We start from the raw sequence: 54,926 nt of genomic DNA on the forward strand, positions 1-54,926 counted from the left end.
GGTTGGGGTGTGCTGGGGGGTTGGGTTGTGCTGGCCGTAATCTGTTGCCAAGCGGGCTGCGCGAGCTGGCGCAGCCCGTCGGTCGTCGCGGTCGCCTAGTCAGCCCGCGCGGGCTCGCGGCCGATCGAGACGTAGGTCAGGCCGGCGGCGTTGACCTGGCTGGGGTCGAAGAGGTTGCGGCCGTCGAAGATGACCGGTGAGCTCAACTGGCCCTTGATCTCGGCAAAGTCGGGGCTGCGGAACTCGCTCCATTCGGTACAGATGACGAGGGCATCTGCTCCTTCGATTGCCTGCATGCGATTGCTGACGAGCGTGAGGTCGGAGCGCTCGCCGTAGATCCGCCTTGCTTCGTCGGCCGCGACTGGGTCGAAGGCGCGCACCTTCGCCCCCGCGGCCCAGAGCTGTTCCATCAGCCGGCGGCTCGACGCCTCTCGCATGTCGTCGGTGTTCGGCTTGAAGGCCAAGCCCCAGAGCGCGATGGTCTTCCCGCTGAGCTCGCCGTTGAAGTAGCGGTGCATCTTGCTGAAGAGCAGATCCTTCTGGCGGTCGTTGACGGCCTCGACCGCATGGAGCAGCTGCGGCTCGTAACCGATCGCGGTCGCGGTGTGCTCGAGGGCGCGCACGTCCTTGGGGAAGCAGGAGCCGCCGTAACCGCAACCCGGATAGATGAACTGATAGCCGATGCGCGGATCGGAGCCGATACCGACACGCACCATCTCGATGTCGGCGCCAACCGCCTCGGCGATGTTCGATAGCTCGTTCATGAAGCTGATCTTGGTCGCGAGCATGGCGTTGGCGGCGTACTTCGTCAGCTCTGCCGAGCGCACTCCCATGACCATCACGCGGTCGTGATTGCGGTTGAACGGGGCATACAGCGCGCGCAGGAGTTCTCCGGTGCGCGGATTCTCGGTGCCGACGATGATCCGGTCCGGGCGCATGAAGTCCTCGATCGCCGCGCCCTCCTTGAGGAACTCGGGGTTGGAGACCACGTCGAAGTCGACCTGGGTGCCGCGTTCCTGCTGCGCGGCTCGGACGGTTTCGGCAACCCGGTCCGCAGTGCCGACCGGAACGGTCGATTTGTCGACGATGATTCGGTAGCCGGACATACGCTCGCCGATCGACTTGGCGACCGCGAGCACATGACGCAGGTCGGCCGAGCCGTCCTCGTCCGGTGGTGTGCCGACGGCAATGAATTGGAAGAGCCCATGAGCGACGCCTTCGTCGGGGTCGGTCGAGAAGCTGAGCCGACCGGCCTCACGGTTCTTCGCGATCATGTCCTCGAGGCCGGGCTCGAAGATCGGCACGCCGCCGCGGTTGAGTAAGGCGATCTTGTCTGCGTCGACATCGACGCAGAGCACCTGATTGCCGACCTCGGCGAGGCAGGCGCCGGTTACTAGGCCGACGTAGCCGCTTCCAAAGATCGTGACGTCCATTCGGGTTCCTCGTGCGCTTGGATAGAGTTGGTTTAAGATTGCTGCGCCGGTGCAGACCTGTGCGCAGATCGACCGTAGTTTACCCTTGCACGGACCAGGGGTGGGCTTGCCTGTGCAGGCTTGGCCGCTTCGGTCCAGCCTCGGTCCAGCCTTGAGCTAGTGGGGGTGGCGAGCGGATGCGCATCGACCCGAACCGGCTTCGAGGGTTGACGTGCTCAGGATTGGGGGGTATTCTGCCGCGCTCGGCTGATTTGGAGGGGTTCCCGAGCGGTCAAAGGGATCAGACTGTAAATCTGACGGCTCAGCCTTCGGAGGTTCGAATCCTCCCCCCTCCACCATCTTGCGCCGTAACTCGCATGACTCGGGGCGGCAGACAGGGTCTAATCGGAAGCCGGTTTGGCAGGCTCTGGCCAGAACAGGACCAGAACAGGAAAGGCGACGCGCTGGTCGGGCACGGTTGCGGCAGGTGCATCGCGTCCTATCGCTCAGGGCGATCGCGGGTGTAGTTCAATGGTAGAACCTCAGCCTTCCAAGCTGATGGTGTGGGTTCGATTCCCATCACCCGCTCCATGTTCGGCGGTTGCTCAGCCGCGGTTGTTGCGGCGTCGGATTAACGAAAGACTGATTCCAGATTTTTGGCCCATGTAGCTCAGTTGGTAGAGCACACCCTTGGTAAGGGTGAGGTCACCGGTTCAACTCCGGTCATGGGCTCCAATCCCGCTCGGCGGGTCCGGCGGGCAGCTCTCCAGACCCGTCATCATCGGTGAATTTGGCAACAAGACGGCATCCAAGCGCGCGGAGATAGGGTCAGTGTCCAAAGAAAAGTTCGATCGAAAGAAGGCGCACGTCAACGTTGGCACGATTGGTCACGTTGACCACGGCAAGACCACGCTGACGGCGGCGATCACGGTCCACCAGGCGAAGAAGTACGGTGGCGAATCGCGCGCCTACGACCAGATCGACAACGCGCCCGAGGAGAAGGAGCGCGGCATCACGATTGCGACCGCGCACGTTGAGTATGAGAGCGAGACGCGCCACTACGCGCACGTCGACTGCCCGGGGCACGCCGACTACGTGAAGAACATGATCACCGGCGCGGCGCAGATGGACGGTGCGATTCTGGTCGTCTCCGCGGCTGACGGCCCGATGCCCCAGACCCGCGAGCACATCCTGCTCTCGCGCCAGGTCGGTGTACCCTTCATCGTCGTCTACCTCAACAAGGCCGATATGGTCGACGACGCCGAGCTCTTGGAGCTGGTCGAGATGGAGGTGCGCGAGCTCCTCGACAGCTACGAATTCCCCGGCGACGACACCCCCATCGTCACCGGCTCGGCGCTCAAGGCGCTCGAAGGCGACGACAGCGAGATCGGCGGGCAATCGATCGACAAGCTCATCGAAGCCCTCGACAGCTACATCCCGGCACCCGAGCGGGCCGTGGACGGCGCCTTCCTGATGCCGATCGAAGACGTCTTCTCGATCTCCGGTCGCGGCACCGTGGTCACCGGCCGGGTCGAGCGCGGCGTCATCAAGGTCGGCGAAGAGGTCGAGATCGTCGGCATCAAGGACACCACCAAGACCACCTGCACCGGTGTCGAGATGTTCCGCAAGCTGCTCGACCAAGGGCAGGCCGGCGACAACATCGGCGCACTCTTGCGCGGCACCAAGCGCGACGACGTCGAGCGTGGGCAAGTGCTGGCCAAGCCCGGCTCGATCACCCCGCACACCCACTTCGAGGCCGAGGTCTACGTGCTCAGCAAGGAAGAAGGCGGTCGCCACACCCCCTTCTTCAACGGCTACCGGCCACAGTTCTACTTCCGCACCACCGATGTCACCGGTGCCTGCGAGCTGCCCGAGGGCATCGAGATGGTCATGCCCGGCGACAACGTCAAGATGACCGTCAAGCTCATCGCGCCGATCGCGATGGAAGAGGGGCTGCGCTTTGCGGTGCGCGAAGGCGGCCGCACCGTCGGCGCCGGCGTCGTCGCAAAGATCATTGAATAACCTCGCCAATGCAGGGTAAGGTTTCAGGTCCGAGGAGCCGGTTATCCAGTCGGCGATCGTCTTCGGCCTGATCTTCCACAAGGATGTGTTCGACGGGAATCGATCTTTTCTAGGCCAGTAGCTCAATTGGCAGAGCAGCGGTCTCCAAAACCGCAGGTTGGGGGTTCGAGTCCCTCCTGGCCTGCCAAACATGCACCGTCAGGGTGCCCGATACGCATATGAATGCACGAGCCGAGGCCGCTTCGTCCGGTCTGGATACGGCCAAGCTCGCCGTCGCTATTCTCCTGTTGGTTGGCGGCATCTGGGCCTTCTATTTCTTTGCTGGTTACTCGGTGCTGCTGCGCACCCTCGGGCTGCTCGTCATCGCGGGCGGTGCGGCGGCGCTTGCGTTGACCTCGGCTCAAGGGCGCAAGCTCTGGCGTTTCGCGCTCGATTCGCGCATGGAGGTGCGGAAGGTCGTGTGGCCGACCCGCCAGGAGACGATCCAGACCACACTGATCGTCATCGTGATGGTGCTGATCCTGGGTCTGATCCTCTGGCTATTCGACACCATCCTGCGCACGATCTTCAACCTGCTCGTCGGGCATGGCGGCTGATCCTATGGCCAAACGTTGGTACGTGATTCATGCCTTCTCGGGGTTCGAGGGCCATGTTGCCAAATCGCTGCGCGAGCGGGCGGCCCGCGCCGGGATGGAGGATGCCTTCGGCGAGATCCTGGTTCCCACCGAGGAGGTGGTCGAGATCCGCAATGGACAGCAGCGCAAGAGTGAGCGCAAGTTCTTCCCGGGCTATGTCTTCGTCAACATGGAGATGACCGACGAGACCTGGCACCTGGTCAAGGATGTGCCGCGGGTGATGGGCTTTATCGGCGGTAAGGGCGATCGTCCTGCGCCGATCCCGGATGCCCAGGCGGATGCGATCCGCCAGCGGATGCAGGACGGCGTCGAGAAGCCGCGCCCAAAGGTGCTCTACGAACCAGGCGAGGTCGTTCGCGTCACCGACGGGCCGTTCACCGACTTCAATGGTGTGGTTGAAGAGGTCGATTACGACAAGAGCCGGGTCAAGGTCTCGGTGTCGATCTTCGGCCGCTCGACGCCGGTCGATCTCGAATTCAGCCAGGTCGAGAAGGGTTGAGCTGAACGAACGTTCTTGCCGTCTGGCGACCTCCGGGATCGCCAGGCGGCCCCGTCCACGGTCGCCGATAGCGCGGCCTCTCATCGGGGAGCTGGTCGATCGATCAGCGTCTGCACCCATAGGAGCGTCATACGATGGCGAAGAAAGTTACCGCCTATATCAAGTTACAGGTCAAGGCCGGCGAGGCCAATCCGAGCCCTCCGGTCGGTCCGGCGCTGGGTCAGCACGGCGTCAACATCATGGAGTTCTGTAAGGCCTTCAACGCGAAGACCCAGGAGCTCGAAAAGGGGCTGCCGACGCCGGTCGTGATCACGGTCTACTCGGACCGCAGCTTCACCTTCATCACTAAGACCCCGCCAGCGTCGATTCTGCTGAAGAAGGCGGCAGGCATCAACAAGGGTAGCAGCACCCCGAATACTGCCTCGGTGGGGACCGTCACGCGCGAGCAGATCGAAGAGATCGCGAATACCAAGATGCCGGATCTGAATGCGGCTGACCTGGAAGGCGCTGTGCGGACCATCGCCGGCAGTGCAAGGGCAATGGGTCTCAAGGTGGAGGGTCTGGCGTAATGGCGAAGCAAACCAAGCGCACAGCAGCGATTCGCGAGCGCGTCGAGCGTGGGCGGGCCTACGGCGCCGAGGAGGCATTCGAGCTGCTCAAGTCTTTGTCGACGGTCAAGTTCGTCGAGAACATCGATGTCTCGGTGAATCTGGGTGTCGATCCACGCAAATCGGATCAGGTCGTCCGCGGTTCCACGGTGCTGCCGCACGGGATCGGAAAGCAGGTCCGGGTTGCGGTCTTCACGCAGGCCGCGAATGCCGAGGCGGCCACCGAGGCCGGCGCCGACCGGGTCGGCATGGAAGACCTGGCCGAGGAGATGAAGGGCGGCAACCTGGACTATGACGTCGTGATCGCCTCACCGGATGCGATGCGGGTTGTCGGTCAGCTCGGAAAGCTGCTCGGCCCGCGCGGTCTGATGCCGAACCCGAAGGTTGGCACCGTCACGCCCAATGTCGCTGAGGCGGTCCAGAACGCGAAAGCGGGGCAGGTCCGTTACCGGACCGACAAGGCGGGGATCATTCACTGCCCACTCGGCAAGCTGGACTTCGATGCGGTCAAGCTGCGCGAGAATCTCGAGGCGCTGCTCGCGAATCTGCAGAAGGCGAAGCCAAGCGCCGCCAAGGGCGTCTACATGAAGAAGGTCACGGTCTCGTCGACGATGGGGCCAGGGCTGACAGTCGATCACAGCGCACTGGCGTTCTGATCGCTTCGATTCAGTGCTGTCGGCCCGCATGCAGCAGCGGGCCGGCGGTCCGATGATCTTTGGGGCAGCGGCCGATGCGCCGCAGTCCGTCAAAGACCGCAGGTGTCGCGCCGCACGGCTGGAGCCCTGTGGCGCGGCTTAATCGATGCCTGCGCAGATGGTGTCCCGAGCCGCGAATGCTGGCGACGGTACACATAAGCCGATCGGTCTGCCGTTATGGAAGGTGGCACTGATCTTCTGGGTAGACGCTGAGTCTTACCCGAACTCGATCAGGAGGTGACGTCTGTGGCACTGACCTTTGCCCAGAAAGAACGTATCGTCGCCGAGGTCGCTGAGGTCGCTCAGACCGCACACTCGGCGGTCGGCGCCGATTACCGGGGGCTGTCCGTCGATGAGCTGACCAAGCTGCGTGTCGAGGCACGCAAGGCCGGCGTTTATGTACGGGTGGTCAAGAACACGCTGGCCAAGCGCGCGCTGGCCGGTACCGACTTCGAGTGCATGGATGAGGCGCTGACCGGGCCGCTCATCCTCGCCTTCGGTCAGTCGGACCCCGGCTCCGCCGGTCGTATCGCCGAGAGCTTTGCGAAGGACCATAAACAGTTCCAGGTTCGGATGATCGCCGTCGGCGGTCAGCTTCTGGATGGGTCCGAGCTCAGCAAGCTGGCGAAGATGCCGACCTACGACGAGGCGGTCAGTCAGCTGATGTCGGTCATGCAGGCACCGGTACAGAAGCTGGCGACGACGCTCAACGAGGTGCCAAGCAAGCTTGCGCGTACCCTCAGCGCAGTCCGCGACGCGAAAGAGGCCGCTTGATGCCCAAATGGCCTACCCCTAGGCCATCGCGCCCGCTGTCAATTATTGCAACGAATCGATTCAATCGGAGATTAGCCCGTGGCTGTTTCTAAAGACGAGATCCTGGAAGCCATCGCCAATATGACCGTGATGGAGGTCGTCGACCTCATCAGCGCGATGGAAGAGAAGTTTGGCGTGACCGCGGCCGCCGCCGTCGCTGCCGCTCCCGCTGCCGGCGGTGCCGCCGAGGCCGAGCCGGCCGAGGAGCAAACGGAGTTCGACGTGGTGTTGACCTCGTTCGGCTCGAACAAGGTTGCGGTGATCAAGGCCGTTCGTGGTCTGACTGGCCTCGGTCTGAAGGAGGCAAAGGATGCGGTCGAGGGTGCTCCGACCGCCCTCAAGGAAGGCGTCTCGAAGGAAGACGCCGAGGCGGCCAAGAAGGAGCTCGAAGAGGCAGGTGCGTCGGTCGAGATCAAATAACGCCATCCTTGCGTCCTGCTCGACAAGCTGGGATCGAACAAGGCTGGCGGCTTCAGGCCGCCGGCCTTTTGCCGTTTCCGGCGATCAGTAACGGTGCGCATGCTGCAAGGACTGCGGCATCCACTCGCGGCTTCGGGTTTAACGGCTCGGCGCCGCTCGGCTGATCGGCACAGGCGGTAGCGAAACCCCGGCCCGCATCGGACGATGCAGCCGAGGGTGTCCGCCGGATCAGCCGCCGCTCGCACGGCGGATATTTGTAGGTTACTCAAAGACCCATTACGAGGGAAGGCAGCATGCCCTATTCGTTTACCGAAAAGAAGCGCATCCGCAAGAACTTCGGCAAGCGCCCGACGATCATGGAGGTGCCGTTCCTGCTGGCGACCCAGATCGATTCCTATCGTGATTTCCTGCAGCTCGACAAGGGGCCGAAGGAGCGCGACGAGGTTGGTCTGCACGCGGCGTTTCGGACCGTGCTGCCCATCGAGAGCTATTCCGGCAACGCGGTGCTGGAGTACGTCAGTTATCGCCTCGGCGAGCCGGCCTTCGACGTCCGTGAGTGCCACCTGCGGGGCGCGACCTACGCGGCGCCGCTGCGCGTGCTGCTGCGCCTGGTGATCTATGACAAGGATGCGCCGGCCGGCTCCAAGGTCGTCAAGGACGTCCGCGAGCAGGAGGTCTATATGGGCGACCTGCCGCTGATGACCGAGACCGGGACCTTCATCATCAACGGCACCGAGCGCGTCATCGTCTCCCAGCTGCACCGCTCGCCCGGCGTCTTCTTCGATCACGATAAGGGTAAGACCCATTCCTCAGGCAAGCTGCTGTTCTCGGCGCGGGTGATCCCCTACCGCGGCTCCTGGCTCGATTTCGAGTTCGACCCGAAGGACAACGTCTATGTCCGGATCGACCGCCGTCGCAAGCTGCCGGCGACGGTCCTTCTACGCGCGCTCGGCTATAGCGTCGACGACATCCTGGCGCTGTTCTTCGAGACCGACACCTTCCATCTCGGTGAGCCGCTCGAGCTGGACCTGGTTCCGGAGCGCCTGCGCGGCGAGACCGTCAACTTCGAGGTCAAGATTGGCGACGAGGTCCTGGTCGAGGCCGGTCGCCGCGTCACGGCGAAGCACATCCGTGCGCTGCAGAAGGCCGGCGTTGAGCGCCTCGCGGTGCCGGACGAGTTCCTGATCGGCCGGACCCTCGCGCGCTCGCAGATCGACACCGAGACCGGCGAGGTGATCGCCGACGGCAACGCCGAGATCACCGAGGAGCTCCTCGCGACCCTGCGCGAGAAGGGCATCGAGCGCATCGAGACCCTGTTCGTCAACGATCTCGACCACGGCCCCTATCTGTCCGAGACGCTGCGAATCGATCAGACCACCAATGATCTCGAGGCCCAGGTCGAGATCTATCGGATGATGCGCCCCGGCGAGCCGCCGACCAAGGAGGCCGCGCAGAACCTGTTCCACAACCTGTTCTTCGCGCCCGAGCGCTATGATCTCTCGGCGGTTGGACGGATGAAGTTCAACCGCCGCCTGCTGCGCGACGAGACCGAAGGCCCGGGCATCCTCTACGACGGGCGTTATTTCTCGCAACGCACCGATGCCTTCGCGACCAAGCTGGTCGAGGAGCAGGGCGAGCGCTCCGACATCGTCGATGCGCTCAAGGTGCTGGTCGAGCTGCGCAACGGCCGCGGTACGGTCGACGACATCGATCACCTCGGTAACCGCCGCATCCGCTGCGTCGGCGAGATGGCCGAGAACCAGTTCCGGGTCGGCCTGGTGCGGGTCGAGCGCGCGGTCAAGGAGCGCCTGTCGCTGGCCGAGTCCGAGGGCCTGATGCCGCAGGAGCTGATCAATGCGAAGCCGGTCTCGGCCGCGATCAAGGAGTTCTTCGGCTCCTCGCAGCTGTCGCAGTTCATGGACCAGAACAACCCGCTCTCGGAGGTCACCCACAAGCGGCGGGTCTCGGCGCTCGGGCCGGGCGGTCTGGCGCGCGAGCGCGCCGGCTTCGAGGTGCGCGACGTGCATCCAACCCACTATGGTCGGGTCTGCCCGATCGAGACGCCGGAAGGGCCGAATATCGGGCTGATCAACTCGCTCGCGGTCTATGCGCGCACCAACCAGTACGGCTTCCTCGAGACGCCCTATCGGCGGGTCGAGAACGGCCGCGCGACCGACGAGATCGTCCATCTCTCGGCGATCGAGGAGGGCGGCTACGTGATCGCCCAGGCCAACGCGACGTTGGACGATGACGGCAATCTGACCGATGCGCTGGTCTCCTGCCGCCATATGAACGAGTTCACGATGAAGACGCCGGACGAGGTCCAGTTCATGGACGTCTCGCCGCGGCAGATCGTCTCGGTCGCCGCCTCGCTGGTGCCCTTCCTCGAGCACGACGACGCCAACCGCGCGCTGATGGGCTCGAACATGCAGCGCCAGGCGGTGCCGACCCTGCGCGCCGAGAAGCCGCTGGTCGGTACCGGCATGGAGCGGGTCGTCGCCAAGGATTCGGGCGTCGTGGTCTGGGCGCGGCGCGGCGGCGTGATCGAGGCGGTCGATGCCGCGCGCATCGTGGTGCGGGTCAACGATGACGAGACCGAGGCCGGTGAGGCTGGTGTCGATATCTACACCTTGACCAAGTACACCCGCTCGAACCAGAACACCTGTATCAATCAGCGCCCGCTGGTCACTCCGGGTGACATCGTGGTGCGCAATGACGTCCTCGCCGACGGCCCCTCGACCGACATGGGCGAGCTGGCGCTCGGGCAGAACCTGCGCGTCGCCTTCATGCCCTGGAACGGCTACAACTTCGAGGACTCGATCCTGATCTCGGAGCGCCTGGTGCAGCAGGACCGTTTCACCAGCATCCATATCGAGGAACTGACCTGCCTCGCGCGCGACACCAAGCTCGGCCCGGAGGAGATCACCAGCGATATCCCGAACGTCGGCGAGGCCGCGCTCGGCAAGCTCGATGAGTCCGGCATCGTCTACATCGGCGCCGAGGTGCGCGACGGCGATATCCTGGTCGGCAAGGTCACCCCCAAGGGCGAGACCCAGCTGACGCCCGAGGAGAAGCTGCTGCGCGCGATCTTCGGCGAGAAGGCCTCCGACGTGAAGGACACCTCGCTGCGGCTGCCGTCGGGAATGGCCGGCACCGTCGTCGATGTGCAGGTCTTCACCCGCGACGGCGTCGAGAAGGACAAGCGCGCGACCCAGATCGAGGAGCTGGAGCTCGAGCGGGTGCGCAAGGACCTCGCCGACCAGTTGCGGATCATGGAGCAGGATACCTTCCAGCGCGTCGAGAAGATGCTTCTCGGCAAGATCGCCGACGGTGGTCCGGGCGGGCTCAAGGCCGGTGCCAAGATCACCAAGAGCTATCTCAACGAGCTGACCGACAAGCAGGGTCAGGACAAATGGCTCGAGATCCGGCTGCGCAGCGAGGAGGCCGCCGCGCAGCTCGAGGCGGTCGCTGCTCAGATCAAGGAGCAGCGCGAGCTGTTCCGGGAGCGCTTCGAGGTCAAGAAGCGCAAGATCACCCAGGGCGACGAGCTGCCGCCCGGTGTGCTGAAGATGGTCAAGACCTATGTCGCGGTCAAGCGGCGCATCCAGCCCGGCGACAAGATGGCCGGCCGCCACGGGAACAAAGGGGTCATCTCGCGCGTTGTGCCGATCGAGGATATGCCGTTCAGCGCCGATGGTGAGCCGGTCGATATCGTGCTGAACCCGCTCGGCGTGCCCTCGCGGATGAACGTCGGTCAGGTGCTCGAGACCCATCTCGGTTGGGCCGCGAAAGGCCTCGGCGAGCGCATCGACGCGATGCTCCGAGCCCAGGCTGACGTCGAAGAGGTACGCGCCTTCCTGAGCGAGGTCTACAACACCAGCGGTAAGCGCGAGGACCTGGACAGTCTCACCAATGACGAGGTGCTCGAGCTGGCCTCGAACCTGCGCGGAGGTGTGCCGTTGGCGACCCCGGTCTTCGACGGCGCCAGTGAGGACGAGATCCGGCACATGCTGGGGCTGGCCAGGCTGTCGCAGACCGGCCAGACCACGCTCTACGACGGGCGCACCGGCGAGCCGTTCGAGCGCCCGGTCACGGTCGGCTACATGTACATGCTGAAGCTCAATCATCTGGTCGACGACAAGATGCACGCCCGCTCGACCGGCCCCTACAGCCTCGTGACCCAGCAGCCGCTCGGCGGCAAGGCGCAGTTCGGCGGTCAGCGCTTCGGCGAGATGGAGGTCTGGGCCCTCGAGGCCTATGGTGCGGCCCACACCCTGCAGGAGATGCTGACGGTGAAATCGGACGACGTCTCGGGTCGGACCAAGATGTACAAGAATATCGTCGACGGCGACCATCGCATGGAGGCCGGCATGCCCGAATCTTTCAACGTATTGGTCAAGGAGATCCGTTCGCTCGGTATCAACATCGAGCTCGAGCAGGATTGAATGAAGTGAGAAGTGGGAAGTGAGAAGTGTGAAGTGCAGACTTCACGCTTCTCGTCCTCTTCTCTTTCACACTTCAAACTTCACACTTCAAACTTCACCTAACGTCGCCATGAAAGATCTCCTCAGAATCATTAAGCAACAGGGTCAGGCCCTGGAGTTCGATGCCATCCGCATTGGCCTCGCGTCGCCGGAGATGATCCGCTCCTGGTCCTACGGCGAGGTCAAGAAGCCGGAGACCATCAACTATCGGACCTTCAAGCCGGAGCGCGACGGGCTGTTCTGCGCCAAGGTGTTCGGGCCGGTCAGCGACTACGAGTGCTTGTGCGGCAAGTACAAGCGTCTCAAGCACCGCGGCGTCGTCTGCGAGAAGTGCGGCGTCGAGGTCACGCTGGCCAAGGTCCGGCGCGAGCGCATGGGCCATATCGATCTCGCCAGCCCGGTCGCGCACATCTGGTTCCTGAAGTCGCTGCCGTCACGGATCGGGCTGTTGCTCGATATGACGCTGCGCGACATCGAGCGGGTGCTCTACTTCGAATCGTTCGTCGTCATTGATCCGGCGATGACCGATCTCGAGCGAGGGCAGCTGTTGACCGATGACCAGTACCTCGAGGCGCTCGAGACCCATGGCGATGAGTTCGACGCGCGTATGGGCGCCGAGGCCGTGTTCGAGCTGCTGCGCAGCCTCGACCTCGATGCCGAGGTGCGCAAGATGCGCGAGGACATGGAAGCGACCAACTCCGAGACCAAGCTCAAGAAGCTGACCAAGCGCCTCAAGCTGGTCGAGTCCTTGCAGATCTCGGGCAACCGGCCCGAGTGGATGATCATGACGGTGCTGCCGGTCTTGCCGCCGGAGCTGCGCCCGCTGGTGCCGCTCGATGGCGGCCGCTTTGCGACCTCGGACCTAAACGACCTCTACCGCCGGGTGATCAATCGCAACAACCGCCTCAAGCGGCTGCTCGATCTGATCGCGCCGGACATCATCGTGCGCAACGAGAAGCGCATGCTGCAGGAGTCGGTCGACGCGCTGCTCGACAACGGCCGTCGCGGCCGTGCGATCACCGGCACCAATAAGCGCCCGCTCAAGTCGCTCGCGGACATGATCAAGGGCAAGCAGGGGCGCTTCCGGCAGAACCTGCTCGGCAAGCGCGTCGATTACTCGGGCCGTTCGGTCATCGTGGTCGGCCCGACGCTGAAGCTGCACCAGTGCGGGCTGCCGAAGCTGATGGCGCTCGAGCTGTTCAAGCCATTCATCTTTAGCAAGCTGCAGCTGCGCGGGCTGGCGCCGACGATCAAGGCGGCGAAGAAGATGGTCGAGCGCGGGACCCCGGAGGTCTGGGACATCCTCGAGGAGGTGATCCGCGAGCACCCGGTGATGCTCAACCGGGCGCCGACCCTGCACCGCCTCGGCATCCAGGGCTTCGAGCCGGTGCTGATCGAGGGCAAGGCGATCCAGCTGCATCCGCTGGTCTGCACTGCGTTCAACGCCGACTTCGACGGCGATCAGATGGCGGTGCACGTGCCGCTGTCGCTCGAGGCGCAGCTCGAGGCGCGCGCCTTGATGATGTCGTCGAACAACATCCTGTCGCCGGCCAATGGCGAGCCGATCATCGTGCCCTCGCAGGACGTCGTGCTCGGGCTCTATTACATGACCCGTGAGCGGGTCAACGCGAAGGGTGAAGGGCTCGCGCTCTCTGGCATCGACGAGGCGCGGCGCGCCTACGAGACCGGGAAGGCGGCGCTGCAGGCACGAGTCAAGGTCATGATTCGGGAGGTCATCCGCGAGGAGGACGGCCGTGTCGAGGAACGCTGGGGCATCAAGGAGACCACCGTTGGACGTGCGCTGGTCTGGGAGATCGTCCCGGACGGGCTGCCGTTCGAGCTGGTCGACCGGCCGCTTGGTAAGAAGCAGATCTCGAGCCTGATCAATACCTGCTACCGGGTGCTGGGGCTGAAGGACACCGTGGTCTTCGCCGACCAGATCATGTATCTCGGCTTTCGGATGGCCACCCATGCCGGCGTCTCGATCGGTCTCGAGGACATGGAGGTGCCAGACGAGAAGGCGCGGATCATCACCGCCGCCGAGGATGAGGTCAAGGAGATCGAGGACCAGTACACTCAGGGCCTGGTCACGAACGGCGAGCGCTACAACAAGGTCGTCGATATCTGGTCTCGGACCAACGACCAGGTCGCCAAGTCGATGATGCGCAAGCTCGGCAAGGACCAGTTGACCGACCGTGACGGCAACGCCGTCGAGCAGGATTCGTTCAACTCGATCTACATGATGGCCGACTCCGGCGCGCGTGGCTCGGCAGCCCAGATCCGCCAGCTCGCCGGAATGCGCGGGCTGATGGCCAAGCCTGACGGCTCGATTATCGAGACCCCGATCACCGCGAACTTCCGCGAGGGGTTGAACGTCATCCAGTACTTCATCTCGACCCACGGCGCACGCAAGGGCCTGGCCGACACCGCGCTGAAGACCGCGAACTCCGGTTATCTGACCCGGCGCCTGGTCGACGTCGCCCAGGACATGGTCGTGCTCGAAGAGGACTGCGGTACCGAGGAAGGGCTGCGGATGACCCCGATCATCGAGGGCGGCGATGTCGTCGAGCCGCTGCGCGAGCGCATCCTCGGGCGGGTCGCTGCCCATGATGTCTACCGCCCTGGCACCGACGAGATCGTCTGCGAGGCTGGCACATTGCTCGACGAGGGTTGGGTCAAGCAGCTCGAGCAGGAGGGCATCGACCAGGTGCGCGTGCGCTCGCCGATCACCTGCGAGTCGCGTCTCGGGGTCTGCGCCCAGTGCTACGGGCGTGATCTCGCTCGCGGTCACCGGGTCAACATGGGTGAGGCGGTCGGCGTCATCGCGGCGCAGTCGATCGGCGAGCCGGGGACCCAGCTGACGATGCGCACCTTCCATATCGGCGGTGCCGCCTCGCGGGCGGCCGCGGTCAGCAATGTGCAGGTCAAGGGCTCCGGCACCATCAAGCTGCACAACATCAAGACCGTGCAGCACCACAGTGGCAACCTGGTCGCGGTCTCGCGCTCCGGCGAGCTCGCGGTGGCCGATGAGAAGGGGCTCGAGAAGGAGCGCTATAAGATCCCGTACGGCGCCACCGTTGCGGTCAACGACGGGGATCAGGTCGAGGCCGGCGCGGTCGTCGCGAGCTGGGACCCGCATACCCATCCGGTCGTGACCGAGGTCGCCGGTACGCTGCGCTTCGAGGACCTGATCGACGGTGTCACGGTGCAGAGCAAGACCGACGAGGTGACCGGGCTCGCGTCGCTCGAGGTCATGGACCCGAAGCAGCGCCCGGCCGGCGGCAAGGACCTGCGCCCGATGGTGAAGCTGCTCGACAGCGATGGCGAAGAGCTCAATATCGCTGGAACCGACCTGCCGGCGCGCTACTATCTGCCCTCGGGCGCGATCGTGACCGTCTCGGACGGTGCCGATGTCGGCGTTGGCGATATCCTGGCCCGTATCCCGCAGGAGTCATCGAAGACGCGCGACATCACTGGTGGTCTGCCGCGGGTCGCCGATCTGTTCGAGGCGCGCAAGCCGAAGGACCCGGCGCTGCTCGCACAGGCGACCGGCACCGTTAGTTTCGGCAAGGAGACCAAAGGCAAACAACGCCTCGTGATCACCACCGATGACGGTGAGGCGATCGAGGAGCTGATACCGAAATGGCGTCATGTGAGCGTCTTCGAGGGCGAGCGTGTCGAAAAGGGGGAGGTCATCTCCGAGGGTGAGCTCAGCTCGCACGATATTCTCCGGCTCAAGGGCGTCACCGCATTGGCCGAGTATCTGGTCAAGGAGATCCAGGACGTCTACCGGCTGCAGGGCGTACGGATCAACGACAAGCACATCGAGGTGATCGTCCGCCAGATGCTACGCAAGGTCGAGGTCACCAATCCCGGCGATACCAATCTGCTGCGCGGTGAGCAGGTCGATCATGCGACGGTGCTGGCCGAGAATGAGCGGGTGGCGGCCGAGGACAAGCACCCGGCCCTGTACGAGCCGCTGCTGCTCGGCATCACGAAGGCGTCGCTGGCCACCGAATCGTTCATCTCGGCGGCCTCCTTCCAGGAGACGACGCGCGTGCTGACCGAGGCGGCGGTGCGAGGCTCGGTCGACGGTCTCAACGGTCTCAAGGAGAATGTCATCGTTGGTCGGTTGATCCCGGCCGGCACCGGCCTTGCTCATCACAACGAGCGGCGCCGGCGCCGCCAAGCAGAGGGCGGGGGCGATGCGGCGGAGCGGATGGAACTGGCCAACGAGGAGCTGACCGCCGCACTGAAACAGGCACTGAATACCTCAGAGTCCGAGGCCGACTAAGGACGTCGGTCGTAGGCCGCGATGCAGACTGCGCATGCCGGGCTGCGGCCTAGTGCTGCGGCTTTTATTGTTCCGCCGGGACTAATCCAAACGGAGGAGCCGCCTATTTCCAGTATCTGGCGGCTTCTTGGTGTCCGGATCACAGCAGTCGGGACAATACCTCGCTTGGCCGTCTCTGTGGTCTAAACCGCTCTGGCCGAGGCGCGTCCTGGACGGCCGTCGGCATGATCCGGCGGCCGCCCGGCGGTCATCGATCAGCAATAACCCGTTGACAGGCGGGCGGCTGCTAAATATACTTCTCGTCTTAGCTCGCCGGCACTGAGTTGCCGGCTTGCTGTTTGAGTGGCATGGTCGCCGCGGCACGCCCTTCTCGTCGACTCATCCGCCGTTAATCTGCGTCCTCACTCCGTCTGGGCGAGGCCACCCTGCGGTATTACCCCGCAGTTGATGTTGCAGATCGGCAGCGGCACGTCTCAGGTATCGCGCCTTCCCGTCATGAGATGCGGGGTGCTCGGGCCGCGATCGAGGGTGGCCATCGACGTTCCGCAGCGGCGTCCTCAAACCGAATCCCAGATCGCGCATCGCCAGGTCAAGGCGGGTTGCCCGATCCTGTATGTGCACAGTAGTCGCAACTCAAGCCGTCGGAGTCAGTCATGGCGACAGTCAACCAATTGGTGCGTAACCCACGCAAGCGGCGTGTGGCGAAGAGCACGGTGCCCGCGCTCGAGGCCTGCCCTCAGAAGCGGGGCGTGTGTACGCGGGTGTATACCACAACGCCGAAGAAGCCAAACTCGGCGCTGCGCAAGGTCGCGCGTGTGCGACTCACCAATGGCTTTGAGGTTGCCTCCTATATCGGTGGTGAAGGGCACAATCTTCAAGAGCACTCCGTTGTGCTGATCCGTGGCGGCCGTGTCAAGGACCTGCCCGGGGTGCGCTATCACACCGTGCGCGGCACCTTGGATGCGTCCGGCGTCGAAAAGCGGCGTCAGGGTCGGTCCAAGTATGGCGCTAAGCGCCCGAAGAGCTGATTCGTTCGTTGTCCCCGCGCCGCGCTGGTCGAGCGCGATCCCTCGTATAAGGTAGTCGGAGCCTGAAGAGCAATGCCGAGAAGACGCATCGTTGGTCGCCGCCAGATCCTGCCGGACCCTAAGCACGGCAGTGAGCTGCTGACCAAGTTCATCAATATGCTGATGGAAGACGGCAAGAAGGCCGTCGCCGAGCGCATCATCTACGGCGCGCTCGACCGGGTGGTCGAGAAGAAGGGTGCCGAGCCGATCGAGCTGCTCGATCAGGCGATGGAGAACGTCCGCCCAGTGGTCGAGGTCAAGTCCCGGCGTGTCGGCGGTGCGACCTATCAGGTTCCGGTCGAGGTGCGGCCGTCACGGCGCAATACCTTGGCGATGCGCTGGCTGATTGACGCCTCGCGCAAGCGCTCCGAGAAGTCGATGGCATTGCGGCTCGCTGGCGAGCTGATGGACGCCGCCGAGGCCCGCGGCACTGCGGTCAAGAAGAAGGAAGACACCCATCGCATGGCGGAGGCCAACAAGGCCTTCTCGCATTACCGCTGGTAGCGCGAACGCGCACGCAGCTCCTGGCTTTCATCTCAGGCAATAGGCAACGCAGTCGTGGCACGTAGCACACCAATCGATCGGTACCGAAACCTCGGCATCATGGCCCACATCGATGCCGGTAAGACGACGACGACTGAGCGCATCCTGTTCTACACCGGTCTGTCGCACAAGATCGGTGAGGTGCACGATGGTGCCGCTGTCATGGACTGGATGCAGCAGGAGCAGGAGCGCGGCATCACCATCACCTCGGCGGCGACGACCTGTTTCTGGTCCGGTATGGATCAGCAGTTCCCGGAGCATCGGATCAATATCATCGATACGCCCGGGCACGTCGACTTCACGATCGAGGTCGAGCGCTCGCTGCGCGTGCTCGATGGTGCCTGTACGGTCTTCTGCGCGGTCGGCGGTGTCGAGCCGCAGTCCGAGACGGTCTGGCGCCAGGCCGACAAGTATGGCGTTCCGCGCATCGCGTTCGTCAATAAGATGGACCGGATGGGTGCGAACTTCTTGCGCGTCGTCGGTCAGGTCAAGGATCGGCTCGGTGCGGATGCGGTCCCGTTGCAGCTGCCGATTGGGGCCGAGGATGACTTCGCCGGCGTCGTCGATCTGATCCGGATGAAGGCCATCTACTGGAACGAGGCCGACAAGGGGTTGACCTACGACGCGCGCGACGTCCCGGCCGAGATGGGCGATCAGTGCGCCGAGTGGCGTGAGAAGCTCGTCGAGGCCGCCGCCGAGGCGACCGAAGAGATGATGGAGAAGTATCTCGAGAACGGTGAGCTGAGCGAGGAGGAACTCCGCGCCGGCATCCGCAAGCGCACGATCGCCAACGAGATCGTGCCGATGCTGTGCGGCTCGGCGTTCAAGAACAAGGGCGTGCAGGCGATGCTGGATGCGGTCATCCACTTCCTGCCGTCACCGCCGGAGGTGCCGGCGATCACCGGTGTGCTCGACGATGCCGCTGAGACCGTTGAAGAGCGTCCGTCGAACGACGACGCGCCGTTCGCGGCCTTGGCGTTCAAGATTGCGACCGATCCCTATGTCGGCACCCTGACCTTCTTTCGCGTCTATTCGGGGGTGCTCAGCGCCGGCGACAGCGTGCTGAACCCGGTCAAGGGCAAGAAGGAGCGGGTCGGGCGCATCCTGCAGATGCACTCGAACGACCGCAAGGAGATCAAGGAGGTGCGCGCCGGCGATATCGCCGCCGCGGTCGGGCTCAAGGACGTCACCACCGGTGATACCCTATGCGCGCTGGACAAACCGATCACCCTTGAGCGGATGGAGTTCCCCGAGCCGGTCATCGCGGTGGCGGTCGAGCCCAAGACAAAGAGCGACCAGGAGAAGATGGGTGTGGCACTGCAGAAACTGGCGCAAGAGGACCCGTCGTTCCGGGTGCGCTCGGATGAGGAGTCCGGCCAGACCATCATCTCGGGGATGGGCGAGCTCCATCTCGAGATCATCGTCGATCGGCTCAAGCGCGAGTTCAAGGTCGAGGCCAATGTCGGCGCGCCGCAAGTCAGCTATCGCGAGACGATCCGCGCGAGCGTCGAGCAGGAGACCAAGTTCGCGCGGCAGTCTGGTGGCCGCGGTCAGTATGGTCACGTCTATGTGCGGTTCGAGCCGCAAGAGGCGGGTGCGGGCTACGAGTTCGTCAACGAGATCGTCGGCGGCGTGGTGCCCAAGGAGTACATTCCGTCCGTGGACAAGGGGATTCAGGAGGCGATGGCGAATGGCGTGATCGCCGGTTTTCCAGTCGTCGACATCAAGGCGACCCTCTACGACGGCTCCTACCACGAGGTCGACTCGAGTGAGATGGCGTTCAAGATCGCCGGCTCGATGGCCTTCAAAGAGGGCGCGGGCAAGGCCAAGCCGGTGCTGCTCGAGCCGATCATGAAGGTCGAGGTGGTGACGCCCGAAGAGAACATGGGCGATGTGATGGGTGATCTGAACAGCCGCCGGGGCATGATCCAAGGTATGGAGGATACGCCGTCCGGCAAGATCATCCGCGCCGAGGTGCCACTGGCGTCCATGTTCGGCTACGCCACCGACCTGCGCTCGGCGACCCAGGGGCGGGCCAGCTACAGCATGGAGTTTGCCAAGTACAACGAGGTCCCGGCGAGCATCGCCGAGACCGTCGCCAAGAAACAGTAGCAGCGACACCCGTTGTCGATGCTTGTCACGATTGCAGTGGATCTCTGAGGGGATACGGGCATGTCCAAAGAAAAGTTCGATCGAAAGAAGGCGCACGTCAACGTTGGCACGATTGGTCACGTTGACCACGGCAAGACCACGCTGACGGCGGCGATCACGGTCCACCAGGCGAAGAAGTACGGTGGCGAATCGCGCGCCTACGACCAGATCGACAACGCGCCCGAGGAGAAGGAGCGCGGCATCACGATTGCGACCGCGCACGTTGAATACGAGAGCGAGACGCGCCACTACGCGCACGTCGACTGCCCGGGGCACGCCGACTACGTGAAGAACATGATCACCGGCGCGGCGCAGATGGACGGTGCGATTCTGGTCGTCTCCGCGGCTGACGGCCCGATGCCCCAGACCCGCGAGCACATCCTGCTCTCGCGCCAGGTCGGTGTGCCCTACATCGTCGTCTACCTCAACAAGGCCGACATGGTCGACGACGCCGAGCTCTTGGAGCTGGTCGAGATGGAGGTGCGCGAGCTCCTCGACAGCTACGAATTCCCCGGCGACGACACCCCCATCGTCACCGGCTCGGCGCTCAAGGCGCTCGAAGGCGACGACAGCGAGATCGGCGGGCAATCGATCGACAAGCTCATCGAAGCCCTCGACAGCTACATTCCGGCACCCGAGCGGGCCGTGGACGGCGCCTTCCTGATGCCGATCGAAGACGTCTTCTCGATCTCCGGTCGCGGCACCGTGGTCACCGGCCGGGTCGAGCGCGGCGTCATCAAGGTCGGCGAAGAGGTCGAGATCGTCGGCATCAAGGACACCACCAAGACCACCTGCACCGGTGTCGAGATGTTCCGCAAGCTGCTCGACCAAGGGCAGGCCGGCGACAACATCGGCGCACTCTTGCGCGGCACCAAGCGCGACGACGTCGAGCGTGGGCAAGTGCTCGCCAAGCCCGGCTCGATCACCCCGCACACCCACTTCGAGGCCGAGGTTTACGTGCTGAGCAAGGAAGAAGGCGGGCGTCACACCCCGTTCTTCAACGGCTACCGGCCGCAGTTCTACTTCCGCACCACCGATGTCACCGGTGCCTGCGAGCTGCCCGAGGGCATCGAGATGGTCATGCCCGGCGACAACGTCAAGATGACCGTCAAGCTCATCGCGCCGATCGCGATGGAAGAGGGGCTGCGCTTTGCGGTGCGCGAAGGCGGCCGCACCGTCGGCGCCGGCGTCGTCGCAAAGATCATCGAGTGATGTCCATGGCAAGCCAACGCATCCGAATCCGACTCAAGGCGTTCGATCATCGCCTGATCGACCAGTCTGCACGCGAGATCGTCGATACCGCGAAGCGCACCGGCGCCCAGGTGCGCGGTCCGGTACCGCTGCCGTCGCGGCACGAGCGCTACACCGTGCTGATCTCGCCGCATGTCAACAAGGATGCCCGCGATCAGTATGAGCTCCGCACCCATAAGCGGCTGATGGACATCGTCGACCCGACCGATAAGACGGTCGACGCCCTGATGAAGCTCGACCTGGCCGCCGGCGTCGACGTACAGATCAAACTGAGCTGAGGTTAAGACGATGGCCATTGGTGTGATCGGCCGTAAAGCCGGTATGACGCGCATTTTTGGCGAAGACGGCCAGTCCATTCCGGTCACCGTCATCGAGGTGCAGCCAAATCGCGTCACGCAGACGAAGACTGCCGAGGGCGACGGCTATCGCGCGGTCCAGGTGACCACCGGGCGTCGGCGTAAGTCGCGGGTCACTCAGCCGATGAGCGGCCACTTCGCGAAGGCCGGTGTCGAACCGGGCGAGGTGCTGCGTGAGTTCCGGCTCGACGAGGGCGAGGGCGATGATCTGGCCGCAGGCGGTGAGCTGAATGTCTCGCTGTTCGAGGCCGGGCAGAAGGTCGATGTGCGCGGCGTGACCAAGGGGCGCGGCTTCACCGGCACGATTCGTCGGCACCATTTTCGCGGTCAGGACAATTCGCACGGCAACTCGTTGTCGCACCGGGCGCCGGGCTCGATTGGGCAGTGCCAGACGCCCGGGCGGGTGCTCAAGGGCAAGAAGATGGCCGGGCAGATGGGCAACGTCAACCGTTGCCAGCAGAACCTCGAGGTCGTACGCGTCGACGCTGATCGCAACCTGTTGCTGATCCGTGGCGGTGTGCCCGGGCCAGCCGGCGGTCGTCTGGTTCTGGTGCCCTCGGTAAAACAGAAGAATCGAAAGGGTTAATCATGGAGCTGGCTATTCGCAACAGCGACGCATCCTCGGTGCAGGTCGCCGATGCTGTGTTCGGTGTCGACTATAAGCCGGGTCTCGTGCATCAGGTCGTGACCGCCTATACGGCGGGGGCGCGTGCGGGCACCAAGGCGCAGAAGAACCGCTCGGCCGTCAGCGGTGGCGGGAGTAAGCCCTATCGGCAGAAGGGGACCGGCCGCGCGCGTGCCGGCACCAGTCGCAGTCCGCTCTGGCGCACCGGCGGCGTGACCTTCGCGGCACAGCCACGCAGTTATGACCAAAAGGTCAATCGCAAGATGTATCGGGGTGCGCTGCGCTCGATCCTGTCCGAGCTGGTCCGCGACGAGCGGCTGATCCTGGTGCCGGAGCTCTCGGTCGCCGAGGCCAAGACCAAGGCCGTCCGGGCCAAGCTCGCCGAACTCGGGATTGAGCGCGCGCTGATCCTGGTCGACGAGATCGATGACCGGCTCGCCTTGGGCGCCCGCAATCTGCCTGGGGTTTGGCTCGACACCGCAAACGGTGTCGACCCGGTGAGTCTCGTCGCCGCCGAGCAGGTGATCGTCACTGAAGCGGCGCTGCGGCGCCTGGAGGAGCGGCTGTCATGAATGCTGGCATCAATCAAGAGCGCCTGATGAAGGTGCTGCGCGGGCCGATCATCTCGGAGAAGGCCGCATTGGCGGCCGATTTGTCCGGCCAATATGCATTCAAGGTCGATCCGAGCGCGACCAAACGCGAGATCGGTCAGGCCGTCGAACTGCTGTTCGAGGTCAAGGTGGAGGCGGTCCAGGTCCTCAATGTCAAGGGCAAGGCGAAGCGGTTCGGCGCGCGGCTTGGCCGCCGGCCCGACTGGCGCAAGGCCTACGTGCGCCTGGCGCCTGGCAATGACATCGATTTTGGTGGCGGCGCCTGAGGCGTCCTGCTGCCTCCGCTGGTGACGACACCTATTGAAGCCCAGCAACGATACGGATAACAGACAATGGCTATCGTGAAAACCAATGCGACATCGCCGGGTCGGCGGTTCGTCGTCAAGATCACCGATGCGGGGCTTCACCGTGGCGCGCCGCACCAGGCTCTGATCTCGAAGAAGTCCAAGACCGGCGGCCGCAACAATCAAGGCCGGATCTCGGTGCGGCATCGCGGCGGTGGCCACAAGCAGCGCTACCGGGTCATCGACTTCAAGCGCCGCAAGCGCGACGTGCCGGCGATGGTCGAGCGGCTCGAGTATGACCCGAACCGCAGTGCGAACATCGCGCTGCTCAAATACGCCGATGGCGAGCGCGCCTACATCGTCGCACCCAAGGGCCTGAAGACTGGTGCGTCGGTGCTGGCCTCGGATACGGCCCCAATCACCGCCGGCAACTGTCTACCGCTGCGCAATATCCCGGTCGGCACCGAGGTGCATTGCATCGAGATGCGGCCCGGTAAGGGCGCACAGCTAGCCCGGGCGGCTGGCAGCTCGGTGCAGCTGGTCGCGCGCGAGGGTGATCAGGCCACCCTGAGGCTGCGCTCTGGCGAGATGCGCAAGGTGCATGCGGACTGTCGAGCGACCATCGGCGTCGTCGGCAACGGCGAGCATAGCCTGCGCAAACTCGGAAAGGCCGGTGCTTCGCGTTGGCGCGGCGTGCGCCCGACGGTGCGCGGTGTGGTGATGAACCCAGTCGATCACCCGCACGGCGGTGGTGAAGGGCGGACCTCGGGCGGCCGCCATCCGGTCAGCCCCTGGGGGGTGCCGACGAAGGGCCATAAGACCAGAAACAACAAGCGTACGGACGGCATGATCGTACGTCGTCGGCGGCGCAAGTAAGCAAACGCGAGGAGCGATCACGTGGCACGTTCGATCCGCAAGGGCCCGTTTATCGATCATCACTTGGCCAAGAAGGTTGAGGATGCGGTGGCCCAAAACAGTAAACGGCCGATCAAGACCTGGTCGCGCCGTTCGATGATTCTTCCCGAGATGGTCGGCCTGACCATCGCGGTCTACAACGGCCGTCAGCACGTGCCGGTGTTGATCAATGAAAACATGATCGGCCATAAGCTGGGCGAGTTCGCGCTGACCCGGACCTTCCGCGGGCACGCAGCCGACCGCAAGGCCAAGAAGCGCTAGGGGATCAGCATGCAAGCAGCAGCGACACTGAAGTATGCGCGCATCTCGGCGCAAAAGGCGCGGCTGGTTGCGGATCAGATCCGCGGCCAGCACGTCGAGCAGGCTTTGAACGAGCTGACCTTCAGTACCAAGAAGGGCGCGCGCATGCTGCGCAAGCTCCTGGAGTCGGCCATCGCCAATGCCGAGAACAACGCCGGTGCCGATATCGACCAATTGCACGTCGTCGAGGTGCAGGTCGGAGAAGGCCCGACGATGAAGCGCCTGCGCGCCCGTGCCAAGGGTCGGGCGACACGAATCTTGAAGCGCACCAGTCATATCAGTGTGCGCGTAGCCGAACGCGACGCTCGGGGTTAAGGCATGGGACAGAAGGTACATCCAGTAGGTATTCGGCTCGGGATCGTCAAGGACTGGAATTCGACCTGGTACGCGAGCTCGAAGGACTATCCCGATTTGCTGAATACCGATCTTGCGGTTCGGTCGTTCCTAAAGCAGAAGCTGTCGAACGCCTCGGTGAGCCGGATTCAGATCAATCGGCCGGCGCGTAACGCGCATATCACGATCCATACCGCCCGTCCGGGCGTGGTCATCGGTAAGAAGGGCGGTGACATCGACAAGCTGCGCGCCGAGGTCTCGGAGCGGATGGGCATCCCGGTGCATATCAGCATCGAGGAGATCCGCAAGCCCGAGCTCGATGCCCAGCTGGTTGCCGAGGGCATTGCCCAGCAGCTCGAGCGCCGGATCATGTTTCGGCGCGCGATGAAGCGGGCCGTGCAAGGCACGATGCGCGCCGGTGCTGGTGGGGTTCGGGTCAATATCGCCGGGCGCCTGAACGGCGCCGAGATCGCCCGCTCCGAGTGGTATCGCGAAGGACGGGTGCCATTGCACACGCTGCGTGCAGACATCGACTACGGCTTCGCCGAGGCGAGCACGACCTACGGCATCCTTGGCGTCAAGGTTTGGGTCTTCCGCGGCGAGATCATCGGTGATCTGCCGATCGGCGGTGCCAAAGAAAAGACCGACAAGAAGGGTTGAGCCATGCTGCAGCCGAAACGAACAAAATTCAGAAAGCAGCACAAGGGCCGTAACCGCGGACTCGCCCAGAGTGGCAGCCAGGTCTCGTTTGGCGAGTTCGGCCTGAAGGCGGTCGGGCGTGGTCGTGTGACCGCGCGTCAGATCGAGGCCGCACGACGGGCGATCACCCGTAAGGTGCGCCGCGGCGGCAAGCTGTGGATTCGGGTCTTCCCCGATAAGCCGATCTCGAAGAAGCCGCTCGAGGTCCGGATGGGTAAAGGTAAGGGTAACGTCGAGTACTGGGTGGCTCTGGTTCAGCCGGGCCGGATGCTCTACGAGATCGAGGGTGTGTCCGAGGAGCTCGCGCGCGACGCGTTCCAGCTTGCTGCGGCCAAGCTTCCGGTGCAGACCAAGTTCGAGAAGAGGACGGTGCTCTGATGAAGGCTCAAGAACTACGCGCAATGAGCTCGGATGATCTGCAGAAGCGGCTCCTGGACCTGCTGCGAGAGCAATTCAACCTGCGCATGCAGCAGCGGACCGGCCAGCTTTCGCGGCCGTCACAGATGAAGGCGGTGCGACGCGATATTTCGCGGATCAAGACCGTGATGGGCGAACAGAACAGGACGGTAAGCAGCGCGAGGGCCGGCGAATGAGCGAGAACAACGAAAGCAATCGCATTCTGACCGGGCGTGTTATCGGCAATGCGATGGACAAGACCATCACCGTCGTTGTCGAGCGCCGGGTCAAGCATCCGCTCTATGGCAAGTTCATGCGGCGCTCGACCAAGGTCCATGCCCACGACGATGCCAATGAGTGCAACAAGGGCGACTGGGTGCGGGTCGAGCAGTGCCGGCCCCTGTCGAAGACCAAGAGTTGGCGGCTCGTCGAGGTCCTGGAGCGGGCACGCTGAGGCAAACGCCAAGTACTGTCCGTCTTGGCCTCGGCGCGTGAAACGAAAGGCTGATTTGGCCCGCCGGAAAGCCGTTGGACACCCGCTTAGCAGTTGCAAAGGTAGGTTCAGACAATGATTCAAATGCAAACCCGCCTCAGCGTGGCCGACAACAGCGGCGCGCGTACGGTGCAGTGCATCAAGGTGCTCGGCGGCTCTCATCGGCGGTATGCCGGTATCGGTGATGTCGTCAAGGTCACGGTCAAGGATGCGATCCCGCGGGGCAAGGTCAAGAAGGGCGATGTCTTCAACGCAGTGGTGGTTCGCACCCGCAAGGGCGTGCGCCGCCCGGATGGCTCGCAGATCCGCTTCGACGGCAATGCCGCCGTGCTGCTCAATAATCAGTTGCAGCCGATCGGGACCCGCATCTTCGGACCGGTGACGCGCGAGCTGCGCGGTGAGCGGTTCATGAAGATCATCTCGCTCGCGCCCGAGGTGTTGTAGAGATGAACAAGATCAAGGTGGGCGATGACGTCATGGTCATCGCCGGAAAAGACAAAGGTAAGCGCGGAACGGTGCTGAAGCTCAATGGCGACCGCATTGTTGTCGAGAATGTCAATCTCGCCAAGAAGCACCAGAAGGCGAATCCGCAGCAAGGCGTCCCTGGCGGCATCATCGACAAGGAAATGCCGCTGCATCGCTCGAACGTCGGGGTCTACAACCCCGCGCTCGGACGCGCGGATCGGATCGGCTTCAAGACGCTTGAAGACGGGAGAAAGGTCCGCGTATTCAAGTCGGACGGCGAAGTCGTGGATGTTGGGTAACGATATGTCCAGGTTGCAAACGCTCTACAATGAGAAATACGTCGGCGAACTGCGCGAGCGCTTTGGCTACCAGAGCGTGATGCAGGTGCCCCGCCTGAGCAAGATCACGCTCAACATGGGTGTCGGTGAGGCGGTTGCTGATAAGAAGGTGATGGAGCACGCTGTCGGAGACCTGACCAAGATCGCCGGTCAGAAGCCGATCGTGACCAAGGCCCGTAAGTCGGTCGCCGGGTTCAAGATCCGCGAGGGCTGGCCAGTCGGCTGCAAGGTCACGCTGCGCCGGGAGCGGATGTACGAATTCCTCGACCGGCTGATCAATGTCGCAATCCCGCGTGTACGCGACTTTCGCGGCCTGAGTCCCAAGGCCTTCGACGGGCGCGGCAATTACTCGCTCGGCGTGCGCGAGCAGATCATCTTCCCCGAGATCGATTACGACAAGATCGATGCGGTGCGCGGGCTCGATGTGGTCATCACCACGACCGCGCGGACCGATGAGGAGGGCCGCGCGCTCCTAGAGGCATTCCAATTTCCGTTTCGCACCTAGATTCCGGAGGCACAGGTTGGCAAAGAAGAGCATGGTGGCGCGCGACGCGAAGCGTGTCCGCGTCGCAGCACGCTACGCCGAGAAGCGGGCACGGTTGAAGGCCGTTATCAATGATCGCTCGGCTGATCCCGACCAGGTCGAGGCGGCGGTGGTGGCGCTGCAGAAGTTGCCGCGGGATGCGAGCCCATCGCGTAAACAGCGGCGCTGCCGTGTCAGCGGTCGGCCGCATGCGGTCTACCGCAAGTTTGGCCTTGGCCGCAACAAGCTGCGCGAGGCCGTGATGCGGGGTGATGTGCCCGGCGTCGTCAAGGCGAGCTGGTAGTCTCTGATTCACAAGGAGGCCCCGAGCCATCCGGCCCTTTCTGAACAACGACAGGAAGAGCTCAGGTCGGCCACGGGGTCTCGACAAAGACCGGTAACGCCGGTCGACCTGATGGCCGCAGGTCGTCAGCAACGAGAACCGCTAGGGGGTATCGCGCCGAGGTGGCGGTCTGACCCGGAGTAACGCAATGAGTATGAGCGATCCTATCGCGGATATGCTGACGCGTATCCGTAACGGCCAGGCGCGCGGCAAGATCACGATCTCGATGCCGCTGTCGAAGAAGAAGAGGGCCGTCGCCGATCTGCTGAAGGATGAAGGCTACATTGCCGATGCGTCGGTCGAGGACGACGAGAACGGCAAGCCTCAGCTGATCCTGAAGCTCAAGTACTACCGTGGTAGGCCCGTGATCGAGCACCTGAAGCGGGTGTCGCGCCCGGGACTGCGTATCTACCGCGGCAAAGACGAGCTACCCCGAGTCTGGGCAGGGCTCGGCGTCGCGATCGTCTCGACATCCAAGGGGCTGATGTCCGACCGTGCTGCTCGGCAAGCGGGCCATGGCGGCGAGATCATCGCCTACGTCGCTTAAAGGGGGTAACGATGTCCAGAATTGGTAAGGCCCCGGTCAAGCTGCCGAGTGGCGTTGATGTCAAGATGAGCGGCCGAGAGGTGACCGTTAAGGGGCCCAAGGGCATGCTGTCGTGGTCCGTTCATCCAACGGTCGAGGTCGCGATCGACGACGCCGTGGTGACCACACGCCCGGCTGATGGTAACGAGGCCCATTGGGCGATGGCCGGAACGACGCGCGCGCTGCTGAACAACATGGTGGTCGGCGTCAGCAGTGGATTCGAGCGCAAGCTCAGCCTGGTCGGCGTCGGCTATCGCGCACAGGCCAAGGGCAAGGTTCTGAACCTGGCACTCGGCTACTCGCATCCGATCGATTTTCCAGTGCCCGACGGCATCGAGATCGAGACCCCGGCACCGACCGAGATCGTCGTACGCGGGATCGATAAGCAGCAGGTTGGCCAAGTGGCTGCTGTGATTCGTGGGTTCCGTCCGCCGGAACCGTACAAGGGCAAGGGGGTTCGTTACGCGGACGAGCAGGTTCTGCGTAAGGAAGCCAAGAAGAAATAGGTGTTGCGGATGGACAAGAAACATGCACGACTGCGCCGCGCGACGCGGGCCCGGGCCAAGATTCGGGAGCTGGGCGGTTATCGCCTGTGCGTCTACCGCACCCCGCGGCATATCTATGCCCAGGTCATTGGCGATAGCGGCGCCCGGGTGATCGCGAGTGCGTCGACGGTTGAGAAGGAGCTGAAAGCGCAGTGTGACGGACACACCGGCAACGTCAGCGCGGCGGTCAAGATCGGTCAGGCGATCGCGGATCGGGCGCGCTCCGCCGGGGTGGAGAAGGTCAGCTTCGATCGCTCCGGCTTCAAGTATCACGGTCGCGTGAAGGCATTGGCCGATTCCGCGCGTGAGCACGGGCTTCAGTTCTGAGGGAGACGACGATGGCGAACTACAATCCGAAGCCCGAAGGCGACGAGCTCCTCGAGAAGCTGATCTCGGTGAACCGTGTCGCCAAGGTGGTCAAAGGCGGCCGTGTGTTCGGCTTTGGCGCGCTGACCGTCGTCGGCGACGGCAAAGGGCGTGTCGGCTACGGCACAGGCAAGGCGCGCGAGGTACCGGTCGCGATCCAGAAGGCGATGGAGAGCGCGCGCAAGAACATGGTCGACGTCAAGCTCAAGGGCGTGACGCTTCAGTATCCGGTCAATGGCCGTCACGGCGCTGCACATGTCTACATGCAGCCCGCCTCGGAGGGTACCGGGATCATTGCCGGTGGCGCGATGCGCGCCGTGTTCGAGGTGGTCGGTGTGCAGGACGTGCTTGCAAAGTGCATCGGCACCAACAATGCGATCAACGTCGTGCAGGCAACGATCAACGGGCTCGCCGGCATGGCCGATGCCGAGGCGGTCGCGGCGAAGCGCGGTAAGACCGTCGACGAGATCCTTGGGTAGGCTCGAGGGCTAGGAGCGAGACATGGCCGATAACAGGCTGAAGGTACAGCTCGTGCGCAGCATGCACGGGCGTTTGAAGACGCACCAGGACTGTGTCCGCGGCCTCGGCCTGCGGCGCATCCGCCAGGTTGTCGAGGTTGAAGACACGCCGGCGACACGCGGGATGGTGAACAAGGTGCAATACATGGTTCGCGTGCTGGAGGACGGTTGAGATGCGTTTGAATAACCTTTCCCCGGACCCCGGTAGTCGGCCGGACGGCAAGCGCGTCGGCCGGGGCATCGGGAGCGGGCTCGGCAAGACCGCCGGGCGCGGTCACAAGGGCCAGAAGTCGCGCTCCGGTGGCTTTCACAAGCTGGGCTTCGAAGGCGGGCAGATGCCGCTGCAGCGGCGCCTGCCGAAGATCGGATTCCGCTCGCGTAAGTCGATGCAGAAAGACGAGATCCGCTTGAGCGAGTTGAAGCATCTCGACGGTGAGACCGTCGATTTGGCCAGTCTCCGCGCGGCGGGCCTGATCTCGGCCGCGGTCCGTGATGTCAAGCTGATCAAGTCCGGAGAGATCGACCGTGCCTATACGGTGCGGGGTCTCCGGGCGACGGCGGGCGCGCGTGCCGCGATCGAGGCAGCTGGCGGGTCTGTCGCCGAGAGCTAATCACCGAACCACCGACGATCCGAATAGGCGAGCAAGATGGCGAAGAACACGGCATCAATGATGCAGTCGCTCGGCGGTATGGGGCGGCTGACCGAGCTGCGGCAGCGTCTGCTGTTCGTGCTCGGCGCACTGCTGGTCTATCGGATCGGCACCTTCATTCCGGTTCCCGGGGTGAACCCCGAGGCACTGGCCGTGCTCTTCGATCAAAATCAGGGCTCGATCCTAGACATGTTCAACATGTTCTCGGGCGGGGCCTTGGAGCGCGCGAGCATCTTGGCACTCGGCATCATGCCGTACATCTCGGCCAGCATCATCATGCAGCTGATGTCGGCGGTGATTCCGCAGCTCGAGCAGCTCAAGAAGGAAGGCGAGGCCGGGCGGCGCAAGATCACCCAGTACACCCGCTATGGAACGGTCGTGCTCGCGACCTTCCAGGCGATCGGGATCTCGATCGCGCTGCAGGGCCAAACCGCCGGCGGCTCGGCGATCGTCGTGAACCAAGGGATCGGTTTCGTCTTCACCGCGGCGGTGTCACTGGTCACCGGCACCATGTTCCTGATGTGGCTGGGCGAGCAGATCACCGAGCGCGGTATCGGCAACGGTATCTCGCTGATCATCTTCGCTGGTATCGTCGCCGGGTTGCCGGCTGCGGTGGGTGGGACGCTGGAGCTGGTGCGCACTGGCGAGATGAATGCCCTTGCCGTTCTGGCGCTCTTCTCGCTGGCGCTCGCAGTGACCGCGTTCGTCGTGTTTGTCGAGCGTGGTCAACGGCGCATCACGGTGAATTACGCGCGCCGTCAGCAGGGGCGACGGATGCTCGCGGCGCAGAGCACGCATCTGCCGCTGAAGCTGAATATGGCCGGCGTGATCCCGCCGATCTTCGCGTCGAGCATCATCCTGTTCCCGGGGACGCTGGGGCAGTGGTTTGGACAGTCCGAGAACATGCGCTGGCTTGCGGACATCACGAGCAAGCTGTCGCCGGGCGAGCCGGTCTATGTGATCTTCTATGCGGCGGCGATCATCTTTTTCTGCTTCTTCTACACGGCATTGGTCTTCAATGCGAAGGATACCGCTGACAATCTGAAACGCTCAGGCGCCTTCATTCCAGGTATCCGGCCCGGGGAGCAGACAGCGCGTTATATCGACTCGGTGATGACGCGGCTCACGGCGGCGGGCGCCCTCTATATCACGGCCGTCTGCCTGCTTCCAGAGTTCTTGATCGTGGGCTGGAATGTGCCGTTCTATTTCGGCGGGACCTCGCTGCTGATCGTGGTCGTCGTCGTGATGGATTTTATGGCGCAGGTGCAGGCCCATCTGATGTCGCATCAATACGAAGGTCTGATGAAGAAGGCCAATCTCAAAGCGCCGGGGGCGGGCCTGACGCGCTAGCGACGAGCGCAGGCAATGTGACGCGGTTCGGGCTGAGCTCGAATGTGCTGTATCGACCCATCTCGCGCTCGCTATCGATAACGGAGAGAATCATGAAGGTAAGAGCATCTGTCAAAAAGATCTGCCGCCACTGCAAGACCATCCGGCGCAACGGCACGATTCGGGTCATCTGCAAGGACCCGCGGCATAAGCAACGGCAGGGCTGAGGGCAGTCCTGCAACGGCTGTCTTTCATTGTGCCTCGCGTAGTGATATACTGCCCTGTTTACACTTCGCCTTTTACGAACTGAACGCTCAGGAGCGCAACGCGCATGGCTCGAATCGCCGGAGTCAACATCCCAGACCGTAAGCATGCGGTTATCGCCTTGACCTCGATCTATGGGATCGGACGCACCCTGGCGGCGCAGATTTGCGAGGCCGCTCAGGTTCCGACGACTGCGCCGATCCGTACGCTAACCGAGGAAGAGGTGGACCGCCTTCGTACCGAGGTCGGCAAGTACACGGTTGAGGGCGATCTGCGGCGCGAGGTCTCGATGAACATCAAGCGTTTGATGGACCTCGGCTGCAATCGCGGTATTCGTCATCGCCGTGGCCTGCCGCTGCGTGGTCAGCGCACGCGCACCAATGCGCGTACCCGCAAAGGGCCGCGGCGTCCGGTTCGTCGATAAACCCGGTCTAAGGACTCTGCCCACCGGCGCGGGAACGTGCCGGCGGCAGGGACTGCCTTTCCCGCTCGGAGACAGATCACAGTGGCTAAGCAGCTGCGCACGCGCAAGAAAGTCAAGAAACAGGTGGCCGATGGTGTGGCGCATATCCATGCGTCATTCAATAACACCATCATCACGATTACCGACCGTCAGGGTAATGCGCTGACATGGGCGACCTCCGGCGGCTCGGGTTTTCGCGGCTCGCGTAAGAGCACGCCGTTCGCAGCCCAGGTGGCCGCGACGCGTGCCGGCCAGGCCGCGAAGGAGTTCGGCGTCGTCAATCTCGATGTCCACGTCAAGGGTCCCGGTCCTGGTCGCGAGTCGGCCGTGCGGGCATTGAATAACGCCGGCTTTAAGGTGGCGAGCATCACCGACGTGACGCCGATCCCACACAATGGTTGCCGACCGCCGAAGAAGCGGCGCGTCTAACGGGGCAGAAAACATGGCGAGATATATTGGTCCGACCTGCAAGCTCGCACGCCGCGAAGGCGTTGATCTGGGGCTGAAGAGCAAGGCGCGCGCACTCGAGACCAAGTGCAACCTGGAGAAGCAGCCGGGTCAAGCCGCTGATCGGCGCCGCAGGTTGTCCGATTATGGGCTGCAGTTGCGTGAGAAGCAAAAGGTGCGCCGTGCATACGGGGTCATGGAAAAGCAGTTCCGGAATTACTATGCCGAGGCCGCACGTCGTAAGGGTGCAACCGGCGAGAATCTGTTGCAACTGCTCGAGCGGCGCCTCGATAACGTCGTCTATCGGATGGGGTTCGGGGCGACACGCGCCGAGGCCCGTCAGCTGGTCGGCCACAAAGGCGTGCTGGTGAACGGTAAGGTGGTATCGATCCCGTCCTACCAGGTCTCGGTCGAGGACGAGATCGAGGTGCGAGAAAAGGCAAAGAAGCAGGTTCGGGTGCAGAACGCGCTCGCGCTCGCCGAGGCGAATGGGTTTGCCGAATGGATCGAGGTCGATAGCAAGGCCGCAAAGGGCGTTTTTAAGCGTGTGCCTGACCGCGTGGATCTGCCGTCGGACATCAACGAGTCGCTCATCGTCGAGTTGTACTCCAAGTAACGCCGCCGAGGGAGAGTTTTATGTCAGACGTCGCAGGTGGCTTTCTGAAGCCGCGCATCGTCAAGGTCGATCCCGTCGCCGGCAGCCCGAATCGCGCCAAGGTCTCGCTCGAGCCCTTCGAACGCGGATTCGGGCATACGCTCGGCAATGCCCTCCGTCGCATCCTGTTGTCCTCGATGGAGGGGTTCGCGGTCACCGAGGTCGAGATCCAAGGCATCTTGCATGAGTACACCACGATCGAGGGCGTGCAGCAGGATGTGCTCGAGATCTTGCTGAATCTGAAGCAGCTGGCGATCCGCCTGCACGGTCGCGATGAGGCGACCTTTACCCTCAGCAAGGTCGGGCCTGGCGCCGTGACGGCCGGCGATATCGCTGTCGATCACACCGCAGAGGTCGCGAACCCTGATCTCGTGATCGCCAATCTGACCGCGAAGAGCGAGCTCAGCATGTCGCTGACGATCCGTCGCGGGCGCGGCTATGAGCCGGCGAGTGCACGTGAAGCGGATGGGACCGACGAACGCCCGATTGGGAAACTCCCACTGGATGCGACCTTCAGCCCTGTGCTGCGGGTGGCAATCGATGTCGAGGCGGCGCGCGTGGAGCAGCGCACCGACCTGGATCGGCTCGTGATCGACATCGAGACCGATGGGACACTCGATGCGAAGGACGCAATCCAGCGGGCCGCAACGATCCTTCGTGATCAGCTGAGCAGCTTTGTCGACCTCGATCAATCGGGTCCAACCGAGGGCCTCAGCGAGCAGACGCCCAAGGAGCCAGCCTACGACCCGATCCTGGTACGGCCTGTCGATGAGCTGGAACTGACCGTGCGCTCGGCGAACTGTCTGAAGGCCGAGAATATCTACCTGATCGGCGATCTGATTCAGCGCACCGAGGTCGAGCTGTTGAAGACCCCTAACCTCGGCAAGAAGTCGCTCACCGAGATCAAGGACGTGCTGGCGACGCGCGGCCTGTCACTGGGGATGCGGCTCGAGAATTGGCCACCTGAGAACATCGACGAGTTGATGGTCAAGTAACCGATCGGTACAGAGCAATGCGACATCAAAAAGCAGGACGAAAACTGAATCGGGACAGCGCTCACCGTGAGGCGATGTTCCGGAATATGGCCGGGTCCTTGTTCCGGCACGAGATGATCAAGACGACCTTGCCGAAGGCGAAGGAGCTACGTCGCGTCGCCGAGCCGCTGATCACCTTGGCAAAAGAGGATTCGGTCCATCACCGCCGGGTGGCCTTCGCGCGGCTGCGTGACAAAGAGGCGGTCGGCAAGCTCTTCAGGGAGCTCGGCCCTCGGTACAGCGAACGCCCCGGCGGCTATCTTCGCATCCTCAAGTGCGGCTTTCGAGCCGGCGATGCGGCGCCGATGGCATACGTCGAATTGGTCGATCGGCCAGCGGTCGAGGCGGGCCTCGGCGATGACGAGGATTGAAGCGCAAGCCTCTGCGCAAACCTCTGCGGGGCGCCTGACGAGAGGGGCATCCCAGAACGCGACGGCCGGGCTCGACCCGGCCGTTTGCATTTCCAGCGTTCGATTCGACTGAGGTCGGATGGGGGTCGGATGGGGTCGGCCGTTCACAGTCATCGCGGGCGCACAGGCACCGGTGTGCTCGAAGCGGGCCCGGAGCGGGTCGCACTGCTGACCGATTTTGGTGCGGGTCCCTACGTCGGGCAGATGCAGCTGCTATTGAACGGACTCGCCCCTGATGCGCCCGTGGTGTCGTTGATCGCCGATCTACCGGCCTTCCGGGCAGACCTCTCCGGCTATCTGCTGGCAGGTCTCGCGCGTCGGATGCCGGGGCGGACGCTCTATGCATGCGTGGTTGACCCAGGCGTCGGGACCGATCGCGATGTGCTGATGATGCGCTGCGGCGAGGATTGGTGGCTGGCGCCCGATAATGGGCTGTTGGTACCGCTGTTACGCAGGCACCCCGAGGCCGAGGTCTTTCGAGTGAGCTGGCGTCCCGACTGGATGTCCGCGACCTTTCACGGCCGCGATCTGTTCATGCCGCTCGCGGCTCGGCTGGTTAACTGCGACTGGCCCGACTGCGCCCCAGTGGCGGTGGAAGAGCTCGTCAACGGACACTGGCCGGCCGACATCTGGCAGGTCTGTTATATCGATGGGTTCGGTAATCTGATCCTCGGCGTCGATGCAGACCGGCTAACGCCGAGCGCTCGGTTAAAGGTGGGAGGCCAGCTCCTGAGCCACGCCCGGACCTTCGCAGAGGTGGCGCCCGGCGATGCGTTCTGGTATCGCGACGCCTTCGGATTGGTCGAGTTGGCGGTCAATCAGGGCCGGGCAGACGAGCGCCTCGGGCTCGGGCTCGGCGACACGGTGGCATTGCACGCGCAAGATGAGGGTTGAATTCATTGTGATGACCCGATCTCATTGTGATGATGCAAACTGATCGTTCTGCCAGCGCTGAGACCCTGTATCCACCGATCGAGCCATTCGCTGCAGAGCGTCTCGGGGTTGGGAACGGGCACGAGCTCTACCTCGAGCAGTGTGGCCACCCGGAGGGCATTCCGGTGGTCTTCCTGCACGGCGGGCCGGGGGCTGGATGTAGCCCTTCGCACCGACGCTTCTTCGATCCGTCGCGCTACCGAATCCTGCTGTTCGATCAGCGCGGTTGCGGCCGCTCGACGCCGCACGCGTCGCTCGAGCACAACAGCACCTGCGAGCTCGTCGCCGATATGGAGCAGATTCGCGAGCGCCTCGGCGTCGAGCGGTGGCTGGTGTTCGGTGGCTCCTGGGGCTCGACCCTTGCGCTCGCCTATGCGCAAGCCCACCCCGAGCGTGTGACGGGTCTGATCTTGCGCGGCGTCTTCCTGTGCCGACGCGAGGAGATCCACTGGTTCTACCAGCAGGGCGCGAGCTGGATCTTTCCAGACCACTGGCAAGCATTCCTGGAGCCCATCCCCGAGAACGAGCGCGGCGACCTGGTCTCGGCCTATTATCGGCGTTTGACCGCTGCCGATCCGGCAACACGGCTGGAGGCGGCGAAGGCCTGGTCGATCTGGGAGGGACGTTGTGCGACCTTGTTGCCGGATCGGCAGATTCGCAGCACCTTCAGCGACGAGCGTCTGGCGCTGAGTCTGGCCCGGATCGAATGCCATTACTTCATCAATCGGGCCTTTCTGCGGGAGGATCAGCTCCTATCTGAAGCCGGGCGGCTTGACGGTATCCCGGGCGTGATCGTTCACGGCCGCTACGACCTGATCTGTCCGCTGCGCTCGGCCTGGGAGCTTGCTGCGGCCTGGCCGGATGCGTCGCTGGAGATCATTGCCGATGCCGGCCATGCCGCCTTCGAGCCCGGGATCGTGCAGGCGCTGGTGGCCGCGACTGACCGGTTCGCGGATGCGCTCGGTTGATCGCCCGGCGTCGCTCGGCGCTCGATTAGTGTGACGCGGTTGCTGGGGTCATGATCGGCCTATTGCAGCGTGTCACCAATGCCCGGGTCGAGGTGAGTGACCAACTGGTCGCTGAGATTGGCCCTGGGCTACTGGTCTTGGTCGGCGTGCAGCGCGGTGATGACGAAGCGCGTGCACGGCGGCTGTTGGAGCGCCTGCTGAGCTATCGGGTCTTCCCGGATTCAAGCGGCCGGATGAATCTGAGCCTAGGCGAAACGGCTGGGGGCTTGCTGCTGGTGCCGCAGTTCACGCTCGCCGCAGAGACCCGCAAGGGGACCCGAGCCAGTTTCACGTCGGCCGCGGCGCCGGAAGAGGGGCGCCGGCTCTTCGCGCATCTGATTGAACTGGCGCAGGCAGCGCATTCACCTGTAGCGACCGGCCGATTTGGTGCCGATATGCAGGTCAGCCTGGTCAATGACGGCCCCGTGACCTTTTGGCTCGAAACCTAGGCGATTGCCGGAAAAGCTCGTACCGAATTGCGCAGGATTTTCGTTTGCCTTCGAGGAGCGTCGCCGGGAGCATAGCCGGGCTGTGTGACCGGCGGCGCGACGAAGAAGGCGAGCGAAAAGACCAGCAAGGCGGTATGAGCTTTGACAGAAATCGCCCTAGCTGCTCCAGCAAAGGGCGAGCCACTCTGTCCTTGCCCGACGGGCAGCACGAATCGCTATACTGATGACCTTTGCACCTCGGTCCTGATGAGCGAAGCCACTGAGACAATGCAGATCCCGAGCACCGACGGACATCGCGTCGCCGAGATCGAGCGCAATACGCTCGAGACCCAGATCCTCGTGCGGCTAGACCTCGATGGAACGGGCCGCTCTCGCCTCGAGACCGGCGTTCCCTTCCTCGAGCACATGCTCGACCAGATTGCCCGTCATGGGCTGATCGACCTCGAGGTGCAGGCCACGGGCGATCTGCAGATCGACGCGCATCATACCGTTGAGGACATCGGTATCACCCTCGGGCAGGCACTGACTGCTGCGCTTGGCGACAAGGCCGGTATCCGGCGTTACGGTCACGCCTACGTGCCATTGGATGAGGCCCTGTCGCGGGTCGTCATCGATCTCTCGGGCAGGCCAATGCTGACCTATCAGGTGGCCTTCACCCGCGCCTGGATCGGCGGATTCGATGTCGATCTGCTGCGGGAGTTCTTCCAAGGGCTGGTCAATCACGCGGCGATGACGCTGCACCTGGATACTCTGCGCGGTCTGAATGCCCATCATCAGGCCGAGACCCTGTTCAAGGCCTTTGGGCGCGCGCTGCGGATGGCGGTCGAGCCCGATCCGCGGATGGCAGGGATCACGCCGTCGACCAAGGGCAGTCTCTAGTCCTGCCAGCGAGCGGCGGTGGCGTGCGGTCACCGCCGATCCTGCTCAGAAACCCGGCTCGTCCACCCTGGCTCATCGCCGCTGGCTCATCCCCGCCATTGGGCGCGCACCGATCTTTCCGGCCTTAGGGAGCACTGTCATGCTGTTGATTCCGGCGATCGATCTCAAAGACGGACGCTGCGTGAGACTGCGTCAGGGACGCATGGAGGACGAGACGGTCTTTGCGGATGATCCGGTCGAGGTCGCAGCCCGCTGGGTCGCAGATGGCGCGCAGCGGTTGCATCTGGTCGATCTCAACGGTGCGTTTGCTGGAGAGCCGGTCAATGGGGATGCGATCCGGGCCATCGCGGCCGCCTTTCCGGGTCTGCCGATTCAGGTCGGGGGTGGGATTCGCGATGAGCGCACGATCGGCGCCTATCTCGAGGCCGGTGTCCATTGGTGCATCATCGGAACCCAGGCTGTCAAGGAGCCCGAGTTGGTCGCACGCGCCTGCCGTGCCTTCCCCGGCCATTTGATTGTTGGGCTCGATGCCAAGGGTGGGCAGGTGGCGATCAATGGCTGGGCCGAGGTGACCGCATTCCGGGTCGAAGAGCTGTCTGCGCGGTTCCAGGACGACGGTGTCGATGCGATCGTCTATACCGATATCGGCCGCGATGGCATGCTCAGCGGGCCGAACATCGAGGCCACCAAGCAGCTCGCAGAGGCCATCGAGATCCCGGTGATCGCTTCCGGTGGGATCACCAACATCGATGATGTCCGGGCGCTTGCCGCCGTTGCTGATTCCGGCATCATTGGGGCCATCACCGGCCGGGCGATCTATGAGGGCACTCTGGACTTCGCGGCGGGGCAGCGGCTCGCTGCTGGGCCTGCGTAGCGCGAAGTCCGGCCGCCTGCGCTTCGCGGCGCTGCGGCCAACTCGCTGAGCGCCTTCCGGGTGCAATGATCCAAACCCGACAGGACCTCGAATCGATGGGCGAAGTCTGACGATGAGCGATGTATTGAATCAGCTGGCTGAGGTGCTGGAGGCGCGCAAGGGGGCCGATCCAGCGAGTTCCTATGTTGCGAAACTCTACGGTAAGGGGCTGGATGCGATCCTGAAGAAGGTTGGCGAGGAGGCCACTGAGACCGTGATGGCGGCGAAGGACGGCGATCCGGACAAGCTTGTCTATGAGATCGCTGACCTCTGGTTCCATAGCCTGGTATTGCTTGCGCAACAAGGTCTGCACCCGAATGCGGTGCTTGCCGAACTGGACCGGCGCTTCGGTCAATCCGGCATCGCCGAGAAGGCATCGCGGTCGGGCTGAAACGATCCTTCAGCATTCATGTACCCAGAGACCGGGCATGCGGTATAGTCCGCTTTTGACGCAGCGCAGGCATCGGCGGTGGCTGTGCTGCTCCACTGGGTTAGATGCATAGGTTAGACGCACGACGTGATCGGGCGCCCGATTGATGGGGGTGGATGCCCGTCGAAGTGTTGGACCGACTCGCTCTGCAGGCTGTCCGTCAAGCGGTCGCGAGAGGACTGCTTCCGGCGCTGCGTGATCCGTAGGCGCTCGGTCGGGTCGGACTCGCGCCCCAATGATTCCGTCGGATCGTTCTTTGGACGCTGTCCTCGGCGAGGCGGCGTTGTTGCGATTCGGCAACCGTTCCTTGGTGCAACCCCCTGATCGCGATGGTTGTCGAATGCGTGAGATCATAGGCAGGGTCGTCCCCGCGTCGGGCGACAAGATGGTGAATCCCGGAGGTTGAGATGGGTGTCGGTGGTATTGGTATTTGGCAGTTGTTGATCATCCTTCTGATCGTGGTGCTGTTGTTTGGGACCAAACGATTGAAGAGCATCGGCTCGGACCTTGGCAATGCGGTCAAGGGCTTCCGCTCCGCGATGTCGGATGCGGACAAGAGCGAGGGGGATGAAGACCCGAAACGCCTCGACAGCGCAGAGTCCGAGCAGGCCGAATCGGGCAGCGATAACGTCGGAGCGAAGCCCGCCGATAAGACCAAGGTCTGAATCCCTTCTTCTGTGTTGATGCCGAGCGCTTGATCGAAGTGCTTCGCTGAGACGTGCTTGACTGAGAAAGGCTTGACTGAGAAAGGCTTGACTGAGAAAGGCTTGACTGAGAAAGGCTTGACTGATCTGGGGCGGAGCCGAGGACATGTTTGACATCGGGGCGCTGGAACTGCTGCTGATCGGGCTCGTCGCGTTGATCGTGGTCGGGCCCGAGCGCCTTCCGCGGCTGGCGCGAACGGCTGGTCTCTGGGTGGGACGTGCGCGTCGCGCGTTGACCTCGGTGAAAGAGGAGATCGACCGCGAGATCAAGGCCGATGAGCTCAAGGAGATCCTGCGCAAACAATCCCAGAACCGTCCGCTGGATACGATCCTCGAAGAGGGGGGCGGCCTTTCAGAACCGTCACGCTCGTTGAAAACGGGCTCGGCCGGTTCGAGCTCCAGCGCTCAGCGGTCTTCTGCTGATCATGAGCCGGGTGATGCGATCCAGGGCCAGGCCGACACGGGAGGGAGCGAGCAGCAGGATGACAACGCCGACAGACGATAGATCGTCGTTTGAGGACGGCCTGCTCACCGCCTCAGCAAGTCCCACCGCCATCGACCTCCTCGGATGCGCCCGCGCTGATTCCAGCGCCCGCCGCTTGCCGTCATGCTGTGCCGCGTGGACCCGCATGCCGCGTCGGCGACCGATGCCCAAACCGAACGCCTAGAGCCATCCCGGATGACACCGCCCGCTTCGCACGGTTCCTCTGATCGCCGCGGCAACGCCAATGATCCTCGTGGCAGCGAGCCGGACGGGCTCGGCGGGGAACAACCGTTCATCTCCCACCTGGTCGAGCTGCGCGACCGTCTGATCCGGATGGTCGTCGCGATTCTGGTGGTGTTCCTGGTCCTGTTCCCGTTCGCGAACGACCTCTACACCTTTGTCGCCGAGCCGATCCGCGCCCAGTTGCCGGTCGGTTCGCAGATGATCGCGACACAGGTCGCCTCGCCGTTCTTGACACCATTCAAGTTGGCGCTGGTCATCGCGGTGTTCGTCGCGATGCCTTATCTGCTCTACCAGTTTTGGGGCTTTGTCGCGCCCGGGCTCTACACGCACGAGAAACGGCTTGCGCTGCCGCTCGTCGCTTCGAGCATCGTCCTGTTCTATCTCGGGATGTTGTTCGCGTACTACGTCGTCTTTCCGCTGGTGTTCGGCTTCTTCTCGGCGGTGACGCCGGAAGGCGTCGCCCAGATGCCGGACATCGCCTTCTATCTCGAGTTCGTCCTGAAACTATTCTTCGCGTTCGGTATCGCCTTCGAGATCCCGATCGCGACCATCCTGTTGGTGGCGATCGGTGCGACGACCCCCGAAGCGCTCGGCCGCAAACGTCCGTATGTGATCGTCGGTGTCTTCGTTGCCGGGATGTTGCTGACGCCGCCGGACGTCATCAGTCAAACCTTGCTAGCGCTGCCAATGTGGCTGCTCTACGAGGCCGGTATCTTCTTCTCTCGCTTTGTCAAGCGCAGACCGGACGACGAGGGCGGTAATGAACCCAACGGCGGCGGTGTTTCGCCAGGAAGCGGCGATGGCGGGATGCGGGATTCGAGCGCTTCCGGCTCGGTCGGTACAAAGGCCACTGGCACGGCGGCCAACCGGCCGGGCTCGATGACGGTGGGCGAGGAGCTCGACGGCAGCGACCGCGATGAGCCGGGCCGGTACCGGCCGATGACCGACGAAGAGATGGAGGCCGAGCTCGACGCGATCGAGGCTGAAGAGCTCGCTGACACCCTCGCCACCAAGGACACACAGCGGGTCTCCGAGGCCGATGATGATCCGCTCATCGAAACACTGATCCGCAAGGCGAACGAGCTACGGGCCTCCGGGGATACGACGAGTGCGAGGCTCGTCCTCTACCGGGTGCTCGAGGAAGGGGACACCGACCAGCGCCGGGTAGCCCGCAATATCCTGGCCGATCTCGACCGGTGATATGCGAGCTTGTCCTCTGCACGACGATTCGGGGTCTCCTGCGTGCGTCTGACTGAGCGGTGCGAAGAACGGGTATGAGCGATGACGCCAAATCCGATGCCGTCAAGGAGCCGTCGCCGGGCGCGGCAGACAAGGCCCCCGGCCGATCAGCTAGGGCCCCCTCACCGCATCGGCAGAATCGGCTGAAGCAGCTCAGGGCGTTCTGCCATGTTGCACAGCTCGGTAGTGTCAGCGCTGCCGCCGAGCGAATCTCGCTCAGTCAGCCAACGGTGTCGCTGCAGATCCAGTCCTTGGAACGTCAGCTCGACACGGTGCTGTTCGAGCGCCGTGGGCCCAAGGTCAAGCTGACACCTGAGGGTGCGTTGCTCCTGGAGCTCGCGCAGCCGCTGGTCGAGGGCATCGACGGGCTCGAGGAGACCTTCCTCGCGCAGTGTGGTCGGTTGGATCGAGGGCGGCTCGATATCGCTGCTGGCGAGTCGACCATCCTCTACATCCTGCCTGAGCCGGTTCGCCGATTCGCCGAGCAGTTCCCCGGCATCGAATTGCGCCTGCACAACGTCACCGGCCGCGACGGTCTCGCGATGGTGCGCGCCGACGAGGTCGATCTCGCAGTCGGCTCGATGCTCGAGGTCCCGGATGATATTCGCTACCTGCCGTTCGTCACCTACCGCCCCACGCTGATCACGCCGATCGGTCATCCTCTGGCCGAGAAGCCCTCGGTCACCCTCGAAGACATCGCCGAATATGGGCTGATCCTGCCGCCAAGGCATCTCAGCACCTGGCGCCTGGTCGACCTCGTGTTCCGGCAGCACGGGCTGCAGTATCAGGTTCGGCTCGAGGCCGGCGGCTGGGAGGTGATCAAGACCTATGTCGGGCTCGGGCTCGGCATCTCGATCGTCACCGATCTCTGTCTGACCGGCGATGAACCGCTCTGCCGCCGCGCGTTGGACGCCTATTTTCCGCTGCGCAGCTATGGCCTGGTCCTTCGGCGCGGGAAGTTCGCCTCGGCCAGCAGCAAGCGCTTCCAAGAACTGATGACAACGCTCTTCGCGGATGCCGAGCAACCCGCTCCAGGCGCGCCAACCGCCGGCGATGCCTCGTTCGAGGATGGGCTACTCGGCTGACCGCTTGCCGTTCGCCAGGACGGCCTTGTCTCGATGGTGATGCATGACAATCAAATCTGACCGCTGGATTCGCCGGATGGCGACCGAGCACGGCATGATCGACCCCTATATACCCGGCCAAGTGCGCGAATCCGAGGCCGGCGGGCGGGTGATCTCCTATGGCACCTCGAGCTACGGCTACGACATCCGATGTGCCGACGAATTCAAGATCTTCACCAATATCAACTCGGCGGTCGTCGACCCGAAGAACTTCGACTCATCGAGCTTCGTCAACCTCAAGTCCGACGTCTGCATCATCCCGCCGAACTCGTTCGCGCTCGCGCGCACGGTCGAATACTTTCGTATCCCTAGGAATATCTTGACTATTTGTCTCGGAAAAAGCACGTATGCACGCTGCGGGATAATAGTAAATGTGACCCCTTTGGAACCGGAATGGGAAGGGCATGTGACGCTCGAGTTCTCCAATACGACGCCGCTGCCCGCCAAGGTCTACGCGAACGAAGGCGTGGCCCAGATCCTGTTCCTCGAGTCCGATGAGGTCTGCGAGACCTCCTATCTCGACCGGGGCGGCAAGTATCAGGGGCAGCGCGGCGTGACCTTGCCGAAACCCTGATGAACAGGGTTCGGTCGGCCGATCAACGTCGACAGCGTCATTGACCGGGCGCCGCGACCTGGTGGGTGTCGTGAATCGATGCTGTTGCCGATGACTTGGCTCTCGGCGCGTAATAGTAAAGTCGCCAGACATTTGCCGGATCGTCGCAATCGCTCGCCCACCAGCCTGTCGCGCCCTCGAGCATGCTGAACTGCCCATCCTTGCAGCCATAAGCGGTGCGGGTCTCCTGCGGCTCGAAGCCGGGTATCATCGGTGGCGAGAACTTCCGCGCAATCAGCCAGAAGCCGTTGCGCTGCAAGGTCTCGAGGTCGGGTAGGGGCTGGATGCGTCCGCGGCTGTATTCGGACGGGCGTCTGATATTCGGCCATTGGGTGACATGGAGCTGAGGTTGGTGGAAGTTCAGCATCGCTGCGAACTGGTAGCGATCCGCGATTACTGGGGCTGAGAGGTCGGCCGCATAGTCTGCGAGCGATGCGTAGCCGCGGCTCTCACGCACCATACGCTGAGCGACGTCGGGGAGCGGCGGAAAAGCGGTGGCGGCATGCAGGGCGTAGAGGCTTACCAATGCGAGGTTGAGGCCGGCTGCGGACCAAACCCATCGCGCTGAGGGACGCAACAGCAGTGCGACAAAGGGCACGGCGCCGACCACATACATCGCCGCCCAATTGGCCTCGACCTCGCTGCCGAGCGCGATCGTGCCGAACAGTGCTAGCGGGAACAGGGCCGCGGCGCTGAGCAGGGGCACCGCGGTGGGGTCCAACGGGGCTAAACCTGGCTGAGGCAGGGTGATCGGTTGACCGGAGCGTCTGCTCTCGCCTCGATGGTCTGTGCTCGTAGGCGGGTCGGTCCTCGCACCGGGCCGGTTGGCGCGCCAGGCCATCCGCCATAGCGCGATACCGAGCGGCACCAGCACCAGCCCCCAGAATGCCAGTTGCTCGCCGAGGAAGCCGGCGAGGCTGCCCAGCCGCTCACCGAGATCCATTGCAGCCGGCGGCTCCGCGCGATAGGCCTGCGGCCCCGACGCCGCCGGCAGCTCGGTGGCGGCGAGCGCGAGCGGGCCGGTGTCGGTCGAGAACCCGTGACCGAACTGAAACCGCAGCGTCAGCCAGTCGTTGTGGGCATTCCAAAGCAGGTGCGGCGCGAGCACCAGCAAGGCGAGCAGGCCTCCCAGATAGGGCCAGCGCGTGCGCAGGGCCTTCGGATCGGTGCGCAGCAGTGCCCACAGGAAGACCGGACCGATCACGACCATCGTGTACTTGCCGAGCAGCCCCAAGCCAGTGACGAGCCCCGCCGACAGCCAGCGCCGGCGCTGGCCCTTCAGGGCGCGCAGCGCCTCATGCAGCGCCAGCGGCCAGCACAGCGCGAGTACCGTGTCCGGGGTGGTGATCACGCCGGCGACTAGGCTAGGAAACACTGTTGCGGCGAGCAGCAGTGCGAGCACCAGCCCCTGACCGGCGCGCAGCCCCGCAGCCAGATAGAGCCGCCACACCGCGATCAATGAGGCGGCACCCAGGAGCAACGCACCGATTCGGGCGCTGAAGACCGAGCCGGGATCGAATTGGGCGCCGAGCCCGAGCAGGGCGACGCCGGGTGGGTGATCGAAATAGCCCCAGGCGAGCCGGCTGGCCCAGTCGTAGTAGTAGGCCTCGTCGCGGGTAAGCGGCAGCAGGTCCGCGATCAGCAGGCGCCAGGCGGTGACGGCGACGATCAGACCGATCACCCAGCCTAGGCCGGATGGCGAGCTCTGCTTCTGGACCGTGGCCATGCTGCCTGCGACGCTTGAGCGGGCGGCGCGGCGGCGCGTTCGCGCAGGAGCGTCCGCTAACGCAGGCGTACGCGGTCGTTCAGACTTCATGGCGGCTCGTCGGGCACGCGTTTTCTTGCAGCTCGCGCGTCACCAACGTCTGCAGACGCTGCGCCTCCCCACTCAGCTCGGCCGGCGGCGAAGGCGCCTGTTGCAACATCGCCGCAGCCTGCCGCAGATCATCGCAGCGGTCCGCGCCCGGCTCGCGACGCAGGGCCCGATAGACGTGCGCCGAGGCGCCATAGATGAACCCGAGGGCGCTATCGGCGACCGCGCTGCGCGCCTGTTCGGCGGCCTCCAGGAGCTTTTCGTTCTCGCGCTCGAGCCGTTGCTCCTGCTCCGAAACATCGAGCCGGTTGCGGCGCTCGCTCAAGGTGAGCAGCAAGCCCCCATGATAGGAGGCCAGACTGGGGGCGTCGCTCGAGCGCTGCAACGCGATGGCTTGACGATAGCCGGATTCGGCGCTGTCGAGCAGGCGCCGAGTCTGTCCGCGCGTCGCCGATGCCTCGACCGGGAGCTGGATCGCGAGTCGTAGGCAGGCATCGGCATGGCTGGCATGGGCCGCCGCGCAGGCGTTGCCAGGCTGTTCACAGTCGAGCCGGGAATGGGCGACCGCCTCCCAATCGCTCGCGTCGACCAGCGCATAGAGCTCTTCTGCGGACAGCGGCGGTCCAACGGGATGCATCTTGCAGCCCGCGGTCACTAGAAGCATCAATGCGATCGCTAGCCAGAATGAAGAACGAGCAGCGTCTGGGCAAGTGGTCAGGGTGCGCGTCTTCGCTGAGTACGGCTGAAGATCATCGAGGTCTCCGCTGATGGTCAAGCCGCGGTTCGCTTGCCTTGCTTGCTGCGGCATGGCGTTCACAGCCTCTCCCCGTCGCGATCTGCGATGGGTGGTGAATGCGGGTCGAGGAAACGCCGCAGCAGCAGATAACCAAGCCAAACCAGCAATATTGAGGTGACCGCATCGCTCAGGAAATGGCCGCCGGCCGCGATCCGCGCCAGTGCCGTCGCGAGCAGATAACCGACTGCAGCGAGCGTCCATCCGGAGCGCGCTCCGGACAGGACAGCCGCGACCGCGACCAGCCAGGCGGCGGCCGCGACATGGCCCGACGAGAACGACCCACCACCCTGATCCGAGAGCACGAACGCCGGGGTGAACTGCTTGCTGCCGCCGAACTGCTCGAGCTGGACCGGGCGCGCCCGTCCCCAGTGCTCCTTCAGGACCTGATTGACGACCAGGCCGGGCACCAACGCGAGCAACAGCAGCAGGAAGGCGAGCCGGCGGCCAGTGACCCGCGGCGCCGGTCGGCGCCGTGAACGGCTCCAGGCCCAAGCGGCGATCAGGCCGCTGCCGATGCCAATCAAGGCCTTGTCGATCGAGCCATAGACGAGCTGCTCCCAGGGCGTTCCCCGGGCCGCGAAGCCGCCCTCCGGCGCCGCGAACAGCGCCGCGACGGCGAGATCGAGCTGCGGGAACGCGAGCCAGAGATCGGCGAACGCAACGAACAGGATGGCGGCCAGCAGCAGCGGTCGGGTGCGCATCGAGCAGGGTCGGTCTCAGAACAGGGTGTAGAGGAACGGGGCGACGGCGGAGCCCTGCGCGAGCACGATCAGCCCGCCCAGCAGCAGCATCACCAGGATGATCGGGGCCAGCCAGAACTTCTTGCGCTCGCGCATGAAGCCCCAGAGGTCTTTGAGGAGATCACGCATCAGTACGGCCGCTCCATTGAGCTCGGTGGTTGGATTTGGCTCTGGGTGCGGTAGGTCTCGGCATCCGGGTCGAGGCGCCGCTGCATCGGGTCGTGGCCGCTCAGGCGCATGATCCAGCCGGCCGGCACGAACAGGGCGCAATAGACCAAGCCGAGGATCAGCGGGGTCGTGATCCGGCTCATGACGAGCCCGAAGCGCATCCAGCCGCGATAGAGCGGCCGCAGCGTTCGCGGCGCCAGCAGACCCCAGAGCGCGAGCACGGCCGCCACCGCCCAGGGCCAGCGCGGCCAGGCGGTGTCGAACAGCCAGGGCAGCAGCAGTGCGAACAGCAGGACGAGGAGTACGGCCGTGCTGAGCGCGAAGCGGCGCAGACCGGCGCGGTCCAGGTCGGGGATCGGATGCATGGGCTAAGTCTTGCTGTGGGCCTCGGGGCTCGCGTTCGGTGTCAGTCCAACGCGTACTCGTGCTGCCAGCTCGGGTCCTGCGCGTGCGCCGGCTGCTCGGACTTGGCGAGCAGACAGTTCTCCATGACCAGGTAGTCCATCTCGGTGCGCAGGAAGCAGCGGTAGGCATCCGCCGGCGAGCAGACGATCGGCTCCCCGCGCACGTTGAACGAGGTATTGACCAGCAGCGGTACGCCGGTGCGCTCGGCGAAGGCCGAGATCAAATGGTGGAAGCGCGGGTTGGTCTCGCGGTGGACCGTCTGGAGGCGCGCCGAGTGATCGACATGGGTGATCGCCGGCACCTGCGAGCGGGTGATCTGTAGCTGCTCGAGACCCGTCAACCGCTGCTCGGCCGCGCTGGCCTCGGTGCGCTTGGACGCGGCCACCGGCGCGACGATCAGCATGTAAGGACTCGGCGCCGCCTGCGCGAACCAGTCGCCGACCTGCTCGGCGAGCACCGCTGGCGCGAATGGGCGGAACGACTCGCGATACTTGATCTTCAGGTTCATCACCGACTGCATCCTTGGGTTGCGCGGGTCGCCGAGGATCGAGCGCGCCCCGAGCGCGCGCGGCCCGAACTCCATCCGGCCCTGGAACCAGCCGATCACCTGACCGTCGGCGAGCAGCTCGGCGAGCGTCGCCATCAAGGCCGGATCGTCGAGCGCGCTGAACGGCGCCTGCCGCTCATGCAAGAAGGCCTCGATCTCGGCGTTGCTGTACCGCGGACCGAGGAAGCTGCCCTGCATCCGGTCGTGCTCGGCACCGTTGCGAGGTTGATCCAGGTATTGATGCCAGGCCGCGAGCGCTGCGCCGAGCGCGCCGCCGGCATCACCGGCCGCGGGCTGAACCCAAAGCTCCGTGAACGGCCCTTCGCGCTGCAGCCGGCCGTTGGCGACGCAGTTCAGCGCGACCCCGCCGGCGAGACAGAGCCGGTCGGTATCGAGCTCGCGCCGCAGGGTGCGGGCGAGGCGCAGCACGATCTCCTCGGTGACCACTTGCACCGAGCTTGCCAGGTCCATCTCGCGCTGGGTGATCGGCGCCTCCGGCTGGCGCGGCGGTCCGCCGAACAGGCGCGCGAAGGCGCGGCTGGTCATCGTCAGCCCGTTGGCGTAGTTGAAATAGCGCATGTCCATCCGGAAACTGCCGTCGTCCTTGAGGTCGATCAGATGCTCACGGATCAGATCCGCATAGCGCGGCGCGCCGTAGGGCGCGAGCCCCATCAGCTTGTACTCGCCGGAGTTGACCTTGAAGCCGGCGAAGTAGGTGAAGGCCGAGTAGAGCAGCCCGAGCGAATGCGGGAAGCGGATCTCCCACTGTGGCGTCAGCCGGTTGCCGTCGCCGAGCCAGGCGCTGGTGGTCGCCCATTCGCCGACGCCATCCAGGCAGAGCACCGCGGCGCGCGCGAACGGGCTGGCGAAGAAGGCCGAGGCGGCATGCGCCTGATGGTGCTCGGTGAACAGCAGCGGCGGCAAGGCTGCGACCTCAATGCCGCCGAGGGTGGCGAGCTCCTGCTTGAGCAGGTCCTTCAGGAACAGCTTCTCCTTGAGCCAGATCGGCATCGCGGTGATGAAGGAGCGCAGGCCGCGCGGCGCATAGGCGAGATAGGTCTCGAGCAGGCGCTCGAACTTGATCAACGGCTTGTCGTAGAAGACGACCCGGTCGAGCGCGGCGAGGCGGATGCCGGCCGCGTCGAGGCAGTAGCGGATCGCATCGGCCGGGAAGCGGGCATCGTGCTTGGCGCGCGAGAAGCGCTCCTGTTGGGCAGCCGCGACGAGTTCACCATCGCGCAGCAGGCAGGCCGCGCTGTCGTGATAGAACGCCGAGATGCCAAGGATGTCGACCGCCATCGCGCTCGCAATCGTCTCTGTGACCAAAGGCCGGTGCGGCAAGGCCGCGTGAGGCGGCGGAGTATAACGGAGATCGCGCGTGCGGTTGGCTCGGCGGTCGCGTTGGGGCTGTTGGGGGCGTTTGCCGGCGCGTTCTGTCCGGAGGTAGGCGGCAGGGCGGATGAAACGGGTTTCGGGCCGGGTTCAGGGCCGCCGTGCTTCCGGGTCGCCGAGCGTCCAGTAAAGCCGGTGCGCTTGATCCGGCATCCAGTGCAGCGGAGCGCTGACCTGGCGGGATGGGGCCAGCCGGTTCAGGCCGAGCTCGGCGGTGAGCCAGCGCATGAACCGGGAATCCGGTTGCAATGGCTGCTCGCTGACGATCAGCCATTGGCTGGCCTGCTCAGGCGCCGCGAACGGATTGCGCTGGGACAGCACCCGTGCGTCAGGGAAATGCAATCGTAGGTTCCCGGCCAGCGGATCGGAGGGGGCGACGATGACCTCGGGGGCGCCGATCTCGGCCCGGATCTGGGCGGCCAGCTCGGCATAGGGAAGGTTGAGCCGCGAGGGCCGCTCGGGATTGGCGAGCAGCGCCTGACCCGGCAGCGCGATGCTGACCCCGAGCAGCACGACCAAGGCGATGCTGCGAAAGACCTGGAAGCCGCGACCCGCGCCTGGCTCGGCCCAGCACGCGAGCAGCAAGGGAACGAAGAAGGTCAACGGCTGCAGCCAATGCTCCTGGAAGTCGCGGGCGCCGGTCGTCAGGATCATCAACAAGGCGAGCAGCAGCATCGCGATCCAGCCTCGGAGCAGCAGCGCAACGCCGGGCTCGGTGTCGCGTTGGCGGATGCGCTGGAGGATATGCTGGCGGATGTGCTGGGGCCGGACGACGAGCATCGCGAGCAGCAATAACGCGCCGAGGCTCGCGAGGATGCCGGCCCCGAGCTCCGAGAGTCCAGCGAAGCCGAGTCCCGCGCCCATCTCGAGCTTCTGAAAGCCGACTTGGGCCTTGCTGAGATGGCCGCCGACCCAGACCAGGTGCGGCAGCAGCAGCGCGCCGGCGAGGCCAAGGGTCAAAAGCGCCCGTGCGGACCAGAGGACGGCGCGAAAGGCGGGCAGGGACAACGCCGCGAGCCCTAGGCCGGCCGCGAACAGGCCGTAGTTGTACTTGCTAAGGGCGCCGAGGCCGAGCAGCAGGCCGAGCAGCAGATAATGCCCGATGCTTGGCGCGCGCCGCAGCCGCAGCAGCTGAAACAGGGTCCAGGCCGCGACGGTGACGGCGAGCACGGTGTGCGTGAAGTTGCGCTGATCCTCCCAGACGATCTGCGGGATCAGCGCCAAGCCCAGAACGGCGATCCACTGTTGCGCCGGTGACAGCTTCAGCTCGCGGCCGATCAGCGCCACCGCCGCGACCAGCAGCGTCAGCAGCAGCGCCTTGAGCGCGAGCAGGACGGCCAGGCTCGGCCCGGTCAGCAGGAACAGGGCCTTGACGATCCAGGTGTAGAGCGGCGGCTGGCTGTTGTAGCCGAGCTGCCAGACCTGGCCGAGCAGAAGCTGCTCGGCGTGATCCCACTCCGCGGTGCTCGAGACGAGACCGAGCAGGACGGCGTTGAGCATGAAGTACGCGAGCGCTCCTCCGATCAGGAACACTGTCGTGTCGAGACCGCGTTTTTCACCCGAAGCGGTGCGCAAGGTTGGGCGGAAGGCCTGATCGTTGTCCATATCGCTTGCCTTACTGGAAAACGTAGAAGCGGGATTGATGGAGCGGCGTGATTGAGGGGCGATTGTTGAGACGTGATTGACAATCCCTGTGGCAGGGCGCGGCACAGAGCGGCTTGGGGTTCCATTCAACCGACTTGTGCTCAAGCCATCATCGGATAGCCCAGCGCCTTGAGCGGTAAACCGGTCTGTTGGGCAAGCTCATGGTTGGGGGTGGCGAAGTGCTCCTCGATCTCCGCCACCAAGCGCGCGCCGAGCAGATCAGGGGCCGACTGGCGCGGACCGCTCAGCGGAGAGCGGCTGAGCCAGAGCGGGAGGTTGCTACGGATCTTGTTGGAGATGAGCGGTCCGATCCAGCGCTTGTCGAGTACGCTTCGGTAGGTCAGGTGGTTGAGGATACGCGCAGCGACCATGGCGTTGCGGCTCAGCCCTTGGTTGCTCGGGCGATAGTCTAACCGGGTGATGTCAACCTTGATGCCGAACCGCTCAACGAAGGCGGCGACGAATGATCGAGGGTCATCGCGGAACAGCTCGAAGGCGAAGATATGGACCCGAGAATCACCGAATAGCCGGCGATAATGCTGGGTCAGCCCCCGGTAGTCGAGAAATCCCAGCGAGAAGACCGGATACTTGAACGGGTGGCGGCGCACGTCGTTGCGCCAGCGATCTGGGCACAGGTAACGCCGCGGACTATGCGTGCCGCCCTCGCGCAGATAGTGTCGGTAAAGCGCCGCGGTCATGTCGACCTGATTGCGGATAAAGATGATTACCTCGCTGTCGGGAAACGTCGACTGCAGTCGCTCGGAAACCACCTTTGAGAAGGCACCATACATCCCGGCGGAGTGGGGGTTACCGCTCAACTCTTCTTCGCAGATGATCAGTGGGCTGCTATCTGACGCTCCGGTCAGGATGTCGCGCGCCCGATCCGGATCGAAGTCGAATGCCCTCTCCATCAACAGCGCCTCCTGCACCGGGCGCCGCGGGATGTAGCAGTGGCTTTGGGTATACGGATAGAGCTGTTTCTGGAACCAGGTGCTGCCGGTCTTGTGATAGCCGACGTGGAGCAGAGCCGCAACTGTCATGAGCTAGAGCCGGTTGACGCCGGCGCCGGGACACCAAGTACCTTCAGATAAGCCGCTGCGCTCTCAGGAATGCGGTAGGGCTCGATGAGCTGCATCAGACTAGCCCGCTCCGCGGGCCGATCGAATTGTGCCGAGATGGCTGCTGCCATCGCAGGCACGGCGCCGACCGGAACCAGGATGCCTGCTCCAGTGTCGTCCAATACCTCTCGGGGTCCGCTTGGGCAGTCGGTTGCGACCACCGGCGTGCCGCAGGCGAGCGCCTCGATGAGTGCGACCGGCAGGCCTTCCCAGCGTGAGCTCAGAACATAGACCGCCGACTTTGCCAGGTATGGGTAGGGATTCGCGACAAAGCCTGGCAGGGCGACATCCGTGCCGACGCCGAGCTCGTCGGCGAGCGTGAGCAATGCATCGCGCCGACGTCCGCGGCCGAGAATCAGCAAACGACATGGGCGTGTTCGTCGAACCTCAGCGAAGGCTCGAATGAGGGTCGCGAAATCTTTGCGGTAGCCAAGCTCACCGACGCCTAAGACCACGGGTGGCTCGCCTTTGCGAAACCAGGGGTGGTCGAGCGGCTCCTTGCCGAGCTGATCGATCTGATCGCTGACGACCGGACTGCGCACGACCTGGATCTGGGAACGGGCAAGGCCGGTGTAGGCGCTGAGGTCGTTGGCGGCGTCCTCCGACGGCAGGATGATGCGATCCGCCAGCGGGTAGAGGTTCCGCATTGATCTGCGCTGCGTCCAGCGCTCAAGCACACCCCGATCCGCTAGGTTCACCGACACGGTGGTGCCCAGGCGGACGACGAGCTGGGTCTCTGGGCTGGCAAGCGATCGCGCAATGATCGCAATGCGATTCACTCGATCCTTGTCGGTCAGGAGTGCTGCCGGCCTTTCCCGATGGAGATAGCGAATCAGTCCGGGCAAGGCCGTGTTGACATGAGCGGCGCCGAGCTCGATACGCCGCGCGCATCGCAATCCGTCCACAGCGATTGAGGGACCGTGTCCGCGGATCACCAGCAGATCGACCGGTTGGTCCCAAGCGTCGAACTGAAGAACGAGGTTCTTGATGATCCGATCGACCCCACTATGGCCGGACGTCGCGACAAAGATCGCGATCCGAGGGCTAGTTGGTGCGCTCGACACGGGCTCAACGCTCTTCGTCTGAGTTGGGATCACGGTGCCCGCAGCCCCAATACGTCAGCGTAGTGTGCCGCGCTGGCCTCAGCGTTAAATCGCTCAGCACCTGCGCGCAAGCGTTGCGGGTCGGTTGGCCGTTGAAGCATCGACTGCATGGCGGCCGCGAGTGCGTTCGGATCGTTTACCGGTACTAGAGCACCGAGCTCGCCGTTGTCGAGAATATCTCGGGCCCCACTTGGGCAGTCGGTGGATACGCAGGGCGTGCCGAGCGTCAGTGCCTCCATCAGCGCATTGTTAGAGCCCTCGAAGCGCGATGAGCAAACGAATAGGTCTGCTGCCGCGATATACGGGAATGGGTTTTTCTGGTAACCGACTAAGTCGACGCGGTCGGCGATGCCCAACTGTTGGGATAGTCCCGATAACCTGTCTCGTTTGCGTCCCGTGCCGCAGATGATCAGCCGTGCGTCGATCTTTCTTGTCAGCCGCGCGAACGCGCGCAGTAAGAGCGCGTGATTCTTCTGTCGCACAAGTCGGCCAACGGCAACGATGATTGGCTGATGCTTGTCAGTCAGCCAAGGATGAGAGGTCGATTCCGCGGCCATCTGGGTAATACGTTCTTGGTCGACCGGATTCCATATGGTTGTGATTTTCGGTCTTGTTGTGACTCGGGTGCGATTTTCTCCAAGCATGCGCTCCAATGCATTGCTAACCCCGGACGAGTTTCCAATCAGTATATCAGCGTCGAGATAAAGCCGCTTCAGTCTTCGCTGTTTCCAGTATGCCGTCAAAGGGCTGTTGTGCCTGAGCTTCTCCGGCACATTGATGCCGACCCGGAACGCAGTGAGTGGACGTCCTGCTCCTATCAGGTTGCGTTTCAAGAGAAGATTCGATTGATCCTTATTGCTGAGGATGGCCTGGGGGCTATTATCTTCAAGATACCCCTTCAGCAATCGGCTCGCAGCGGCTCGATCGGCTACGTCGATCTCAAAAAGACCGACCTTGTCGTCAATTGCCTCAAGGTCGGGGTGGTCTCTGGATGGGATCAGTAGGTCAACCGCAATGCTGCGTGCGAGCAATCCGTTGATCAAGGTTGTCATGACCCGTCCGATTCCGCCCGCACCGGAACGGAAACCGATCATGGCCAGTTTCGGGCTTGCGTGAGTCATCGATGACCTTCGGGTAACAACAGCTTTAGATAACGTTCAGCAACCAATTCGGGTGAGAATTCTGCGGCCCGTTCGCGCAGCGGCCTCGGGTCGATCTCGGCGACAAGGGTTTCCGCAATGGCGTCGCGCAACGCGCGACGATCACCGACTGCGACCAGCTGACCGAATCTTCCGTCATCGAGGATCTCATTGGGGCCGCTAGGGCAATCCGTTGCAACC

General features: G+C 63.9%; 64 protein-coding genes and 4 tRNA genes (1 of these 68 running past the window's edge). 56 read left to right on the plus strand and 12 right to left on the minus strand.

The features are described from left to right. Window positions 1-95: 95 nt before the first annotated feature. On the minus strand, window positions 96-1,433 hold the full coding sequence (locus CKO40_RS01165) for a UDP-glucose dehydrogenase family protein (protein ID WP_200343960.1): 1,338 nt from the start codon (window positions 1,431-1,433) through the stop codon (window positions 96-98). A gap of 253 nt (window positions 1,434-1,686) precedes the next feature. On the opposite strand from CKO40_RS01165, the gene CKO40_RS01170 reads away from it, so the two are divergent. The 56 genes from CKO40_RS01170 to dcd all read left to right on the plus strand — a co-directional run bounded on the left by CKO40_RS01170 (window position 1,687) and on the right by dcd (window position 43,821). Then, window positions 1,687-1,771: transfer RNA gene (locus tag CKO40_RS01170), tRNA-Tyr, on the plus strand. 158 nt (window positions 1,772-1,929) lie between these two features. Beyond that, window positions 1,930-2,003: transfer RNA gene (locus CKO40_RS01175), tRNA-Gly, on the plus strand. 68 nt (window positions 2,004-2,071) lie between these two features. After that, window positions 2,072-2,147 (plus strand) — tRNA-Thr (locus CKO40_RS01180). 96 nt (window positions 2,148-2,243) lie between these two features. Next, a complete protein-coding gene (gene tuf, locus CKO40_RS01185; protein ID WP_200343962.1) occupies window positions 2,244-3,434 on the plus strand; it encodes an elongation factor Tu in 1,191 nt (396 codons plus the stop codon). 111 nt (window positions 3,435-3,545) lie between these two features. Continuing rightward, window positions 3,546-3,621, plus strand: a tRNA-Trp gene (locus CKO40_RS01190). A 31-nt stretch (window positions 3,622-3,652) separates the two neighbouring features. Beyond that, complete coding sequence (secE, locus tag CKO40_RS01195; protein WP_200343964.1) at window positions 3,653-4,030, plus strand: preprotein translocase subunit SecE; 378 nt, start codon at window positions 3,653-3,655, stop codon at window positions 4,028-4,030. Window positions 4,031-4,034: 4 nt separating this feature from the next. Beyond that, window positions 4,035-4,568, plus strand: coding sequence for a transcription termination/antitermination protein NusG (gene nusG, locus CKO40_RS01200; protein ID WP_200343966.1), 534 nt, complete (start codon window positions 4,035-4,037; stop codon window positions 4,566-4,568). A gap of 134 nt (window positions 4,569-4,702) precedes the next feature. Next, the gene (rplK, locus tag CKO40_RS01205) at window positions 4,703-5,137 is read left to right on the plus strand and encodes a 50S ribosomal protein L11 (RefSeq protein ID WP_200343968.1); all 435 of its coding nucleotides are present in this window, start codon (window positions 4,703-4,705) and stop codon (window positions 5,135-5,137) included. Then, the gene (gene rplA / locus CKO40_RS01210; protein ID WP_200343970.1) at window positions 5,137-5,832 is read left to right on the plus strand and encodes a 50S ribosomal protein L1; all 696 of its coding nucleotides are present in this window, start codon (window positions 5,137-5,139) and stop codon (window positions 5,830-5,832) included. Before rplK ends, rplA begins: the two co-directional genes overlap by 1 nt. Before the next feature lie 285 nt (window positions 5,833-6,117). Continuing rightward, window positions 6,118-6,645, plus strand: a complete 528-nt coding sequence (gene rplJ / locus CKO40_RS01215; protein WP_200343972.1) for a 50S ribosomal protein L10 — start codon at window positions 6,118-6,120, stop codon at window positions 6,643-6,645. 78 nt (window positions 6,646-6,723) lie between these two features. After that, window positions 6,724-7,104 carry a 50S ribosomal protein L7/L12 gene (rplL, locus tag CKO40_RS01220; protein ID WP_200343974.1) on the plus strand — a complete coding sequence of 127 codons (381 nt, stop codon included), beginning with the start codon at window positions 6,724-6,726 and terminating at the stop codon, window positions 7,102-7,104. Between the two features lie 293 nt (window positions 7,105-7,397). Then, window positions 7,398-11,549: a DNA-directed RNA polymerase subunit beta gene (gene rpoB, locus CKO40_RS01225; RefSeq protein ID WP_200343976.1), complete on the plus strand. Its 4,152-nt coding sequence runs from the start codon at window positions 7,398-7,400 to the stop codon at window positions 11,547-11,549. A 109-nt stretch (window positions 11,550-11,658) separates the two neighbouring features. Then, entirely contained in the window at window positions 11,659-15,882 is a 4,224-nt protein-coding gene (rpoC, locus tag CKO40_RS01230; RefSeq protein ID WP_200343978.1) for a DNA-directed RNA polymerase subunit beta', read from the plus strand. Between the two features lie 653 nt (window positions 15,883-16,535). Next, window positions 16,536-16,910, plus strand: coding sequence for a 30S ribosomal protein S12 (gene rpsL / locus CKO40_RS01235; protein ID WP_200343980.1), 375 nt, complete (start codon window positions 16,536-16,538; stop codon window positions 16,908-16,910). Between the two features lie 72 nt (window positions 16,911-16,982). After that, window positions 16,983-17,453, plus strand: coding sequence for a 30S ribosomal protein S7 (gene rpsG / locus CKO40_RS01240; RefSeq protein ID WP_200343982.1), 471 nt, complete (start codon window positions 16,983-16,985; stop codon window positions 17,451-17,453). A 54-nt stretch (window positions 17,454-17,507) separates the two neighbouring features. Beyond that, window positions 17,508-19,604, plus strand: coding sequence for an elongation factor G (fusA, locus tag CKO40_RS01245; RefSeq protein ID WP_200343984.1), 2,097 nt, complete (start codon window positions 17,508-17,510; stop codon window positions 19,602-19,604). A 60-nt stretch (window positions 19,605-19,664) separates the two neighbouring features. Beyond that, on the plus strand, window positions 19,665-20,855 hold the full coding sequence (tuf, locus tag CKO40_RS01250) for an elongation factor Tu (protein ID WP_200343986.1): 1,191 nt from the start codon (window positions 19,665-19,667) through the stop codon (window positions 20,853-20,855). Window positions 20,856-20,860: 5 nt separating this feature from the next. Further along, window positions 20,861-21,172 (plus strand): 30S ribosomal protein S10, encoded by a 312-nt coding sequence (gene rpsJ, locus CKO40_RS01255; protein WP_200343988.1) that lies wholly within the window; start codon window positions 20,861-20,863, stop codon window positions 21,170-21,172. A gap of 10 nt (window positions 21,173-21,182) precedes the next feature. After that, window positions 21,183-21,836, plus strand: coding sequence for a 50S ribosomal protein L3 (rplC, locus tag CKO40_RS01260; RefSeq protein ID WP_200343990.1), 654 nt, complete (start codon window positions 21,183-21,185; stop codon window positions 21,834-21,836). 2 nt (window positions 21,837-21,838) lie between these two features. Next, entirely contained in the window at window positions 21,839-22,447 is a 609-nt protein-coding gene (rplD, locus tag CKO40_RS01265; protein ID WP_200343992.1) for a 50S ribosomal protein L4, read from the plus strand. A gap of 8 nt (window positions 22,448-22,455) precedes the next feature. Continuing rightward, on the plus strand, window positions 22,456-22,752 hold the full coding sequence (gene rplW, locus CKO40_RS01270) for a 50S ribosomal protein L23 (RefSeq protein ID WP_200344350.1): 297 nt from the start codon (window positions 22,456-22,458) through the stop codon (window positions 22,750-22,752). Window positions 22,753-22,818: 66 nt separating this feature from the next. Then, window positions 22,819-23,646, plus strand: a complete 828-nt coding sequence (rplB, locus tag CKO40_RS01275; RefSeq protein WP_200343994.1) for a 50S ribosomal protein L2 — start codon at window positions 22,819-22,821, stop codon at window positions 23,644-23,646. 21 nt (window positions 23,647-23,667) lie between these two features. After that, on the plus strand, window positions 23,668-23,946 hold the full coding sequence (gene rpsS, locus CKO40_RS01280) for a 30S ribosomal protein S19 (RefSeq protein ID WP_200343995.1): 279 nt from the start codon (window positions 23,668-23,670) through the stop codon (window positions 23,944-23,946). A 9-nt stretch (window positions 23,947-23,955) separates the two neighbouring features. Then, window positions 23,956-24,300, plus strand: coding sequence for a 50S ribosomal protein L22 (gene rplV, locus CKO40_RS01285; protein WP_200343997.1), 345 nt, complete (start codon window positions 23,956-23,958; stop codon window positions 24,298-24,300). Between the two features lie 3 nt (window positions 24,301-24,303). After that, entirely contained in the window at window positions 24,304-24,978 is a 675-nt protein-coding gene (gene rpsC, locus CKO40_RS01290; RefSeq protein WP_200343999.1) for a 30S ribosomal protein S3, read from the plus strand. A gap of 3 nt (window positions 24,979-24,981) precedes the next feature. Beyond that, the gene (rplP, locus tag CKO40_RS01295) at window positions 24,982-25,395 is read left to right on the plus strand and encodes a 50S ribosomal protein L16 (protein WP_200344001.1); all 414 of its coding nucleotides are present in this window, start codon (window positions 24,982-24,984) and stop codon (window positions 25,393-25,395) included. Next, a complete protein-coding gene (gene rpmC / locus CKO40_RS01300) occupies window positions 25,395-25,610 on the plus strand; it encodes a 50S ribosomal protein L29 (protein ID WP_200344002.1) in 216 nt (71 codons plus the stop codon). The genes rplP and rpmC overlap by 1 nt, the downstream gene beginning before the upstream one ends. Further along, window positions 25,607-25,867 carry a 30S ribosomal protein S17 gene (rpsQ, locus tag CKO40_RS01305; protein WP_200344004.1) on the plus strand — a complete coding sequence of 87 codons (261 nt, stop codon included), beginning with the start codon at window positions 25,607-25,609 and terminating at the stop codon, window positions 25,865-25,867. The genes rpmC and rpsQ overlap by 4 nt, the downstream gene beginning before the upstream one ends. A 114-nt stretch (window positions 25,868-25,981) precedes the next feature. Next, a complete protein-coding gene (gene rplN / locus CKO40_RS01310; protein WP_200344006.1) occupies window positions 25,982-26,350 on the plus strand; it encodes a 50S ribosomal protein L14 in 369 nt (122 codons plus the stop codon). 2 nt (window positions 26,351-26,352) lie between these two features. After that, the gene (gene rplX / locus CKO40_RS01315) at window positions 26,353-26,670 is read left to right on the plus strand and encodes a 50S ribosomal protein L24 (protein ID WP_200344008.1); all 318 of its coding nucleotides are present in this window, start codon (window positions 26,353-26,355) and stop codon (window positions 26,668-26,670) included. A gap of 4 nt (window positions 26,671-26,674) precedes the next feature. Then, window positions 26,675-27,214 (plus strand): 50S ribosomal protein L5, encoded by a 540-nt coding sequence (gene rplE / locus CKO40_RS01320; protein ID WP_200344010.1) that lies wholly within the window; start codon window positions 26,675-26,677, stop codon window positions 27,212-27,214. Between the two features lie 16 nt (window positions 27,215-27,230). Continuing rightward, window positions 27,231-27,536 (plus strand): 30S ribosomal protein S14, encoded by a 306-nt coding sequence (rpsN, locus tag CKO40_RS01325; RefSeq protein ID WP_200344012.1) that lies wholly within the window; start codon window positions 27,231-27,233, stop codon window positions 27,534-27,536. 187 nt (window positions 27,537-27,723) lie between these two features. Beyond that, entirely contained in the window at window positions 27,724-28,122 is a 399-nt protein-coding gene (gene rpsH / locus CKO40_RS01330) for a 30S ribosomal protein S8 (protein WP_200344014.1), read from the plus strand. 11 nt (window positions 28,123-28,133) lie between these two features. Continuing rightward, window positions 28,134-28,667 carry a 50S ribosomal protein L6 gene (rplF, locus tag CKO40_RS01335; protein ID WP_200344016.1) on the plus strand — a complete coding sequence of 178 codons (534 nt, stop codon included), beginning with the start codon at window positions 28,134-28,136 and terminating at the stop codon, window positions 28,665-28,667. A gap of 9 nt (window positions 28,668-28,676) precedes the next feature. Next, window positions 28,677-29,033, plus strand: a complete 357-nt coding sequence (rplR, locus tag CKO40_RS01340) for a 50S ribosomal protein L18 (protein WP_200344018.1) — start codon at window positions 28,677-28,679, stop codon at window positions 29,031-29,033. A gap of 11 nt (window positions 29,034-29,044) precedes the next feature. Beyond that, the gene (gene rpsE, locus CKO40_RS01345) at window positions 29,045-29,551 is read left to right on the plus strand and encodes a 30S ribosomal protein S5 (RefSeq protein WP_200344020.1); all 507 of its coding nucleotides are present in this window, start codon (window positions 29,045-29,047) and stop codon (window positions 29,549-29,551) included. 22 nt (window positions 29,552-29,573) lie between these two features. Then, a complete protein-coding gene (rpmD, locus tag CKO40_RS01350; RefSeq protein WP_200344022.1) occupies window positions 29,574-29,762 on the plus strand; it encodes a 50S ribosomal protein L30 in 189 nt (62 codons plus the stop codon). Window position 29,763: 1 nt separating this feature from the next. After that, window positions 29,764-30,201, plus strand: a complete 438-nt coding sequence (rplO, locus tag CKO40_RS01355) for a 50S ribosomal protein L15 (protein WP_200344024.1) — start codon at window positions 29,764-29,766, stop codon at window positions 30,199-30,201. Between the two features lie 36 nt (window positions 30,202-30,237). Then, window positions 30,238-31,590, plus strand: coding sequence for a preprotein translocase subunit SecY (gene secY / locus CKO40_RS01360; protein ID WP_200344026.1), 1,353 nt, complete (start codon window positions 30,238-30,240; stop codon window positions 31,588-31,590). Between the two features lie 92 nt (window positions 31,591-31,682). Continuing rightward, on the plus strand, window positions 31,683-31,796 hold the full coding sequence (rpmJ, locus tag CKO40_RS01365; protein ID WP_200344028.1) for a 50S ribosomal protein L36: 114 nt from the start codon (window positions 31,683-31,685) through the stop codon (window positions 31,794-31,796). A gap of 104 nt (window positions 31,797-31,900) precedes the next feature. After that, window positions 31,901-32,257, plus strand: coding sequence for a 30S ribosomal protein S13 (gene rpsM, locus CKO40_RS01370; RefSeq protein WP_200344030.1), 357 nt, complete (start codon window positions 31,901-31,903; stop codon window positions 32,255-32,257). 81 nt (window positions 32,258-32,338) lie between these two features. Further along, on the plus strand, window positions 32,339-32,725 hold the full coding sequence (rpsK, locus tag CKO40_RS01375) for a 30S ribosomal protein S11 (protein ID WP_200240865.1): 387 nt from the start codon (window positions 32,339-32,341) through the stop codon (window positions 32,723-32,725). A 13-nt stretch (window positions 32,726-32,738) separates the two neighbouring features. Continuing rightward, the gene (rpsD, locus tag CKO40_RS01380; RefSeq protein WP_200344032.1) at window positions 32,739-33,359 is read left to right on the plus strand and encodes a 30S ribosomal protein S4; all 621 of its coding nucleotides are present in this window, start codon (window positions 32,739-32,741) and stop codon (window positions 33,357-33,359) included. 20 nt (window positions 33,360-33,379) lie between these two features. Continuing rightward, a complete protein-coding gene (locus tag CKO40_RS01385; RefSeq protein ID WP_200344034.1) occupies window positions 33,380-34,393 on the plus strand; it encodes a DNA-directed RNA polymerase subunit alpha in 1,014 nt (337 codons plus the stop codon). A 17-nt stretch (window positions 34,394-34,410) separates the two neighbouring features. After that, window positions 34,411-34,803, plus strand: a complete 393-nt coding sequence (gene rplQ, locus CKO40_RS01390; protein WP_200344036.1) for a 50S ribosomal protein L17 — start codon at window positions 34,411-34,413, stop codon at window positions 34,801-34,803. A 129-nt stretch (window positions 34,804-34,932) separates the two neighbouring features. Continuing rightward, the gene (locus tag CKO40_RS01395) at window positions 34,933-35,736 is read left to right on the plus strand and encodes an SAM hydrolase/SAM-dependent halogenase family protein (RefSeq protein WP_200344038.1); all 804 of its coding nucleotides are present in this window, start codon (window positions 34,933-34,935) and stop codon (window positions 35,734-35,736) included. A gap of 29 nt (window positions 35,737-35,765) precedes the next feature. Then, complete coding sequence (gene pip, locus CKO40_RS01400; protein ID WP_242476712.1) at window positions 35,766-36,743, plus strand: prolyl aminopeptidase; 978 nt, start codon at window positions 35,766-35,768, stop codon at window positions 36,741-36,743. A gap of 50 nt (window positions 36,744-36,793) precedes the next feature. Then, a complete protein-coding gene (gene dtd, locus CKO40_RS01405) occupies window positions 36,794-37,231 on the plus strand; it encodes a D-aminoacyl-tRNA deacylase (RefSeq protein ID WP_200344040.1) in 438 nt (145 codons plus the stop codon). A gap of 246 nt (window positions 37,232-37,477) precedes the next feature. Beyond that, the gene (hisB, locus tag CKO40_RS01410; RefSeq protein ID WP_276570761.1) at window positions 37,478-38,110 is read left to right on the plus strand and encodes an imidazoleglycerol-phosphate dehydratase HisB; all 633 of its coding nucleotides are present in this window, start codon (window positions 37,478-37,480) and stop codon (window positions 38,108-38,110) included. Between the two features lie 139 nt (window positions 38,111-38,249). After that, entirely contained in the window at window positions 38,250-38,984 is a 735-nt protein-coding gene (gene hisA / locus CKO40_RS01415; protein WP_200344042.1) for a 1-(5-phosphoribosyl)-5-[(5-phosphoribosylamino)methylideneamino]imidazole-4-carboxamide isomerase, read from the plus strand. A gap of 112 nt (window positions 38,985-39,096) precedes the next feature. Beyond that, entirely contained in the window at window positions 39,097-39,414 is a 318-nt protein-coding gene (locus CKO40_RS01420) for a phosphoribosyl-ATP diphosphatase (RefSeq protein WP_200344044.1), read from the plus strand. A gap of 446 nt (window positions 39,415-39,860) precedes the next feature. Beyond that, window positions 39,861-40,118 (plus strand): twin-arginine translocase TatA/TatE family subunit, encoded by a 258-nt coding sequence (gene tatA / locus CKO40_RS01425; RefSeq protein ID WP_200344046.1) that lies wholly within the window; start codon window positions 39,861-39,863, stop codon window positions 40,116-40,118. Window positions 40,119-40,263: 145 nt separating this feature from the next. Continuing rightward, window positions 40,264-40,662: a Sec-independent protein translocase protein TatB gene (tatB, locus tag CKO40_RS01435; RefSeq protein WP_200344049.1), complete on the plus strand. Its 399-nt coding sequence runs from the start codon at window positions 40,264-40,266 to the stop codon at window positions 40,660-40,662. A 174-nt stretch (window positions 40,663-40,836) separates the two neighbouring features. Continuing rightward, window positions 40,837-42,084, plus strand: a complete 1,248-nt coding sequence (gene tatC, locus CKO40_RS01440) for a twin-arginine translocase subunit TatC (RefSeq protein ID WP_200344051.1) — start codon at window positions 40,837-40,839, stop codon at window positions 42,082-42,084. A 74-nt stretch (window positions 42,085-42,158) separates the two neighbouring features. Next, the gene (locus tag CKO40_RS01445; protein ID WP_200344053.1) at window positions 42,159-43,208 is read left to right on the plus strand and encodes a LysR family transcriptional regulator; all 1,050 of its coding nucleotides are present in this window, start codon (window positions 42,159-42,161) and stop codon (window positions 43,206-43,208) included. 43 nt (window positions 43,209-43,251) lie between these two features. Next, a complete protein-coding gene (gene dcd / locus CKO40_RS01450) occupies window positions 43,252-43,821 on the plus strand; it encodes a dCTP deaminase (protein ID WP_200344055.1) in 570 nt (189 codons plus the stop codon). A 37-nt stretch (window positions 43,822-43,858) separates the two neighbouring features. Here dcd and CKO40_RS01455 read toward each other — a convergent pair whose 3' ends face one another. The 11 genes from CKO40_RS01455 to CKO40_RS01505 form a co-directional block, all read right to left on the minus strand. Further along, window positions 43,859-45,586, minus strand: coding sequence for an ArnT family glycosyltransferase (locus CKO40_RS01455; protein ID WP_200344057.1), 1,728 nt, complete (start codon window positions 45,584-45,586; stop codon window positions 43,859-43,861). Between the two features lie 79 nt (window positions 45,587-45,665). Beyond that, window positions 45,666-46,337: a hypothetical protein gene (locus CKO40_RS01460; RefSeq protein WP_200344059.1), complete on the minus strand. Its 672-nt coding sequence runs from the start codon at window positions 46,335-46,337 to the stop codon at window positions 45,666-45,668. Between the two features lie 149 nt (window positions 46,338-46,486). After that, on the minus strand, window positions 46,487-47,170 hold the full coding sequence (locus CKO40_RS01465) for a phosphatase PAP2 family protein (RefSeq protein ID WP_200344061.1): 684 nt from the start codon (window positions 47,168-47,170) through the stop codon (window positions 46,487-46,489). A 15-nt stretch (window positions 47,171-47,185) separates the two neighbouring features. Next, window positions 47,186-47,338, minus strand: a complete 153-nt coding sequence (locus tag CKO40_RS01470; RefSeq protein ID WP_200344063.1) for a DUF5989 family protein — start codon at window positions 47,336-47,338, stop codon at window positions 47,186-47,188. Continuing rightward, window positions 47,338-47,742 (minus strand): SxtJ family membrane protein, encoded by a 405-nt coding sequence (locus CKO40_RS01475; RefSeq protein WP_200344065.1) that lies wholly within the window; start codon window positions 47,740-47,742, stop codon window positions 47,338-47,340. Before CKO40_RS01475 ends, CKO40_RS01470 begins: the two co-directional genes overlap by 1 nt. A gap of 41 nt (window positions 47,743-47,783) precedes the next feature. Next, entirely contained in the window at window positions 47,784-49,628 is a 1,845-nt protein-coding gene (locus CKO40_RS01480) for a carbamoyltransferase family protein (protein WP_200344067.1), read from the minus strand. A gap of 183 nt (window positions 49,629-49,811) precedes the next feature. Beyond that, window positions 49,812-51,326 (minus strand): glycosyltransferase family 39 protein, encoded by a 1,515-nt coding sequence (locus tag CKO40_RS01485; protein WP_200344069.1) that lies wholly within the window; start codon window positions 51,324-51,326, stop codon window positions 49,812-49,814. 140 nt (window positions 51,327-51,466) lie between these two features. After that, window positions 51,467-52,405, minus strand: a complete 939-nt coding sequence (locus CKO40_RS01490) for a hypothetical protein (protein ID WP_200344071.1) — start codon at window positions 52,403-52,405, stop codon at window positions 51,467-51,469. After that, window positions 52,402-53,547 carry a glycosyltransferase gene (locus CKO40_RS01495; protein ID WP_200344073.1) on the minus strand — a complete coding sequence of 382 codons (1,146 nt, stop codon included), beginning with the start codon at window positions 53,545-53,547 and terminating at the stop codon, window positions 52,402-52,404. Before CKO40_RS01495 ends, CKO40_RS01490 begins: the two co-directional genes overlap by 4 nt. Window positions 53,548-53,576: 29 nt before the next feature. After that, entirely contained in the window at window positions 53,577-54,707 is a 1,131-nt protein-coding gene (locus CKO40_RS01500) for a glycosyltransferase (RefSeq protein ID WP_200344075.1), read from the minus strand. Next, window positions 54,704-54,926 carry the 3' end of a glycosyltransferase gene (locus CKO40_RS01505; protein ID WP_200344077.1) on the minus strand. The gene runs 890 nt beyond the window's last position, so the window shows 223 of its 1,113 coding nt (coding positions 891-1,113); its start codon lies beyond the right edge, outside the window — the gene reads right to left on this strand; its stop codon occupies window positions 54,704-54,706. The genes CKO40_RS01500 and CKO40_RS01505 overlap by 4 nt, the downstream gene beginning before the upstream one ends.

The organism is Halochromatium glycolicum (assembly GCF_016584085.1).
Lineage (GTDB): Bacteria > Pseudomonadota > Gammaproteobacteria > Chromatiales > Chromatiaceae > Lamprobacter > Lamprobacter glycolicus.

Coding starts and splice junctions, on each gene's coding strand:
- CKO40_RS01445 (WP_200344053.1), top strand. CDS start 42,159: ATGAGCGATGACGCCAAATCCGATGCCGTCAAGGAGCCGTCGCCGGGC.
- CKO40_RS01460 (WP_200344059.1), bottom strand. CDS start 46,337: ATGCTTCTAGTGACCGCGGGCTGCAAGATGCATCCCGTTGGACCGCCG.
- rpmC (WP_200344002.1), top strand. CDS start 25,395: ATGAAGGCTCAAGAACTACGCGCAATGAGCTCGGATGATCTGCAGAAG.
- dtd (WP_200344040.1), top strand. CDS start 36,794: ATGATCGGCCTATTGCAGCGTGTCACCAATGCCCGGGTCGAGGTGAGT.
- rpsG (WP_200343982.1), top strand. CDS start 16,983: ATGCCGAGAAGACGCATCGTTGGTCGCCGCCAGATCCTGCCGGACCCT.
- rplN (WP_200344006.1), top strand. CDS start 25,982: ATGATTCAAATGCAAACCCGCCTCAGCGTGGCCGACAACAGCGGCGCG.
- CKO40_RS01480 (WP_200344067.1), bottom strand. CDS start 49,628: ATGGCGGTCGACATCCTTGGCATCTCGGCGTTCTATCACGACAGCGCG.
- tuf (WP_200343986.1), top strand. CDS start 19,665: ATGTCCAAAGAAAAGTTCGATCGAAAGAAGGCGCACGTCAACGTTGGC.
- rplC (WP_200343990.1), top strand. CDS start 21,183: ATGGCCATTGGTGTGATCGGCCGTAAAGCCGGTATGACGCGCATTTTT.
- CKO40_RS01165 (WP_200343960.1), bottom strand. CDS start 1,433: ATGGACGTCACGATCTTTGGAAGCGGCTACGTCGGCCTAGTAACCGGC.
- rpsD (WP_200344032.1), top strand. CDS start 32,739: ATGGCGAGATATATTGGTCCGACCTGCAAGCTCGCACGCCGCGAAGGC.
- rpsE (WP_200344020.1), top strand. CDS start 29,045: ATGGCGAACTACAATCCGAAGCCCGAAGGCGACGAGCTCCTCGAGAAG.
- dcd (WP_200344055.1), top strand. CDS start 43,252: ATGACAATCAAATCTGACCGCTGGATTCGCCGGATGGCGACCGAGCAC.
- rplP (WP_200344001.1), top strand. CDS start 24,982: ATGCTGCAGCCGAAACGAACAAAATTCAGAAAGCAGCACAAGGGCCGT.
- rpmJ (WP_200344028.1), top strand. CDS start 31,683: ATGAAGGTAAGAGCATCTGTCAAAAAGATCTGCCGCCACTGCAAGACC.
- rpsJ (WP_200343988.1), top strand. CDS start 20,861: ATGGCAAGCCAACGCATCCGAATCCGACTCAAGGCGTTCGATCATCGC.
- rplF (WP_200344016.1), top strand. CDS start 28,134: ATGTCCAGAATTGGTAAGGCCCCGGTCAAGCTGCCGAGTGGCGTTGAT.
- CKO40_RS01500 (WP_200344075.1), bottom strand. CDS start 54,707: ATGACTCACGCAAGCCCGAAACTGGCCATGATCGGTTTCCGTTCCGGT.
- hisA (WP_200344042.1), top strand. CDS start 38,250: ATGCTGTTGATTCCGGCGATCGATCTCAAAGACGGACGCTGCGTGAGA.
- secY (WP_200344026.1), top strand. CDS start 30,238: ATGGCGAAGAACACGGCATCAATGATGCAGTCGCTCGGCGGTATGGGG.
- CKO40_RS01420 (WP_200344044.1), top strand. CDS start 39,097: ATGAGCGATGTATTGAATCAGCTGGCTGAGGTGCTGGAGGCGCGCAAG.
- rplK (WP_200343968.1), top strand. CDS start 4,703: ATGGCGAAGAAAGTTACCGCCTATATCAAGTTACAGGTCAAGGCCGGC.
- rplD (WP_200343992.1), top strand. CDS start 21,839: ATGGAGCTGGCTATTCGCAACAGCGACGCATCCTCGGTGCAGGTCGCC.
- CKO40_RS01470 (WP_200344063.1), bottom strand. CDS start 47,338: ATGCGTGATCTCCTCAAAGACCTCTGGGGCTTCATGCGCGAGCGCAAG.
- CKO40_RS01385 (WP_200344034.1), top strand. CDS start 33,380: ATGTCAGACGTCGCAGGTGGCTTTCTGAAGCCGCGCATCGTCAAGGTC.
- pip (WP_242476712.1), top strand. CDS start 35,766: ATGATGCAAACTGATCGTTCTGCCAGCGCTGAGACCCTGTATCCACCG.
- CKO40_RS01475 (WP_200344065.1), bottom strand. CDS start 47,742: ATGCATCCGATCCCCGACCTGGACCGCGCCGGTCTGCGCCGCTTCGCG.
- rplQ (WP_200344036.1), top strand. CDS start 34,411: ATGCGACATCAAAAAGCAGGACGAAAACTGAATCGGGACAGCGCTCAC.
- rpsH (WP_200344014.1), top strand. CDS start 27,724: ATGAGTATGAGCGATCCTATCGCGGATATGCTGACGCGTATCCGTAAC.
- CKO40_RS01465 (WP_200344061.1), bottom strand. CDS start 47,170: ATGCGCACCCGACCGCTGCTGCTGGCCGCCATCCTGTTCGTTGCGTTC.
- rpoC (WP_200343978.1), top strand. CDS start 11,659: ATGAAAGATCTCCTCAGAATCATTAAGCAACAGGGTCAGGCCCTGGAG.
- rplA (WP_200343970.1), top strand. CDS start 5,137: ATGGCGAAGCAAACCAAGCGCACAGCAGCGATTCGCGAGCGCGTCGAG.
- rplX (WP_200344008.1), top strand. CDS start 26,353: ATGAACAAGATCAAGGTGGGCGATGACGTCATGGTCATCGCCGGAAAA.
- CKO40_RS01490 (WP_200344071.1), bottom strand. CDS start 52,405: ATGACAGTTGCGGCTCTGCTCCACGTCGGCTATCACAAGACCGGCAGC.
- CKO40_RS01395 (WP_200344038.1), top strand. CDS start 34,933: ATGGGGTCGGCCGTTCACAGTCATCGCGGGCGCACAGGCACCGGTGTG.
- rplE (WP_200344010.1), top strand. CDS start 26,675: ATGTCCAGGTTGCAAACGCTCTACAATGAGAAATACGTCGGCGAACTG.
- CKO40_RS01455 (WP_200344057.1), bottom strand. CDS start 45,586: ATGGCCACGGTCCAGAAGCAGAGCTCGCCATCCGGCCTAGGCTGGGTG.
- rplB (WP_200343994.1), top strand. CDS start 22,819: ATGGCTATCGTGAAAACCAATGCGACATCGCCGGGTCGGCGGTTCGTC.
- rplO (WP_200344024.1), top strand. CDS start 29,764: ATGCGTTTGAATAACCTTTCCCCGGACCCCGGTAGTCGGCCGGACGGC.
- rpsM (WP_200344030.1), top strand. CDS start 31,901: ATGGCTCGAATCGCCGGAGTCAACATCCCAGACCGTAAGCATGCGGTT.
- CKO40_RS01485 (WP_200344069.1), bottom strand. CDS start 51,326: ATGGACAACGATCAGGCCTTCCGCCCAACCTTGCGCACCGCTTCGGGT.
- secE (WP_200343964.1), top strand. CDS start 3,653: ATGAATGCACGAGCCGAGGCCGCTTCGTCCGGTCTGGATACGGCCAAG.
- tatB (WP_200344049.1), top strand. CDS start 40,264: ATGTTTGACATCGGGGCGCTGGAACTGCTGCTGATCGGGCTCGTCGCG.
- rplV (WP_200343997.1), top strand. CDS start 23,956: ATGCAAGCAGCAGCGACACTGAAGTATGCGCGCATCTCGGCGCAAAAG.
- rpsQ (WP_200344004.1), top strand. CDS start 25,607: ATGAGCGAGAACAACGAAAGCAATCGCATTCTGACCGGGCGTGTTATC.
- tatA (WP_200344046.1), top strand. CDS start 39,861: ATGGGTGTCGGTGGTATTGGTATTTGGCAGTTGTTGATCATCCTTCTG.
- nusG (WP_200343966.1), top strand. CDS start 4,035: ATGGCCAAACGTTGGTACGTGATTCATGCCTTCTCGGGGTTCGAGGGC.
- rpoB (WP_200343976.1), top strand. CDS start 7,398: ATGCCCTATTCGTTTACCGAAAAGAAGCGCATCCGCAAGAACTTCGGC.
- hisB (WP_276570761.1), top strand. CDS start 37,478: ATGAGCGAAGCCACTGAGACAATGCAGATCCCGAGCACCGACGGACAT.
- rplR (WP_200344018.1), top strand. CDS start 28,677: ATGGACAAGAAACATGCACGACTGCGCCGCGCGACGCGGGCCCGGGCC.
- rpsL (WP_200343980.1), top strand. CDS start 16,536: ATGGCGACAGTCAACCAATTGGTGCGTAACCCACGCAAGCGGCGTGTG.
- rpmD (WP_200344022.1), top strand. CDS start 29,574: ATGGCCGATAACAGGCTGAAGGTACAGCTCGTGCGCAGCATGCACGGG.
- tatC (WP_200344051.1), top strand. CDS start 40,837: ATGACACCGCCCGCTTCGCACGGTTCCTCTGATCGCCGCGGCAACGCC.
- rpsC (WP_200343999.1), top strand. CDS start 24,304: ATGGGACAGAAGGTACATCCAGTAGGTATTCGGCTCGGGATCGTCAAG.